The sequence below is a fragment of the Curvibacter sp. GW821-FHT09D12 genome (assembly GCF_059416245.1).
This window is the reverse complement of sequence record NZ_JBWKOU010000014.1, coordinates 115344-158128: the sequence shown is the minus strand read 5'-3', so window position 1 is coordinate 158128 and position 42785 is coordinate 115344. Positions and strand designations below refer to the sequence as shown.

38 protein-coding genes (1 of these 38 only partly in view) are annotated in these 42785 nt (G+C 63.4%); 24 read left to right on the top strand and 14 right to left on the bottom strand.

Annotated features, from left to right (window positions below; genetic code table 11):
• Positions 1-321: hypothetical protein (locus tag AC07PT_RS21110; RefSeq protein WP_494657992.1), on the top strand; the 321-nt coding region annotated here is incomplete at its 5' end.
• Between the two features lie 55 nt (positions 322-376).
• On the opposite strand, the gene AC07PT_RS21105 is transcribed toward AC07PT_RS21110, so the two are convergent.
• The 4 genes from AC07PT_RS21105 to AC07PT_RS21090 all read right to left on the bottom strand — a co-directional run bounded on the left by AC07PT_RS21105 (position 377) and on the right by AC07PT_RS21090 (position 5554).
• Positions 377-922 (bottom strand): anti-sigma factor domain-containing protein, encoded by a 546-nt coding sequence (locus AC07PT_RS21105; protein WP_494657991.1) that lies wholly within the window; start codon positions 920-922, stop codon positions 377-379.
• Between the two features lie 216 nt (positions 923-1138).
• The gene (locus AC07PT_RS21100) at positions 1139-4204 is read right to left on the bottom strand and encodes a bifunctional diguanylate cyclase/phosphodiesterase (protein WP_494657990.1); all 3066 of its coding nucleotides are present in this window, start codon (positions 4202-4204) and stop codon (positions 1139-1141) included.
• A 59-nt stretch (positions 4205-4263) separates the two neighbouring features.
• On the bottom strand, positions 4264-5022 hold the full coding sequence (locus tag AC07PT_RS21095; protein WP_492347453.1) for an ABC transporter substrate-binding protein: 759 nt from the start codon (positions 5020-5022) through the stop codon (positions 4264-4266).
• Positions 5023-5263: 241 nt separating this feature from the next.
• A complete protein-coding gene (locus AC07PT_RS21090; RefSeq protein ID WP_494657989.1) occupies positions 5264-5554 on the bottom strand; it encodes a DUF1330 domain-containing protein in 291 nt (96 codons plus the stop codon).
• Positions 5555-6456: 902 nt separating this feature from the next.
• Between AC07PT_RS21090 and AC07PT_RS21085 the strand changes: the two genes are divergently transcribed.
• Complete coding sequence (locus AC07PT_RS21085) at positions 6457-7290, top strand: tyrosine-type recombinase/integrase (RefSeq protein ID WP_494657988.1); 834 nt, start codon at positions 6457-6459, stop codon at positions 7288-7290.
• A 100-nt stretch (positions 7291-7390) separates the two neighbouring features.
• Here the strand turns inward: AC07PT_RS21085 and AC07PT_RS21080 are convergent, their stop codons facing one another.
• The 5 genes from AC07PT_RS21080 to AC07PT_RS21060 form a co-directional block, all read right to left on the bottom strand.
• Positions 7391-8833, bottom strand: a complete 1443-nt coding sequence (locus tag AC07PT_RS21080; RefSeq protein WP_494657987.1) for a replication initiation protein — start codon at positions 8831-8833, stop codon at positions 7391-7393.
• Positions 8834-10439: 1606 nt separating this feature from the next.
• Positions 10440-11477 (bottom strand): ParB/RepB/Spo0J family partition protein, encoded by a 1038-nt coding sequence (locus AC07PT_RS21075; RefSeq protein WP_492347456.1) that lies wholly within the window; start codon positions 11475-11477, stop codon positions 10440-10442.
• Between the two features lie 3 nt (positions 11478-11480).
• Positions 11481-12167: an AAA family ATPase gene (locus tag AC07PT_RS21070; protein ID WP_492347457.1), complete on the bottom strand. Its 687-nt coding sequence runs from the start codon at positions 12165-12167 to the stop codon at positions 11481-11483.
• 1396 nt (positions 12168-13563) lie between these two features.
• Positions 13564-13911, bottom strand: coding sequence for a hypothetical protein (locus AC07PT_RS21065; RefSeq protein ID WP_492347458.1), 348 nt, complete (start codon positions 13909-13911; stop codon positions 13564-13566).
• A 577-nt stretch (positions 13912-14488) separates the two neighbouring features.
• On the bottom strand, positions 14489-15517 hold the full coding sequence (locus tag AC07PT_RS21060; RefSeq protein ID WP_494657986.1) for an AraC family transcriptional regulator: 1029 nt from the start codon (positions 15515-15517) through the stop codon (positions 14489-14491).
• A gap of 280 nt (positions 15518-15797) precedes the next feature.
• Here AC07PT_RS21060 and AC07PT_RS21055 point away from each other — a divergent pair, with 280 nt between their 5' ends.
• From AC07PT_RS21055 to AC07PT_RS21015, 9 genes are all read left to right on the top strand, one after another.
• Positions 15798-16253, top strand: a complete 456-nt coding sequence (locus AC07PT_RS21055; RefSeq protein WP_494657985.1) for a carboxymuconolactone decarboxylase family protein — start codon at positions 15798-15800, stop codon at positions 16251-16253.
• Positions 16254-16304: 51 nt separating this feature from the next.
• Entirely contained in the window at positions 16305-17360 is a 1056-nt protein-coding gene (locus tag AC07PT_RS21050; protein WP_492347461.1) for a beta-keto acid cleavage family enzyme, read from the top strand.
• A gap of 48 nt (positions 17361-17408) precedes the next feature.
• Complete coding sequence (locus AC07PT_RS21045) at positions 17409-18686, top strand: MFS transporter (protein ID WP_494657984.1); 1278 nt, start codon at positions 17409-17411, stop codon at positions 18684-18686.
• A gap of 13 nt (positions 18687-18699) precedes the next feature.
• Positions 18700-19569: an SDR family NAD(P)-dependent oxidoreductase gene (locus AC07PT_RS21040; protein ID WP_492347463.1), complete on the top strand. Its 870-nt coding sequence runs from the start codon at positions 18700-18702 to the stop codon at positions 19567-19569.
• Between the two features lie 118 nt (positions 19570-19687).
• On the top strand, positions 19688-20887 hold the full coding sequence (locus AC07PT_RS21035) for a porin (RefSeq protein WP_494657983.1): 1200 nt from the start codon (positions 19688-19690) through the stop codon (positions 20885-20887).
• 155 nt (positions 20888-21042) lie between these two features.
• Positions 21043-22083 (top strand): YeiH family protein, encoded by a 1041-nt coding sequence (locus tag AC07PT_RS21030; protein ID WP_494657982.1) that lies wholly within the window; start codon positions 21043-21045, stop codon positions 22081-22083.
• On the top strand, positions 22076-22408 hold the full coding sequence (locus AC07PT_RS21025) for a Rieske (2Fe-2S) protein (protein ID WP_494657981.1): 333 nt from the start codon (positions 22076-22078) through the stop codon (positions 22406-22408). The genes AC07PT_RS21030 and AC07PT_RS21025 overlap by 8 nt, the downstream gene beginning before the upstream one ends.
• Before the next feature lie 84 nt (positions 22409-22492).
• The gene (locus AC07PT_RS21020) at positions 22493-23098 is read left to right on the top strand and encodes a LysE family translocator (RefSeq protein WP_494657980.1); all 606 of its coding nucleotides are present in this window, start codon (positions 22493-22495) and stop codon (positions 23096-23098) included.
• 13 nt (positions 23099-23111) lie between these two features.
• A complete protein-coding gene (locus AC07PT_RS21015; protein ID WP_492347468.1) occupies positions 23112-23924 on the top strand; it encodes a helix-turn-helix domain-containing protein in 813 nt (270 codons plus the stop codon).
• Between the two features lie 92 nt (positions 23925-24016).
• Here AC07PT_RS21015 and AC07PT_RS21010 read toward each other — a convergent pair whose 3' ends face one another.
• Positions 24017-24940 carry a LysR family transcriptional regulator gene (locus AC07PT_RS21010; protein WP_494657979.1) on the bottom strand — a complete coding sequence of 308 codons (924 nt, stop codon included), beginning with the start codon at positions 24938-24940 and terminating at the stop codon, positions 24017-24019.
• Between the two features lie 179 nt (positions 24941-25119).
• Here AC07PT_RS21010 and AC07PT_RS21005 point away from each other — a divergent pair, with 179 nt between their 5' ends.
• The 13 genes from AC07PT_RS21005 to AC07PT_RS20945 all read left to right on the top strand — a co-directional run bounded on the left by AC07PT_RS21005 (position 25120) and on the right by AC07PT_RS20945 (position 39968).
• Positions 25120-26796 (top strand): DUF1302 domain-containing protein, encoded by a 1677-nt coding sequence (locus AC07PT_RS21005; RefSeq protein WP_494657978.1) that lies wholly within the window; start codon positions 25120-25122, stop codon positions 26794-26796.
• Between the two features lie 18 nt (positions 26797-26814).
• Entirely contained in the window at positions 26815-28176 is a 1362-nt protein-coding gene (locus AC07PT_RS21000; protein ID WP_494657977.1) for a DUF1329 domain-containing protein, read from the top strand.
• Positions 28177-28306: 130 nt separating this feature from the next.
• Positions 28307-29602, top strand: a complete 1296-nt coding sequence (locus AC07PT_RS20995; RefSeq protein WP_494657976.1) for a WD40/YVTN/BNR-like repeat-containing protein — start codon at positions 28307-28309, stop codon at positions 29600-29602.
• Positions 29599-32037, top strand: a complete 2439-nt coding sequence (locus AC07PT_RS20990; protein WP_494657975.1) for an efflux RND transporter permease subunit — start codon at positions 29599-29601, stop codon at positions 32035-32037. The genes AC07PT_RS20995 and AC07PT_RS20990 overlap by 4 nt, the downstream gene beginning before the upstream one ends.
• 18 nt (positions 32038-32055) lie before the next feature.
• Positions 32056-32577 carry a nuclear transport factor 2 family protein gene (locus AC07PT_RS20985; RefSeq protein WP_492347474.1) on the top strand — a complete coding sequence of 174 codons (522 nt, stop codon included), beginning with the start codon at positions 32056-32058 and terminating at the stop codon, positions 32575-32577.
• A 41-nt stretch (positions 32578-32618) separates the two neighbouring features.
• Positions 32619-33791: an alpha/beta hydrolase family protein gene (locus tag AC07PT_RS20980; protein WP_494657974.1), complete on the top strand. Its 1173-nt coding sequence runs from the start codon at positions 32619-32621 to the stop codon at positions 33789-33791.
• 34 nt (positions 33792-33825) lie between these two features.
• Entirely contained in the window at positions 33826-34779 is a 954-nt protein-coding gene (locus AC07PT_RS20975) for a VOC family protein (RefSeq protein WP_494657973.1), read from the top strand.
• Positions 34780-34792: 13 nt separating this feature from the next.
• The gene (locus tag AC07PT_RS20970) at positions 34793-35167 is read left to right on the top strand and encodes a Rieske (2Fe-2S) protein (RefSeq protein ID WP_492347477.1); all 375 of its coding nucleotides are present in this window, start codon (positions 34793-34795) and stop codon (positions 35165-35167) included.
• Positions 35164-36297, top strand: coding sequence for an FAD-dependent oxidoreductase (locus tag AC07PT_RS20965; protein ID WP_494657972.1), 1134 nt, complete (start codon positions 35164-35166; stop codon positions 36295-36297). Before AC07PT_RS20970 ends, AC07PT_RS20965 begins: the two co-directional genes overlap by 4 nt.
• A 68-nt stretch (positions 36298-36365) precedes the next feature.
• Positions 36366-37502: an MFS transporter gene (locus tag AC07PT_RS20960; RefSeq protein WP_494657994.1), complete on the top strand. Its 1137-nt coding sequence runs from the start codon at positions 36366-36368 to the stop codon at positions 37500-37502.
• A 29-nt stretch (positions 37503-37531) separates the two neighbouring features.
• Positions 37532-38335 carry a cyclase family protein gene (locus AC07PT_RS20955; RefSeq protein ID WP_494657971.1) on the top strand — a complete coding sequence of 268 codons (804 nt, stop codon included), beginning with the start codon at positions 37532-37534 and terminating at the stop codon, positions 38333-38335.
• A gap of 32 nt (positions 38336-38367) precedes the next feature.
• Positions 38368-38991, top strand: coding sequence for a cupin domain-containing protein (locus tag AC07PT_RS20950; RefSeq protein ID WP_494657970.1), 624 nt, complete (start codon positions 38368-38370; stop codon positions 38989-38991).
• Positions 38991-39968 carry an NAD-dependent epimerase/dehydratase family protein gene (locus AC07PT_RS20945; RefSeq protein WP_494657969.1) on the top strand — a complete coding sequence of 326 codons (978 nt, stop codon included), beginning with the start codon at positions 38991-38993 and terminating at the stop codon, positions 39966-39968. The genes AC07PT_RS20950 and AC07PT_RS20945 overlap by 1 nt, the downstream gene beginning before the upstream one ends.
• Before the next feature lie 22 nt (positions 39969-39990).
• On the opposite strand, the gene AC07PT_RS20940 is transcribed toward AC07PT_RS20945, so the two are convergent.
• From AC07PT_RS20940 to AC07PT_RS20925, 4 genes are all read right to left on the bottom strand, one after another.
• The gene (locus tag AC07PT_RS20940; protein WP_494657968.1) at positions 39991-41088 is read right to left on the bottom strand and encodes a protein-glutamate methylesterase/protein-glutamine glutaminase; all 1098 of its coding nucleotides are present in this window, start codon (positions 41086-41088) and stop codon (positions 39991-39993) included.
• A complete protein-coding gene (locus AC07PT_RS20935) occupies positions 41085-41630 on the bottom strand; it encodes a chemotaxis protein CheD (protein WP_492347483.1) in 546 nt (181 codons plus the stop codon). The genes AC07PT_RS20940 and AC07PT_RS20935 overlap by 4 nt, the downstream gene beginning before the upstream one ends.
• A complete protein-coding gene (locus tag AC07PT_RS20930; protein ID WP_494657967.1) occupies positions 41627-42460 on the bottom strand; it encodes a CheR family methyltransferase in 834 nt (277 codons plus the stop codon). The genes AC07PT_RS20935 and AC07PT_RS20930 overlap by 4 nt, the downstream gene beginning before the upstream one ends.
• A 118-nt stretch (positions 42461-42578) precedes the next feature.
• Positions 42579-42785 carry the final stretch of a chemotaxis protein CheW gene (locus AC07PT_RS20925; RefSeq protein ID WP_494657966.1) on the bottom strand. Its footprint extends 327 nt past the window's final position, so the window shows 207 of its 534 coding nt (coding positions 328-534); the start codon falls outside the window, past its right edge; it ends in the stop codon at positions 42579-42581.

Sequence of the window (42785 nt, the reverse complement as noted above, 5' to 3'; positions counted from 1 at the left end):
AAAACTTTTTTTCTTTTCTACCTCAGCAGCTTCACCATCTGGCAACCACCGCTTTCAGCAGAGCCTCGAATTATACACCGCTTTTTACAGCAGCAAACTCAAAACCAGAAAACTTCTCAAACCACTCTCAACATCCACCCAACCAAGCACCCAGAGCCATCAGGCCCCAGCCACCTCGCTAAGCACTGTTCTGTGCAGTCAAGCCCGCTAGTATACACAGAAAATGTCGGCCGAATGACGATCAGCCAAATTTCGAATGCTTTGGCTTTTCGCCCCAACAGCGACGAGACCCGCATGACAAGCAAGCCACCCCTTTTGTGATCTGTCGACGTGTTGCCGGTGGGCCCGACCAAACGTGAGAAGCGAAGCCGTCGCTTCAGATCGCTTTTTGGACCAACCAGCCTTTGAAAAGATAAGGAAGCCGCGGCCCCTGGCGGTCATTGACGCCTCCTTTTTCTTCGACACTGATCGCAAGCTCAGTGACACCAGTCAGGTCGGTGGCCTTTGCAGGTAACTGCAGGGTCTTATAGCGACTCAGCACCAGGCCCAAGGAACGCGGCGGCTTGTTCCCAGCCTCCAATGCCCACACCTGCATGCTGTCTTCCGGGCCCTCGGTGACATTGTTGAGGCGCTGTAGCTGCAACATGCCCGCCCCGGGATCAAAAGTCACCAGCAGAGCCGCTTGCTGCTTATCGTCCAATAACACGGAGATGTAGCGAACTTGGGGAACCAGTTGCAGCTTGGCTTGAAGGTGTCCGATCTGGGCCTTCAATTGTTCGTACATGCTTGCACTCGCTGCCCACCCCACCAACAGCACAACCATCATGGAGATAGCGGCGAAGCGCCACCATGGGCTGACCCTACGCTGGATGATCTCAGGTTGATTGGGAACTTGCGGGTCAGAAGAAGACATATTAGGCATGGGTGACGCGTTCAAAAAATGTGGAGATCAGTATCCAGTCGCGGGACAGTATGCATCGTTGTCCACGATGGGTCTTGGCCCGCAATGCCTTTGGATGCGCCAGCGACCTCCTGGTCAAATCGACTGAAGGACTGTACTTGCTGGCTATTGCAGAAACTCATGACGGCAGGCGCTCCCCTGTCTGCTTTTGGGTAAAGAAGGTGGAAACGACAGCGCTCATGCGTGAGCTGCCGCAGGGTCCATAACCTGGACGATCGGCTCTGAATTGCCCCATCGAGGATCAGGCAGCCACGACGCTAACCAGTGGGGCACCTGCGCGGCACACATCGGAGGGGCGATGGCCAAGCCCTGGCCCCAATCGCAGCCCAGTTGAAGCAAGACTTGACCATGTGCAACGGTTTCCACACCTTCAGCGATCACTTTGCGGCGGAATGCCTTGGCCAGCCCCAGCACCCCCTCCAAAATGGCCAAGTCTTCTGGATCCTCCAACATGTTGCGCACGAAGCTCTGATCAATCTTCAGCAATTGAGCCGGTAACCTGCGCAGGTAGGTCAGTGATGCATAGCCCGTCCCGAAATCGTCCAACGCAAATCCAATTCCGATGTCGCGACACTCACGCATCAAACGTGACACTGTCGGGATGTCGTCCAGCGCGCTGGTCTCGAGAATCTCCAATTCAAGTTCACCAGCCTTGAGCTTGGGGTGTCGTGTCAACGCGGCCTTCAGCTGTTCCATGAATTGCGGATGCTGCAGATGCGCTGCATCGACGTTGACACTGATCGGAATGGATAACCCCTGCGCCCTCCACCGCCCCAATTGATCCAACGCGGCGTCGAGTACCCACTCGCCGACCTGGACGAGGAGGGGCTCTCCCTGAAGGGCCGGCATGAATGCAGCAGGCAAAAGCAAGCCCTGCTGAGGATGGTGCCAACGTATCAGCGCCTCCACGCCGACCAATTGGCCTGTCCGCATGTTGACTTTGGGTTGGTAATACAGCTCGAATGCATGGTCTCGCAACCCTTCACTGATGGCGGCCAAGGCCTTGTGCTGGCCTTGCAATTGGCTGTCCTGCCGGGCGTCAAACATTTGGTAGCGGTTGCGTCCCATCAGCTTCGCCAAATACATGGCTTGATCTGCCTGCCGGAGTAGTTGATCGGCGTCCACATCATCGTCCTGTGGATAGAAAGTCACTCCCATGCTGGCGGAAACTTCCAGATCAAGACCATCAATTCGCATCGGTTGTGATGCACGCAGTCGCATGCGCTCAAGAATGGGGAGGACCTCCTCGGCATCGGTCAGTTCCCCCAACACAGCGACAAACTCATCACCCCCCAAGCGAGCCAAGGTGTCTCCGTCTCGCAGGGCCTGCTGCAATTGCGCAGCCAAGACAAGCAGGAGTTTGTCGCCTTTGTCATGACCAAAGCCGTCGTTGACGGCCTTGAATCCATCGAGATCCAGAAATACGAACGCCAACTTTTTGCCATTGCGCTGAGTCTTTCGCATGGCCTCATTGAGGCGCAGGGACAGCAGAACGCGGTTCGGCAACCCCGTCAGTGCGTCGTAATGCGCGATGCGTTCGAGTTGCATCTCATGCTGCTTTTGAACCGAGATGTCCGAAAACAGGGCGACATATCTGAGCGGCAGACCATCAGGCCCCATCACTGCATTGATTGTCAGCATCTCTGCAAACACCTCACCAGACTTGCGCCGATTCCAGATTTCCCCGGTCCAACGGCCATCGTGGCGCAAGGACTCCCACATGGCCGCATAGAAGGCTTGTGTTTGCCGACCCGAATTGAGCATTCGAGCGTTGTGCCCAAGAACCTCTTCACGCTTATACCCGGTGATGCGTTCGAACGCCTCATTGACTTCCACCAAATCGGCATCGGCGGTCGTGATCATGATGGCTTCATTGGCATGGGTGAACACGCTGGCAGCCAGTTGCAGGCGCTCTTCAGCCTCTTTGCGTTCACTGACGTCAGCAATCAAGCCGGCGTAGTGGCTGACTTGCCCACTCTCGTCTCGCACGGCGTTGATTCGCAACAAGGCGGTGTATGTGTGTCCCGCCTTATGGCGATTGATGATCTCCCCTTGCCAACGTCCGACCTTCAGAATTTCTCGCCACATTTGCGCGAAAAACTGAAGATCATGTTGCCCCGAGGCCATAAAACGAGGATTCCGCCCAAAGGCCTCAACCGCACTGAATCCAGTCACCCGCTCAAACGCAGCATTGGCCGACAAGATCCGAGCCTCTGCATCTGTCACGATGATGGCATCGGTGCTGCTGTCAAAGACGCTGGCGGCCAGTCGCCGCTGTTCGGCCAGTTCTGCCTTTTTGTGATCCAACCGACGTTGCCACCAGACCAGGGCAATGCCAACGCACAAGAACGACAGCAGGGTAGGAACGACGACGCTCAATAGCTGGCGGGTTTGCACAACCCAAGCTGTCAGCACCGCGTCCTGATGCATTTGCACTGCCAGCACCATGGGGTAACGACTCGACGCCCGGTAGGCACTCAATACAGTCTGGCCATCGGGTAGCACTTGGCGCAACGTACCGCTTTCGGTCGCATTCAACAGATCCGGCACCCGTCCGGCCATCCCAGCCTTGCCAGGCTCTTCGACACTGCTGGACGACATCAGCAGTACATCGTCATACCGCAACCATTGCACATGGCCGAGTGAATTGGACAACAAGCGTGCAGCGTGGTTGATGAAGTAATCAGGATTCAGACTGGCCAGCAGCCAAAGGCGGCGTGAATCCCCGGGCAATCGCCTCACCATCGGAACGAACCATGGCTGGTCTGGCTCCAGGCTACTGCCCGCTTGATGCTGACGAGCAGAATATAAGTCCCGTCCTGACACAGGCAGACCAATGCGGATGACATCCGCATCAGGTTGCGCCATGGGGAAATAGACCTTCAAGTCCACCACCATGCCAAGATTCGCCGGATCGGAGCTGGCAACCACACGGCCATGCTCATCCACCAACGACAGTGAGCGCAGCGATGGCGATGGGCGCAATATGTCAAGCAACCGAGGCGTTGCCTTCTCCGCATTCGCAGGAACGCTCAATCCCAGGGCACTGAAGTCGACGATTTGCAGAGTCTGCGTCAAATGCTCCTCAAAATTCCTGGCGTGAATCTCGGCCGTGAGCAGGGCATTGTCGAGTGCGTCTTGCCTGGACTTCCACAAGACAAAGCCCAATGCGGCCAACCAGCCGGCGAACAACGCAAGCAACAGTGCCCCAAGAAGGGGGCTTTTGTGGGCAGCCGTCGACATGGGGCGCGCTGCCACAGAGGGCCGAAGCGATTCAATCATTCGCACAAACAAACAGCCACTTACTTGGCTACGATGGGTTCAAGACCATAGCGGCGAGCATTGAGCAGCAATCGGCCGTCCCGTTTCATGTCTGCCAAGATCTGATCGACACGCATTTGCAGGCGCACATCACCGGGAGCCATCGCCCACGCGTATGGGGTAATGTGATACGTCTCGGGAGAGGTGACCAGCCGGGCCCAATCATTGAAATCGAGCATGCGGCGACTGAACGGATAGTCGGTCATGAAGACATCCGCACGCCCGGATTGCACTTCCTGCTCCCGGGCGGCAGGTGTGTCCACGATGCGCAGCTCTGCGGCCACCAACTTGTCCTTCATCACCGATTCATGCAACGTGCCTTTGGCCACCACCACAACCGAGCCAGGCCGATCGATGTCCTCCCAACGCTGGACGCGGCGATTGCTTTTGGTGGTAATGGCGTAGATATCACTTGCCAAGTGAGGCTGGGTGAAGCGCAACTTGTCTTTGCGCTGTGGCGTGATTCCAATCGCGAACATGGCGATATCGCAGCGATCCGACACCAAATCATCGACCAGCGTCGCAAAAGAACTGTCGACGAAATACACAGTCGCACCCAAATCCCGCGCGACATCGCGGGCGTTGTCGATATCGATCCCCGCCAACTGCTGTGTCTTGGGGTTGCGGTATGAGATTCCGTAGTAATCGGGCCAAATACACACGCGCAGCACGTGCTGGGTCTCGACGCGGGTCAACCGATCTGGCCCAGCGGCCCACGACGACGAGACAGAGAGAAGCAAGCCAGCGCTCAGGGCATACCTGAGCGGCGTTCGGAAATTCATAAGGTGCGACCTGGGCAAAAAATTGATGCCAGATCCCCTTGGAGTGAACGCTTTGAATTCTGCGCAGCAAGCCTTGTGCCATCTCACCCATCCAGCAGGGTCGAAGAATAGCGAAGGCCCCCCGCCTGGAGGTTGACTCGAATCAATCTGCCGGCAGACAGACAAAGCACTTCAGAGTGCTTGAGCAGGCCTCATGTCCTCAAATGCCCTCTAGCACAAACGCTGTTCGCTTGGCAGACGCTTTGCTGATCGGCAGGATCGCTTGGTACTCCGCAGAGTCGTAAAAGCGATTGGCTGAAGCCACATCCGGAAATCGCACCACGACGACCCGGGTCGGAGCCCAAAGATCCGTCTCTTTCATCACCATGGCACCTCCACGTGCCAAGTATTCTCCTCCAAACGATTCGGCAAGCGGTTTGGCTTTGACTTTGTAGTCTTCATAGCGCGCGGGGTCGTGAAGGTGTGTATCAACAATCAGATAGGCCGGCATGAAAAGTCCTTTGCGCAATGTGAAATGCCTTCAATGCGCCCCGGTGCTGTCGTTAGGCTGGGAGATACATTGCTGGCGGAGTTACTTGTGAAACAACATTTTTGATCATTTCAGGATGTCTATGGTGTTGAGACCGGCATTCGTCTTCAGTCGACATCCGTTTTCACCACAGAAAGCGCCGTGTCATCCTGTTGGTACGCACCGGTGATATAAAAATCGAGCCTCAGAATGAAATTTGGGTCATCCCGTATCGCTGGGCTTTCACATTTTTTCAAATGATCCCAGATTCCCAGCCCCCGCACGCGCACAGCGAAACATCCACCCATTCGCCCACTTCCGCCCACTCTCGGCATGCCACAGCGGGGGACATTTTTTTCATCCTTTTGTTGATCGCTGTCGTTCTTGCCATCGTTGGCATGCTTTGTTTTGGCCTGTACACCAAGCTGACGCGTTGATCAATGGATGCGACGTCCAGGCCCACCGTTGCCCTGTCAAGCGGTACAGGACCATCAAGTACTTGGCTGTGACGATCTTTCACGCGTGAATATTTTTTGAGGTGGCCCAAAGAATGTGATCTCCCGCAGGAGCCACCCTTCTGGAGAAATGGCGTGCCCCAACCGCGGGCAGGCGCTTGCCACCGCCCTGATCAGCCATGATGCTGCAATACTGGGCACCGTCGGGGTTGAATGACTGTGCCTCTTGAATCAACATCAGTCTCTGTGCGCCCGATGCAAACACACCCTACGAATCCACGACCCGCGGGTGACGATTTTTTTGACCTCTGGTTGGCTTTTCGCCAGAGAGATCCCTACGACCCCGTGTGTGCCACCGCGACACGCCGCTTGTATACCAGCATCTGGACATTGTGGCTGAGGCATTTAAGTCATCGTGCCGTGCACTGGATGGACGCCAGTCCACTTGACGTGGCTCAATTTTTGAAGCAGCTCAAAGCACGGCGAGCCCAAACCGATGATGGCAGGGTCAGACTTGTGAGCGAGGTCTCGCAAAAACGTTACTGGCAATTGCTCCACTGGGTTTATGACCATGCATCGAAGCTAGGGCATTGCCAACATGTGCCTACCGGCGAAATGCACGAGTCTGATCGCCCCCGCAAACTCAATGATGATCCCACGATCCTTGACCCCGCTCTGTGGCGCGCATTGCCTCTGGCCTTTCCGCAGACTGGGCACTGTGACATTTACGGAATACGTGATCTGGTCATTTTGCGACTGCTTTATGAACACGGGTTGACCAGTGAAGAGGTGCGCGACATGCGGATGACGGATCTGGTGTGGAGTGATTCACAAGAGCCAGAGCTTCGTGGGAGCGTTACCTCAAGGGTGACAGGCGCCCACATTCGAGGGTCACGTAGTTGCCAAGAGCGAACAATTGAATTCTCAAGACCTCTCTGCAATGCAATGGATCATTGGCTGACTGCCAAGGCATTGCAGGCCAAATACGACGCACGGGAATGGGTGTTTTTGTCTGATCGTGCCAACCAGATCTCTGTACGAATTCTGTTTCATTTGGTCAGCCGAACCATCGTCAGTGCCGCTCAACAGGCGGATCTGCCATTGCCATTGCGCTGTGGCCCGCAGGTTATCCGCAACACCGTGATCCGAGAAAAACTAGACCAGAAATGGCCCGTCGACAAGATCGCTACCTTCGCTGGTCTTAAGAACCGTGAGAGTGTCTGGCGGCATGCCAAATGGAACCCAGGTCAAGGATTTTCCTGAAACTGCGGACCACATGGGGTCTGGGCCCCGTCATTGATGCATCTTTTTGACGTCGCCAAAGACTGGTTTAACAAGCGTACACATCTGAAGCAGCGCTGAATCAGACTTTGGTTCCTGAAGCGGTTTGAAGAAAGTCAGCCACGGCTTTGTCATCTGGTTCACCCCAAAGGCGAACGGCCAGCCAGTCATAAAAATGAACTTGGACAATCTTGGCCTCCAACCCTTTTCTCTTGGCGGTTGAGGCAAGGGTCTTGTTCCCAAACGACTCCATCTGGCTCAAATACTCGTGCCAGATGTTGTCACTTTCCCGACGGGTCATTTCCAGGAACAGGTTTTGTGCTTCTGTGCGGCGATGTGACACCAAATCCAGCCGCGCTCGCTTTGCATCCCTTTCCATCTGTGCCTGATTGAATTGGGCAGGCGCTTGGGTTGCTGCGGATTGTTCTTCGAACACCATCCCGTCTGCGTAGTTGTTCTTGATGGCGGCTTTGAGATACGCCGTGGGGTTGCGCAAGGCGGCTGATTCTGACACCGCAGCGCTTCTTTGCTTCACATAGGTCACGTTCGCCATCACACGTTCGGCGCCGTAGGTGGTGACGATTGAAATGGCTTCGGTGGCCTTCAACCCCAGGGCTCGCAATTCAGCCTCCGCCACCTTGATCGCCTCTTTTGCGGCATCACCCAGCAACAAGGGGAGAACTTCAACGGTCTTGGGTTCAATCCTGAACTGAATTTCGACGACGACACGACCTTCCTTGTGTTCGATCAACTCCAAGTTCAGGTGAGTCAACCGGTTCACTTCTTCAATGGCCGGCAGCAAGGTGTCTCGCTTGAAGTATTTGTATTCAAACGCCGCTCCATGGCCTTGGGGCTTGACCCTCAAGTACATGTCCCATTCCTCTGGGGGTTTGCGGAAGGTCAGTTTGGACGGGTTGGTTTCGTACGCGACCGCAATTCGGTACAAGTTCAAGGCCGACTGATTCTTCAGTTCGCGGGCCATGATGAGGTTCAGTTCGGAAAACTGCTCAAGTTCACGCACGCCCCGACTGATGTCGGGGGGAAGACTGACCTCGACGATGTTTTGGGAAGGGCTTCGAATGATCTTTGCTTGCGAGAGCAAGCTACTGACGGTCCATTGAGTACCGCCGGAATTCACCTCGTTCCACTCGACTTGCACGGCATTGAGAGATCGGAGGGTCGATTTCAAGCGTTCGTAGTTGCTCTTGTCCCCGAGAAAGTCCATCAGGACCGGCATGGGAATCTTGTAGGTGTCTGCTTTGGGCTGCTGCTGGATTTCTCTGACGATCTTCAGCCAGGTCAGCATCATCTGGCGGGTGATGGCCCCATTCATGGGTTTGAGCGCAATGCTTGGCATTGGCTGTTGGACCACCTGCGCGACAGCGGTCGCCCCTTTGCGGGCCGCCTGCTGGGCGGGACTGTCTTGGGGCCCCTCATCCATGAACCCTTCCGGGTGCTCGTGGAAGTCCTGTTCATCGAACAGACTTTCGGAAGGGGTTTCAGTTCGCTTGCGTCGCGTGGCCATGGTGAAAGTTTACCACTTGATTTTTTTCACCTGAGGCAAGTCACGAAACACCCTCGGTAGAGTGTTTAGAAGATAACACTTGAATACTTAGAAAAGACATAGAGAAGGCGGAGATCGTTATCTGGCGCGGCTTCCAGGGCATCGAGGTGAGTTTTTTGTTGGGATGCAGTGAGACTTTTGTTGTGGCAAGGTGAGTGGATTGTTGTGCGTTGCGCACTTTAGGTGAGTCGCTTGTTGTACTTAGGTGAGTGAGTTGTTGGGATAAATGCACCTTAGGTGAGTGTTTTGTTGGGGCTGCATTTTTTTCAGATTCATTGCGGCCTCCCGGTGGCAATGTGCCCTGGCTCATGGCGTGACGCAAGGTTTTTGGCCTTTTTGACCGCTGTGATCTTGAACCGAGCAGTCAATTCGTCGAGATCAAGTCGCCTGCCCCTCCTTAGGTGAGCTTTATGTTGGGGGTGTCCTGTCGTGGTGTTCATTGACAGGTGAGAGGTTTGTTGGGTGCTGAGCTGCCCCTGGCACTTGGGTGAGAGTTTTGTTGGGGGATCAGTCTGGTGATGTGTGTCAAATTTTGGTGAGAGGAATGTTGGGGGTCTGACATGGTCGGTGATCAGGTTTCAGGTGAGCTATTTGTTGGGTTCGGCCTTCTTTGCCGTCCAAATTCAAATGGTGAGACTTTTGTTGGGGGGCGTTAAGGGCTTCTCTTTTCGTTGACCCATGGGCACCCAACAAAAGTCTCACCTTTTCGACTTAAAACCCTTCGGATACCCCAACAAAAGGCTCACCTTGCCCTGTTCCTGATGTCGAAATCCACGCAAAGGACCCAACAAAAGTCTCACCTTTCGAAGGCTCACGGATGGCCTCGATACGCTGTCATCCCAACAAAACGCTCACCTTGGTGGAAGATTTCCGATCTAGGTGTTTCAGCCTAAATCTGATGCAGCGCCTTCTCTCCAGGCCCAACATTTTTCTCACCCAAGACCATCAGGTGAGAGAAATGTTGGGGGTGTTTTTGAAAAAAGTAAGTGCTGGCTTTCGCAAAATGACCTGAATATCCTCATATCTCTTGAATTCAGGTGCAAAGGTGAGAGTTTTTTTGGGGTCCAAAAAACAAGCAATGCCCTCCCCCAACAAAATGCTCACCTAGAGGGTCTTGCCATCAACGCCGGCGTGTTGTGGGTACGAAATGGTGCCGCGTTGAACGTTCACGTTCTGGCCGGTACGAGGCGCTGTAGAACTCCATTTGCCTTGTGACGAGGCAAGGTGAGCTATTTGTTGGGGTCGCCTTGTTCAAACTGGTCAATTCCTTCCATTTGAACGCGCGTTGATACCCGTCTGTGGCCGGTCAGAAGCTGAAAAATCTCGAAAGGTGAGCTTTTTGTTGGGGGGAAGCGTTCGAGCCGTTAATGCCTCCCGCTGCAACCTCACCTTTCCCGAAGGGGCAGGAATTCGGGTGGCTTCAAGCCAAGGTGAGGGTTTTGTTGGGGGATGTGGAGCCCCCACTCTGATGGGGAGGCTGCTGCTTCATTCGATTGAAGCAGCAGCGGCGCCGATGGCGCCACGTGACCGTGAGCCCCATGTCCCGGTCAGCCGGTCAGTTTGGCACTCAGCTCAGGATTTCAGCCGCGGGTCCGGAATTGTTCGGTGTTTCGGCCAGGTCGAACCTGCTGCGCAGTTCTGCGACCAATGCTTCCCGGTCAGTCGTATCGGCCAGGACAATTTCAAACGACACCTTGCCCGAGTCCCATTCTTTGAGGTGGCCAATCAGCTGTCCGTTGCGTTGAATCTTGTACTGACGAGAAATCTCCTTGCGCTTGCGCTCCCGTGGAGACTGCACTTTTGCCCTTGCCTCCTGAATTTCCTTGCGGCCGGCTTCCCCGTCCTTGACCAACTTGGCCATGGCCAACGCACTGGGGGTGTCAACGGCCTGCTCATAGAGCACCAACTCATACAGTGCGCTCATGGCGAATGCCTTGGGGTCTTCTTTGAGGACCTCGAGCACTGGGGGCGAAAGGCGCAGTATCGCCAAGGTTTTGTTCACGTTGGGCTGTGATTGGCCTGTGGCCTCAGCAATCTCGGTTTCACTGGCAAACACACCCTGATCCAGCAAGGATCGCCATGACAGCGCGTTGTCCAGCGCAGTCTGCGTTTCCCGTTCGGCATTTTCACGATAGCTGTGTGAATACAACTCACGATCGTTCAAGGCGTCATAGACCATCAGGTCCATGGTTTTTGCGCCAATCAACTTCAGAGCCCGCAGCCGATAGTGACCTGCAGCCAACACGTAACGACCGCCTTGCTTGGCAGCCAGCCCCGGAATCTCCTGACCATGGGCACTGATGCTTGCTGCCAGCTCACTGACTCTTTCAGGTCGGTAGATATGGCGTGCGTTGAAAGGGTTGACGTCGATCAGTTCAATGGCCACCTTTTCGAAGCGAGCCCCTGAAGAATTGGTTGGCTGCACCTCTGGGATGGCCTGCGCTTGCGAATTCAGCCCGATCGGGCTGTACGACGATCTTGGGGTTTCGTCCGCAGGGTGCGTGTGCACCAGGTCCTGGGCATGGCGAAGTCGGTCCCCGATGGTTGGCGCACTCTTGGCGGCCAGGGCTGCACGGGCAGCCATATCACCTTTTTTAATATTCATTTTTTATTTAGCCTTAGATACTTTCATTTCCAACAACCCAGTCACCTCGTCAACCAAGGCGTCGACTTCCGATGCCGCCACAGACTTGCCAAAAGAGCGAACAACACAACCATAAAGCTGAGATTCGGGGAACACATTGCGCATTGCCAACGTGGATTTCAGGATAGGGATCTGCGCGCCAGACTTGAGCGTTTCCAGGCAACTGTCAAAAATATTGCCTCGGCGAACCATGCTGAGCAGGTACACCGCTTTCAGGTTATCGCCCCCACGGGAGGCGCGGGCTTGGCGCGCCTCCAGTACCAGCTCTTCTGCTTGCTTGGATGCCCAAACGTTGTCCATGACGGGGACCACTGGAATGATGGCCAGATCCGATGCCACCAAGGCCGCCCATGGCACCCGCGATCCCAGTGCTGGCGGGCAGTCGATGATGATGACGTCGTACTTTTCTGCGATGGCCGAGAGCTTTTCAAGAAAGGCTTCCTTCAACGGTGCCATGGACAACACCTCTGCCGGGAAAGGGGTTTCTGCAGCCGCTTGATGAAACCACAGCGCGGCGGTGTTCTGGGGATCCATGTCCACCACAAAAACCCGCAGCCCCCGCAAGCCCAAAGTGCCTGCCAACTGCATGGTTGTCATGGTTTTTGCGCATCCACCCTTTTGGTTGAACACGGTAACGATTTTGGCTGTCATGAGCACCCCTTATGCCTCTGTGCGTCTATTCACGCGTGAATGAAATGGCCTTGCCCATTTTATCTAAATAATTTGTATGAAAATTAAAGAATCACATTAATTTGACGGGTTGGATTGATTTTGGTCGGTTCAGGTTCAGGTTCAGGTTGAGGTTGAGGTTGAGGTTGAGGTTGAGGTTGAGGTTGAGGGGTATTCACGCGTGAATGAGCTGTTGATGGCCTTCGGGCTTCGTGCGGGGTCGGGTGTTTGCGTGTGGAGAGCCTCATTGCAGCGCCAACGCTTGATTGCCCAGCAGCCCAACAGCCCATGCTCCTATTCACGCGTGAATGTCTGGGCTGCGCGATGCTGTGCTTCTCGGTGGCGCACCGAGGTCGATGGGTGATGGGTCTGTGTTGATCTCTTCGTGCGGCGAGGGAGTGCGTCGCCGATGCGTTGAGTCAGGCCGAGCAGGGTCGGTTCGATTGCTCGTTGTCAGGCCCGGATGGGTGCGAATTGTTGGCGGGTCCGTGGTTGGCGCCGTGCAGTCAGTCGGCTGACCGACCGACCGACTGCTCAGAGCGTCGCGCCCCTTGGCCTATGCCTGGCAGAGTTCGGTGTTTGAGTTCGGGGCGGGTTTGTTGAAATGGTGGCGGAGCCGCCTGGGTGGTGTTGAAGGCCGTGGCTTACAGGCACCAATTGTCGGACTGCATTCAAGCCGATGGTCGTCAGGTTTGAATGCGGGCGCAAATTGAGCGTATCTGCTGCCATCGGGCGGTTGGGGCAAAGGTATAAACCACCGTCCCTGTGAACTTGATGGCCTGGCAAGGGCTTGCTCTTTCTCCGGGTGGCGGATGTCCTGGGTGAAATGAATGCGCCTTTGTGGAGGGCGAGGTTGTTGAGGTGGCGCGCGGCTGAAAATCTTTGATGCTGGAGCGGGCAGGGCCCCGTCCATGGCGCGACCAAGGTGCATTGCCAAGTGTGCTCGTCTGCATGATGTGTCGCGTGTGCTGTTGGTCAAAATCACCGTCGCAAGTTCAATGCATCCGCTTGGTGTTGGTCGGGGCGGCCCCTCGCAACGTCGGTGTCGTGGCAACCCGCAACCCGCAACCCGCCGATGCCGTTTGTTGGATGCGAAAGGCTCGGCTTACCCCCCCCAAAAAAAAAAGCGCTTGTCGTGCCCAATTTCTATTGGGTTCTTTTGCTCGTTTTGGGTGTTGCGGGTTTTATTTTTTTAGAAGGAGTTCTGGTCGTGGGTGGGGCGATGTGGCAGCCCGCGGAGAATCGATCCACGAGGTCCATCGTCGATGGCGCCAGGGGCAAAACGCAGTGCACTGAATCGTTTTTGCTGATCAATGACTGAAATCACAGATATTTCATTGATTTCATCATTGTCTTGAGTGTCCCCAAAAGGGGTAGATCAGCGTGGCCTTGAGGGCGGGTTGGTTTCATCCAGCTTCATCTCCAGGCTGGCAACCCTGTCCGACAAGCGACTGATGCCTGCCGCAATTCGACTGAGCTCCAGGATCGAATCGCCGCCCCTGCCGTCCGTACTCCCTCCCCGGTTTGATTTGAGCTCGGCGATCAACTGCAACTGCATGGCGTTGGATTCGTCGTATTTGCGCATCAGCGCCATTCGAGCCACCCGAAAGTCGGACGCATCGCGTTGGATCTCTCGCAAGCTGCCCATGGCCTGCTGCACTTGCTCTCCAAGCCGCTGGATATGAGCCTGCATGGCTTGAAAATCGGCCAGAGGCAGCGCCACCATGGGGGCTGGGGCCTGTGCCGAAGCGTGGGCTGCAAGGGCCTGGTTTCCAGAAGGTGAGTGGCCCTCGCCCGGCTTGGCCGCATCTTGCCCGGCCATCGGGGCGCCGGCATCTCGTCTCGGGCTCCAGCGGGCCAGAATCAGTCGCCGCGCTGTGGCCAAGTCAAACCTGACTCGCTGGCTGTGGCCGCTCTTGGCAGGCTCATGATGCCTGGCGGCGTCCAACAATCCGGTGGCGGCCCAGCGTTTGAGTGTGGCGATCGAAGGCCCCAGGTTGTCCAACTCCTGGTTCAGACATTCTTGCAGCGCAGGCAGTGAAAGGAGTCTTTTTTGGCTCATATTGGTATCAACTTGGAATCATGATACCGAAATGCCGATGCCGAATAAAGATCGCGTGAAACATTTTCCTGTGAAGCTGATCCATGACATCTGAATAATGCTTCAACTCATTGTTTTTATTGAATTTATACAGAGCCATGCCCAGGCCCGTGAAACATCGAAGGCAAATGGGCAACTCGGTCGATTCGGCATGACGATGTACCGGGGTGGGGTATCCGCTGCGTCACCTGCGCGCGAGGCCTCAGGTGCCTGGCTTTGCCGTGCGATGGGCGGCATCACCGACCTGCGACCGCTGCTCGGCGGCACAGATGCCGAAAGTCTGCTTGTACCAACGCGAGAACGCGCTTGAATGAGCAAAGCCCAGCAGTTGGGCAATGTCGGTCAATGAGCGCCGTCGCTCAGCCACATAACGCTGCGCCAGTTCCATCCGGGCCGACTGGACCAGCGCACTGAAGGTTTGCCCCTCTTCGACCAGCTGCCGGCTCAGGGTGCTGCGCGAGATGCCCATGAGGGCGGCCACATGTTCCGCAGTGCAGCGGCCGCGTGGCATCAGCGTCAGGGTCATCTGTCTGACCTCGTCGCTGACCGTGCGTTGCACCAGACTGTCCACACCCAGCTTGTGCCGGATGTAATCGGCCATCACCGGATCCGCCGAGGGCACGGCGGTGTCCAGATCCTGGCTGGTGCACACAATGCCATTGAACTCGCAGTTGAACTCCGGCGTCTGGCCCAACACGCTGCGATGAATCGAAAGATCTGCGGGGGCCTCGTGGGTGAAGCAGATGCGCCGTGCCTTCCAGTCTGCCCCCAGGAACAGACGCAGCATTCGGATCACCACACCGATGACCAACTCGGTGGCCTGCCGAAACGACGCCTGTCCCGCCCCCATCAGATCTTCATGAATGATCGCGATCCCAGCCGCCTCTTCGATGCGGTGCAACAGTGACTCGTTGTGTGTGTGCCGATAGCGTTCCACGATCTGCATCGCCGCACGCACGGTGGGCGCTTCTCGGTAAAGCAAGCCGACCGCACCCAGATTCGAGATCCGCCGCTCTTTGGCCATCAGCAGTCCGAAGCACTCCTGGCTGGCGACACGGGCCGAATCCTCCAGCAGGCGGTTCACTGCATCAATGGGGATGCGCAGATCGGGGTTCTCCAGGCAAGCTTGGGGCAGCCCTGCGAGCGCCAGCCGGCGCCAGGGGTCCAACCCACAAGACTGGGCGACCTCCACATAGTTGGTCAGACAAGCCGCGCGAACCTGCAAAGACATAAGGGTTGATTGCTTGGGCAGAGGAGGGCAGGGGATGCCGACAGATGGTAGTCCAGCTCGCGAGGGCGGCCTGGCCACCCGGGCGCGTCGGGCGCACTGGTCAGGCTCGAGTCTGGAAGTGCAGCAGCCTCGGTTGCGGCAGGCATGGGGGGCCCTGGGGTTTCCCCTTGCTGAGACGGATAGATAAATTAATGAAGCGAAATGGTAAGCGCCAACGGGGTGCCAGACCAAGAATCGGCGCCATCAGCAAGCCCAGTTCTTCGTTCAATCCGGAGCCCCCATGCAGGACACACCCACTCAGACACATACTCAGACACATACTCAGGCGCCCACCCAGGCACCCACTCAGACAGCCGCCACGCCGGTCTGTGACCACCTGAAAAAAGCCGGCCAGTGGAACCCGCTTTGGGACGACTTTCAGGCCCTTGACCCCGCCTGGACCGAAAAATTCATGGCCATGGGCGTCACCCCCATGAGTGCCGGTGTGCTGGATCCCAAGACCTGGGAGTTCATCGCCATCGCGGTCGATGCCTCATGCACCCACCTCTATGGCCCGGGTGTGCGCCGCCACATCCGCAAGGCGTTGGAACTGGGGGCCACAGTGCAAGAGATCACCGCAGTGCTGCAGGCCGTCAGCGTGCTCGGCATTCACACCATGAGCCTGGCAGCCCCCATCCTCATCGAGGAAAGCGTTCGCCTCCAGGCATCGGCCACCGCGCTGTCCCGACACCCGTGACTTGTTTAGCGACATCCCCACTTTTCGACACCCCTTTCAAGGAGACACCCCATGCAATTCTTCGACGATTCCCTGCTGCCCGAAACCCAGCAAGCGCTGGTGATCCAGGTCGCCCCCTATGGGCCTGAGTTCCTGCCCGGTGACTCGGACGACATTCCCGTGACGATGGACGAGCAGGTCCAGAAGGCCGTCGATTGCTACAACGCCGGGGCCACGGTGCTGCACGTGCATGTGCGCGAGGCCGATGGCAAGGGCAGCAAACGCATGTCGATGTTCAACGAGATGTTGGCCCGGCTGCGCCAGGCCGTACCCGACATGGTGCTGCAGGTGGGCGGTTCGATCTCCTTCGCGCCCGAGGGCGAAGGCGCTGATGCCCGCTGGCTCAACGACGACACCCGCCACATGCTGGCCGAGCTCGATCCCAAGCCCGACCAGGTCACCATCGCCATCAACACCAACCAGATGAACGTTTGCGAGTTGATGTCAGGCGATGACGTGGCCGGTACCTCACTGGCCCTGCCGGCCTACCACGCCGCCTACCGCGAGATGTGGATCCCCTCGGGCCCCGGCTTCGTCGAAGAGCACCTGCGCCGCCTGCAGGCCGCCGGCATCCAGCCGCACTTCATGCTCGGCGACGTGGGCCAACTCGAGACGGTGGAGCGCTTGATCCGGCGCGGTGTCTATACCGGGCCCCTGATCCTCAACCACGTCATGATCGGGGGCGGCGCTGATGGCCCCAGTCCCTACAACCTGATGGAGTTCATCCGCCGCACCCCGCCCGGCGCCGTGCTCACGGTCGAGGGCATCATGCGCACGGTGCTGCCCCTCAACACCATGGCGATTGCGATGGGCCTGCACGTCCGCGTAGGCATCGAGGACAACCTCTGGGGCCGCAAAGGCGAGCGCATGAGCTCTGTGCAGCAGGTCGAACAAATGGTGCGCATCGCCCGTGAACTGCACCGCGACGTGGCCACCGGTGCCCAGGCGCGCCAGATCTACAAGATCGGCGAGTGCTACGCCAATGCTGACGAATCCCTGCACCGCATCGGCTTCGCACCCAACCGGCGGGCCGGCGAGCGGGGTGCCCCCATGCTGCAGGCCGCCTGAGCCTGCCCTGCCCCACACCCACCACTAAAAAAGACATTGGAGACAAGCATGGCGTGGAAGAGCAATCCCAAGGCGGTCATGGCCTGCCTGCTGGTGATCCATGTGCTTGCGCACATCGATCGCAACATGTTGCTGGGCTTCTCACCCCAGATCACCCGCGACCTGGCGCTGAGCAATGCGCAATATGGCTTTCTGGCCGGCGCGGTGTGGGTGCTCAGCTTTGGCGTCATGGCCCTGGTCATGGGCTCGCTGGCCGATCGCTACAGCCGCACCCGGGTGATGGCCTGCGGCATTCTGATCTGGAGTGTGTGCACGGCGGCTTCGGGCGCCGCCAACAGCTTTGGTGGCCTGGTGGCGGCGCGCTTTTTTGTCGCCAGCGGCGAGGCGGCGCTGGTGCCGGCCGCTGTGTCCCTCATCGCCGAGCTGTTCTCTGAAAAGCGGCGCGGCACCGCCATGGGGGTGTTTTTCGCGGGCATCCCGCTGGGCATCGGCTTCAGCTTCGTGCTTGCGGGCACCCTGGGCGCAAGCCATGGCTGGCGTGAGACCTTTTATGGCCTGGGCCTGGTGGGCGTGCTGATCGCCTTGCCGGTGGCCTTCTTGAAAGACCCGCGCAATGCGCCCGGTGTCGGGCAAGGGCCACACGACCGCGGTGCCCCCATGCCGCAGCAACTGGCGGCGCTTTGGGGGGTGCTGCGCGGCAGCCCGGCACTGACGCTCACCATGGCTGGCTTTGTGCTGGTGCACTTCGTGATCGCCGGCCTGTCGTTTGTGCAACTGTGGCTGGTGCGTGAGCGCGGTGTCGATGCCGCCGGCATGGCTCGCCAGCTCGGCCTGTTGCAGATCGCCTTTGGAACGCTGGGCGCTCTGGGCGGCGGCCTTTTGAGTGACCGTTTGTCGCGCCATGTACCCGGGGGCCGCGCAGGCTTCATGGCGCTGCTGGTGCTGGTGTGCGGGCCCTTGATGGTGGCTCACCGTTTTGCCGAGCCGGGCTCGGCCCTGTTCTACCTCGGCATGTGTGCCGGCATCTTTTTGCCCATGGCGCTCTACGGGCCTGCGGTCTCGCTCATCCAGGGGCTGACACCGCATCACATGCGCTCCACCGTCACCGGCATGTCGATGCTGCTGATCAACGTCTTTGCCATTGCCATCGGCAACGCCCTGATCGGTGCGGTGAGTGACCACCTGGAGGCGGCAGGCCAGGCCCAGCCCTTGACCCACATCCTGCTGGTCTGCGATGCCCTGGTGATTCTGGCAGCAGCGGTGTTCGCCCTCGCGGCCCGCCGCGACACCCGCCCCGCCCCCATGGTCGGCGTGGCCGTGCACTGACAGGAGAGCCGGCATGGAACTCAACAACAAGCCGCAGCCATCGCAGGCCGGCCAAGCGCAGCGACTGGCCGGCCGGGTGGCCCTGGTGACCGGTGCCGGCCCGGGGTTGGGCGGCGTGATCGCGCAGGCCTTTGCCCGCGAGGGCGCGAAATTGCTCGTGTGTGACATTGACGAGGCTGCACTCCAGGCCACCCAAGCCGCCCTACAGGCGCTGGGCGCTGAGTGCCTGCCGATACTGTGCGATGTTTCCAGCAGTGCCTCGGTGGATGCGATGTTCGACCTGGCCCTGGCCCGATGGGGGGCGGTCGACATCCTGGTCAACAACGCCGCCCGTGTGCCCAGCTCGGCCCTCGAAACCCAACGCCGCAATCAACACTACGCCTACGCCACCACCCCGGTGCCTCGGCAATCCCTGGGCATCGTGGCGTCCTTGTCCGACGAGGATTGGCTCAAGTGGTGGGGCGTGAACATGCACGGCGTGTTCTATTGCACCCGGGCGGCCCTGCGCAGCATGCAGCCCCGGCAATCGGGCCGCATCATCAACATCGCCTCGGTGGCGGGCCTGGGTGCTGGCAGCATGCACAGCCCGGGCTACTCGGCCACCAAGGCCGGCGTGATCAGCCTGACCCGCACCACCGCGTACGACGTGGCCGGCGCCAACATCCTGGTCAATGCCATCGCCTGTGGCGGTGTGCACACCCCACCGTTCGAGGCCTACCTGGCCGGTGCCACCGAAACCCAGCGCAACAGCCTGTTCCAGATGATCCCTGCGGGGCGTTTGGGCCGGCCCGAAGAGTACGCCGCACTGGCCTTGTTCCTGGCCGCCGAAGAGCACTACCTCGTGGGGCAAGTCATCAGCCCAAACGGTGGGTATGTGATCTGAGCTGATCCCCTTCCCCAAGCGGCCGAGCAGGGCCGCACTGCCCACCCGTCAGACCCCCGGCCTGCCGGCAAGGCCCCTGCTCGGCCTTGAATTCCAACCCACCCTCAAGAGAAGACAAATGACGATCAAACCCCAAACCATTTTCTGGGCCGCTGGGCTCGTGCTGAGCACGCAAGCCCTGGCCCAATCAACGCTGAGCCTGTACGGCACGCTGGATCTGGGCCTGATGAACATCTCGAACACCAGCAGTGGCACCGGCTACCTGCCCAAGGCCGTCAGCTCCGGCGGCGGCAGCCTGCAGCTCAAGGACGGCGGTATCGGCAACAGCAGCTGGGGCCTCAAGGGTGAGGAAGATCTGGGCGATGGCCTCAAGGCCCTGTTCCAGTTGCAGGGCAACCTCAAGGCCAACTCGGGCGACAGCGGCGGGCCCAACAGCAGCGGTGGCACCTCGGTGTTCAACCAGATGGCAACTGTGGGGCTCGGCGGCGCCTTCGGTGAGATCCGCTTCGGCCGCCAAGTCTCGCCCCTTTACTACGCCCTGGCCAGCAGCGATGCCCGCGGTGCACGCTACTTCGGCAGTGCCCTGACAGCGCTGGTGGGCCTCAACAGCGCCAGTGGCCTGTACATCGGCAACAACTCCAACCCCGCGTTTGGCACCATCTACAACGACAACGCAGTGGTCTACAACGCCCCGACCTGGCAAAACCTGTCGCTTAGCGCCGCCTACGCCTTTGGCAATACCCCGGGCAGCCCGCAGGCCAACTCACAACAGACCTTGGCCGCCCTGTACAGCGCGAATGGCTTGAAGCTGTCGGCCTTCTACTACAACGGCTACGGCAACAGCGCCCCGGCTGCTGCCATCCTGATGGGCTCGGCGGCCAATGCGGCGGCCGCCGGCTTCACGGCCAACGCCAACACCAACCGCCTGATGTCGCTGGGCGGGATGTACACCCGAGGTGCTTACACCGTCAGCGCCTCCTGGATGGGCGCACGCAACCCAGCGCAACTGAACCACCTGGTCGGGGGCTCGGACAGTCTGGACCTCTGGAGCGTCGGCGCTGCCTGGCAAGTGGCCCCGCTGGCCAAGCTCAGCGCCGGCTACTACCGCATCAAGGACAACACCCACCCGGGCAACCTCTCCACCCAGCTTGCCCTGGGCCTGGACTACTTTCTTTCCAAGCGCACCACCCTGTATGTCGAGGTGGCCCAGGTCAGCAACCAGGGCGCCAACATGAACACCAGCCCGGTCTACGCCTCACCGGTGGCGGCCAACCAAGGTGTGACCGCCTGGATGGCCGGCCTGCGCCACAGCTTCTGAGCCACGTTCGAAAGCGGCGCATTCATGTTCCAGCAAGGTCCCAGCATGCCTTTCACCCTGATCAGGCCCGGTTTGCCGCGCGGCGGCAGTCAGCCTCGGCTTCATCCACTCCCAGTGTCGTCCCGAAGAGACCGCCAGCCAGCCGGGGTGCCCGCATGAAGCGCTGGACAAGCCGAGCGCGCAGCCTGACACCCGGCGTGCTGATGGCCGCCCTGGTCGCGGTGGCCGCCATGTTCCTGTCCGACCACCACGGCACCCCGGTGATGCTGTTGGCGCTGCTGTTGGGCATGGCAGTGAACTTCCTGTCCCAGGAGGAGCGATGCCGACCCGGCATCGAGTTCACCGCCCGTCAAGTGTTGCGCTGGGGCGTGGCGCTGCTGGGTTTGAAAATCACGGCCGCGCAAGTCCAGTCACTGGGCTGGCAGCCACTGCTCATGGTGATCGTGGCCGTGGTCCTGACCCTGGCCTTCGGCATCGTCACGGCGCGCGTCATGGGTTTTCAGACCCAGTTTGGCTTGCTCACCGGTGGCGCTGTGGGCATCTGTGGTGCCTCTGCGGCGCTGGCTTTGTCGGCGGTGTTGCCGCACCATCCGCAAAAGGAACGGGCCACCCTTTTCACGGTGATCGGTGTCAGCTCGCTGTCCACGCTGGCCATGGTGTTGTACCCCCTGGTGGTGCGGCTGCTGGGGCTCGATGCGTTGAATGCCGGCCTCTTTCTTGGTGGCACCATCCACGATGTGGCCCAGGTGGTGGGTGCGGGCTACAGCCTGGGGCCCGAGACCGGCGATGCGGCCACTGTGGTCAAGCTGTTGCGCGTGGCCATGCTGTTGCCGGTGCTGGCCCTGGCCGCCTGGATCACGCATCGGCAGCCTGCGCCGGCCACGCCCGAGGGCACCGAGGCCCGGCCGGGCCAGCCGCGCCGCCCCTCTGTGCTGCCCGTGTTTGCGCTGGTCTTCGCGGCGCTGGTCCTGGTCAACAGCCTGGGTCTGCTGCCCCGGCCGCTGGTGAGCGTCGGCGCGCAGTGCTCGCAGTGGTGCCTGATCATGGCCATGGCGGCCATCGGCATGAAAACACAACCGAAAGACATCCTCACGGTTGGTTGGAAGCCGGTGGCCCTGATGCTGCTCGAAACCCTGTTCCTGGCCGCCTTGTTCTACGTCCTGATGCGGCTCGCCGGCCTGCACACCCATGGCTGATTGGACGCTTGCTGTCTCGTGGGGCCGCCTGCAGGCTCAGGGCCGGGCCCGGGTCAGCCTGCCCGGCCTGGAATTGGCCTTGTTCCTCATCGACGGCGAGGTGCACGCCATCGAAGATGCTTGCCCCCACGCAGGTGCATCGCTGTGCCGCGGTCCCCTGAATGGCCTCAGGGTGCAATGCCCCGCACACGGGCTGAGGTTCGATCTGCGCACTGGCGCCATGCCTGGTGGGGGCCTGCAACTCAAGGTCTTTCCATCCCGCATCGTGGGTGACGAGGTGCAGGTCCGACTCGGGCCAGACATCCCGTCGCCCACGGTCTTGTGATGCGGCTGCAATTCCGTTCAATACGACGGTCGGCCATGAACCCACACTCCGGCCTCTTGATGTTTCTGCATGGAGGACGGGTTGATGGGTTTGCTTTTGATGGCCATGGGAAGCTTTGTCTTGGTGGGGGCCATCACGCCAGGGCCGGTGAACGTTCTGGCTCTGCGCCATGGCGTCACTTCGGGGCGTGGAGTGGCGGGGGCCTATGTGCTGGGGGCCAGCGTGAGCTATGCAGCGGTGGTCTGGCTCATGGGGGTGGGCGGCGAGTTGGTGTTGGGCACGCCCTGGGTCATGCCATTGGCACGGTGGGGCGGTGCCACCTACCTGCTTTATCTTGCCTGGCGCATGGGCACCGCGCCCCCGATCGAGATGAACAGCCAGGACAGCACCACCCGACATTCCAGTCTGGCGTCATTGATGCAAGGCGCCCTGACCCAGGTGCTCAACCCCAAGGCCTGGATTGTTGCGCTTTCGGGTGTCAGCCTGTTTGTGCTTTCACAGCGCGACATCTCGCAGGCGCGTTGGCTTTTTGTGGCCGTCTCGCTGTTCGGCTGCTTTCTGGGCGTCGGCAGTTGGGCCCTGGTCGGCCGGGTCCTGGCGCGCTGGTTGACGCTTCCCGGTCGGCAGCGGGTCTTCAATGTGGCCATGGGCAGCGTGCTTGCGCTTTGCGTGATGGCCATGCTCGGATAAGCTCACCCAGCCCATGAGCGCCGAGAGCCGACATCGAATCCACCGCCACCCGGCAGCGCCTTGGGCCGAACTGCGCGTCAGCGTGGACACCCTGGCCTGTTACCGGCCGCATTCCCATTCCGAATACTCGATCGGGCTGGTCGATCAGGGCCAGGCCAACTTTCATCACCCCGGCGGACCGAATCCTGTGAGGCCCGGATCGGTCGTCATGATCGAGCCTGACGTGGTGCATTCCTGCAATCCCGTGCGTCAGCAACCCTGGTCCTATCGCATGCTGTTTGTCGAGGCCGCCTGGCTGCACCAAGCCCTGGCCCAACTCTGGAACCTGCCCGCCCCGCTGACGGGGCTGGAGTTCCTGTCCCGCTGTGTGGACGACCCGGTCGTGGCGGGCCAGGTCCGAGGGCTTAGCGAGCCCCTGGATTCCGAGGCAGCCGCCCTGGCCCTGGCGCGGCAGCTGCCGGCATGGATCTCGAACTGGGCCCGTCCGGGGCGGGTGCACGACGTGGAGCGAGTGCCTGAGGCGCTGGCCCCGGCCATCGAGAACCTGCGAGCACAGCCTGAGCAGAAGCTCACCGTGCGTGAACTGGCGGCGCTGTGCGAGCTGTCGGAGGCCACCTTCATCCGGCGCTTCCAGGGGGCTTTTGGCATGACACCGGGCCGCTACCTGCACAACCTGCGCCTCAATGGCGCGAGAACACTGCTGTCCCGAGGCGTGCCCTTGGCCGAGGCCGCCCATGCGATGGGGTTCGCCGATCAGGCTCACCTGCAGCGCAGCTTCAAGGCCCACCATGCCATGACCCCGGGCAACTACCGACTTCGCCCTTGATCGGCAGCCCCCGGGCGCCGCATCGCCCCCCCGCCGAAAAGCCACCGGCCTGCCCGATGACCCAGGGCCGGTGCCTGCGGTTGCGGCTGGTTTCAGGTGGCCAAGGTGACCTGGTCCATCCTTGCTGCGGCCGCCAGCAGGGTCTGCCTCAGCCAGAGCAGGCCGGGGTCTTTCGATCGGTGCTTGTGCCATTGCATCACCTGCACCATCGGCGGGATCGGCAGGGGAGGGCGCAGCAGCCGGATCGGCAGATGCCGGCTGGCCTGCAGGGCCAGGCGCCGATGCAGGGTGGCGATGCGGTCGGTGCCCACCACCAGATGCGGCGCGGTCATGAAGCTGAAGGTCGACACTTCCACCCGCCGCTCCATGCCCTGGCGCCGCATGTAGTCAGACTCCAGCGATTGCCCACCGGCCGGGGGCTGCATGATCACATGGCCAGCGGCCAGGTACGAGTCCAGGGTCAGCTCACGGTCTCTGAAACGGCCCTGGTTGCACACCGCACACACAAAATCGTCCAGAAACACGGTGTCCGTCGGGTGGTCGGGTGAACAGAACTCTTTTGGAATCACCAGCAGATCCGCCTCGCCTTGCTCCAGCGCGCGCTGGGGTTGCTCCACCTGGGGCAGCAGGTGAAAACGCACCCGGCGCGCCTGTTCATGGGCCAGCACCATCAGGTGCGGCATCAGGGTGCTCAGCGAATAGTCCGACACGAAGATGCGGAACTCACGCTCCGAGCGCAGCGGGTCGAACTCGGGCTGGGCCGTGATGGTGGTGTCCACCCGCATCAGCACATCGCGCACCGCCTCTTTCAAGACCTCGGCACGGGGCGTCAGCTCCATGCGCCGCCCCACCTGCACCAGCAGTTCGTCATCGAAATACTCACGCAGGCGGGCCAGTGCATTGCTCATGGCCGATTGGCTCAGGTGCTGGCGTTCAGCTGCCCGGCTGATGCTGCAGGTGCTCAGCATCGCGTCCAGCGCGACCAGCAGGTTCAGATCCAGTTTGTTGAAGCGCATGGCGTGGGCCGGGGTCGCACCTCAGTGTTAACCCCTTATGTATTCATGAGATCGATATCTTAGATGGATTGAAACCATTTTACGAATGTGTGTCGTGTTCGTAATCTTCGTGTCAGCGATCGGTCAAGCCGGTCACAGCCTCAGCAAGAAGGCCCCTGAAACCCACGGAGACACACACGATGCACAACAGACCTCAGCGCCTGCGCTCGCGCACCAGATGGACCCGGCTGCCCCTGATGGCACTGCCCATGGTCCTGGCCCAGGGGGCGCAAGCCTTCGAACTGGACACTGGCAACGACGAGCTCAAGATCCGCCTCGACAACACCGTCAAGGCCAGCACGCAATACCGCCTGCAAGACGCCAGCCCGGCCCTGGTCAACAGCACCCGTCAGTTGGTGCCCGGTGTGGCCGCATCGGCCTTTCCCCAGGCGCTGAACCTGAATGCTGGTGACGACAACTTCCGCAACAAGGGCATCGTCTCCAAGCGCCTCGATCTGCTGAGCGAACTCGATGTGGTCTATCGCAAGGACCTGGGCCTGCGCCTCAGCGCGGCTGCGTGGTACGACGCAGCCTACAGCGGCAGCACCGCGGCCACCGATGTGGCCAACGGCCAGCCTGTCTACAACCAGTTCTCCAGCGCCACCCGAGACCTGGCTGGCCGCAAGGCCGAGGTGCTGGATGCCTTCATCTTTGGGGCGCTTCCGCTGGACAACGGCAACAAGGCCACCGGCCGCCTGGGCCGCCATGCCCTGCAGTACGGCGAAAGTCTGTTCTTCGGCGACAACGGCATTGCCCGGGCTCAGGGGCCGATCGACCTCTGGAAGCTGATGTCCTCGCCCAATGCCCAGTTCAAGGAGATCATCCGCCCCGTGCCCCAGGTCTCGGCCCAGGTGCCGCTGTCGTCCGATGTCTCGGTGGGCGGCTACTACCAGTTCCGATGGGAGGCCGATCGCATGGCGCCGGCCGGCAGCTACTTCAGCAGTGTCAACACCATCTGGGGGGGCTCGGGTCTGAACGAGGTGGTCGGCACCAGTGTCTTGCAGCCCGGCTCGGATGTGCGCCCGCCCAACAGCGGGCAATTCGGCGCCCAGCTCAAATGGCGCCTGGAGGAGACCGACCTTGGCTTCTATGCCGCGCGCTACCACGACAAGGCCGGCCAGCTCTACTCGCAGCTCAATGTGACGGGCGGGCAGGGCAACTGGTACTACGTCTTCCCTGATGCCGTGAAGACCGTGGGTGCCAGTGCCAGCCGCTCGCTGGGCAACACCAACGTGTCCATCGAGACTTCGCTGCGCAGCAACATGCCGCTGGTCAACAGCAACATCGTCTATGCCAACGTGGCCCCCGCCGGCACCCTGGCCACCGGCAAGACCGCCCACCTGAACCTGTCGTGGATCAGCTCCCTGGGCCCCAGCTTCCTGGCCCGCGAGGCCAACTTCATGGGTGAGATCGCCTGGAACCGCGTGCTCAGCAAGAACGACCCCGAGGGCCACCTCGACCCGCTGCGCACCCGCGACGCCACCGCCTTGCAGATGGTCTTCAGCCCCAGCTACCGCCAGGTCTTGCCGGGCCTCGACCTCAGCGTGCCGGTCGGGCTGCGCTACGTGTTGGACGGCAACTCTTCGGTCACCGGTCTGGCCTGGGGCCCCAAGGGCACAGGCTCGGCCACGCTGGGGCTGGAGGGAACCTACCAGGGGGTATGGCAGTTCTCGCTCAACTACACCCGCTTCCTGGGCGGTGCTGTGCCCTTCGTCAACTACACACCGTTGCTCACGGGCGGCACCGCCACCTACAGCACCGGCAACACCCTGGCCGACCGCGACTTTGTCTCGCTGTCCGTGCGCCGGACTTTCTGATTTCGACTGGAGACAAGCGTGAACAAGACAATGCTGATTTCGATGCTGGCCGCCGCTGCTGCGGTTTCAGGGATGGTGCCCGCAGTGGCGGCGGTGAGTGCCGAAGAAGCCGCCAAACTCAAGTCCGAACTGACCCCCTTCGGGGGCCAGAAGGCCGGCAATGCCGACGGCAGCATCCCGGCCTGGACCGGGGGCTACACCCAGCCCATCCCCGGCGACAAACCCGGCGGCCGCCGGGGCGACCCCTTCAAGGACGAGAAGCCCCTGCTGTCGATCAATGCCAAGAACGCCGAGCAATACGCCGCCAAACTCAGCGACGGCACCCGGGCCATGCTCAAGAAGTACCCCGACAGCTTCCGGGTCGATGTCTACCCCAGCCACCGCACGGCGGCGGCGCCGCAATGGGTGTACGACAACACCTTCAAGAACGTCACCCGGGCCCGGCTCAACAACGACGTGATCGAAGGCGCCTATGGCGGCATCCCCTTCCCCATCCCCAAGAGTGGGGCCGAGGCCATCAGCAACCACAGCCTGCGCTGGCGTGGCACCACCTGGCAGTGGCAGGCCACCCAGTACCAGCTCACCGCCGACGGCAAGGCGGTGCTGACCACCGAGGGCCAGGCCGACCAGCAGATGCCCTATTACTTTGAAGACGGCAGCCCCGAGCAGTTCGCCAAGAAGAACGAGTTCTGGCTGATCCGCCTCATCAACACCGGCCCGCCCATCCGCGCCGGCGAGGCCATCGTGGGCCGCAATCAGGTGGACGGCAGCAAAGACCAGGCCTGGGTCTACCTCACCGGCCAGCGTCGCGTGCGCAAGCTGCCCAACCCCTGCTGCGACACCCCGGCGCCCGCCACCGCCGGTGTGATGAGCTTCGACGAGCTGGAGACCTGGGCTGGCCGCATCGACCGCTTCGACTGGACCCTGGTCGGCAAGCAGGAGATGTTTATCCCCTACAACGGCAACAAACTGCTGCAGCCCAAGACCGACGCCGAGGTGCTGGGCGCCCACCACCTCAACCCCGACCACGTGCGCTGGGAGCTGCACCGCGTCTGGGTGATCGAGGCCAAGCTGCGCCAGGGCCAGCGTCACCAGGCCGTGCGCAGCCGTTACTACTGCGACGAGGACACCTGGAACTGCGTGCTCGGTGACCGCTGGGACGCCAACGGCCAGCTTTGGCGCACCCTGTGGTCGCAGACCCTGGTGGCCCCTGACCTGCCGGGCACCGTCATCGGCGCCATGGGCGTGAACGATCTGCTCACCGGCCAGGCCTATGTGGCCAACCTCTACAACAGCAAATCGGTGCAGTACGCCATCAGGCCGCGCCTGCCTGACACGGTGTTCACCCCCGATGCCATGGCTGGCGAGGGCATTCGCTGACCATCGTCCCGCGTCGCCTGCTCACCCGCGTCACCCACCGCTACCCCTCACCACACCCCCTCCACCTTCCAGGCCACAGTCGGGCGCAGCGCGCCCGGCAGCCGCCTGCACCCGTGAATCGAGACAAGCCATGATCGCGCACACTGACGCCCCGGCCGGCCTTGCCTGCCCGCGTCGATCCGCCGGGCCCGCGGCACCGCGGCCCACAGCCCCCCCACCGGCCGCCAATGCCTTGGTTGCCCGGGTCGCCACGGTGGCCCCGACCCATGACCGGCTTGGTGCCCAGTTGCCCCGCTCCCTGCGTCCTTCTTGGGGCGGCCTGCCGGGCGCCCTGATCACTGCCCTGTTGAGTGCCCATCTGTGGGGCCTGGCTGGTCCCGCCCTGGCCACCAGCCCGGTGGGCGACAGCCTGGATCGTCCGGCCCTGGCCACCCGGCTGGGGCCCGGATCGGTGCTACTGGGCCTGGCCCAGGCCGGCCCCACCACCGTGGCGGTGGGCGAGCGCGGTCTGGTGCTGCTCAGTGCTGATCAGGCCCGGACCTGGCACCAGGCGCAGGTGCCCGTCAGTGTCACCCTCACCGCTGTGCGCTTTGCCGACGACCGCCACGGCATTGCCGTGGGCCATGCCGGCGTGGTGCTCAGCACCGACGATGGCGGCCAGCACTGGCAGCAACGACTCCATGGGCGCCAGATTGCCCAGGCCCTGCTCGACGAGGCCCGCGTTGGCGGGCAGGCGACGTCCATCGCCCAGGCCGAGCGCCTGGTTCAGGAGGGGGCCGACAAGCCCCTGCTCGATCTGGCCGTGCTGTCGTCACAACGCCTGCTGGCGGTTGGCGCCTATGGTCTGGCCGTGGCCAGTGAAGACGGCGGCCAGCACTGGGCGCCATGGACGTCCCGCCTGGACAATCCCAAGGGCCTGCATCTCAATGCGGTGCGCCACCACGGGGCCGCCATTCTGATCGCGGGCGAACAAGGCCTGCTCTTGTACTCCGGCGATGGCGGTGCGCACTTTCAGCGTCTGGCCAGCCCCTATTCCGGGAGCTTTTTCACCGCCGAAATGCTCAGCCCCGTCGAGTTTCTGGTGGCGGGGCTGCGCGGCCAGATTTGGCACACCCGTGACGCGGGCCAGCATTGGCAGGCCATCGCCAACCCGCTGCCTGCCAGCATCACCGGTTCGGTCCGTGGTGCCGACGGTACGCTCTGGTGGGTCAACCAGGCCGGCCAGGTGCTGCAACTGCAAGAGGGCGTGCTCAGGCCCCTCAACAAACAGGCCCTGGCGCCATTGAGCGCCTTGTTGCCCCTGGCGGGCGGCCAGTGGCTCACCGCAGGCCTGCAGGGGGTGCAAAGCATCACTGCCGACGGCGTGACCATGGCCTCGGCCGTCACACCGGCACCCACTGTCAATGGGGCGGGAGCACGACCATGAGCGCCGTCATCACCCCCTTGCCGCCGACCGCCGAGGCGCCCCAGAGCGGCTTTGACACCCGTTCCGGGTCGATCGTCGAGCGCCTGTTGTTCAACAACCGCCTGTGGGTGGTCCTGCTGTGTGCCCTCGCCACCGTGCTGCTGGGCTGGCAGGCCGCCCGGCTGCAGCTCAACGCCAGCTTCGAGAAAACCATTCCCGCCAGCCACCCCTATGTGCAGAACTACCTGCAGCACCAGGGCGAGCTCAGTGGACTGGGCAATGCGGTGCGCATCGTCGTGGCCAACCAGCGCGGCAGCAGCCTGTACGACCCGGCCTACCTGGAGACCCTGCGCCAGATCAGTGACGAGGTGTTCCTGATGCCGGGTGTGGCCCGCACCCAGATGAAGTCGCTCTGGACCCCCAACACGCGCTGGGTCGGTGTGACCGAGGATGGACTGGAAGGCGGTCCGGTGATCCCCGATGGCTACGAAGGCTCGCCCGCCAGCCTGCAGCAACTGGCGGCCAACATCGCCCGCTCGGGCGAGCAGGGGCAAGTGGTGGCCCTGGACGGCCGCTCCACCGCCCTGTACGTGCCCCTGCTGGAGCGCGACCCCGACGGCCACCACCTTGACTACAGCGCGCTGTCTGCGCGGCTGGAGGCCTTGCGGCTCAAGTACGAGGGCCGCGGCGTCACCTTGCACATCACGGGCTTTGCCAAGATCGCGGGCGACCTCATTGCCGGGGTGCGCATGGTGCTGGTGTTCTTCGCGCTGGCCGTGCTGATTGCCGCCGGCATGGTGTACGGCTTCACCCGTTGCGTGCGCTCCACCGTGCTGGTGGTGCTCGCCTCGCTGGTGGCGGTGGTCTGGCAACTGGGCCTGTTGCCCACCCTGGGCTATTCGCTGGACCCGTACTCCATCCTCGTGCCCTTTCTGGTGTTCGCCATCGGCATGAGCCATGGGGCCCAGAAGATGAATGGGATCATGCAGGACATCGGGCGTGGTGTCTCGCCCTTGGTGGCCGCCCGCTACACCTTTCGCAGGCTCTTTCTGGCAGGCCTCACCGCCTTGCTGGCCGATGCCGTGGGCTTTGCCGTGCTGCTGGTCATCGACATCCAGGTGATCCGCGAGCTGGCGATTGCGGCCTCGCTGGGCGTGGCCATGCTGATCTTCACCAACCTGATCCTGCTGCCCATCCTGCTCAGCTACAGCGGCGTCAGCCCCGCCGCGGCCGAGCGCAGCCTGCGCAGTGAACTGGCCGATGCCGCCGGTGCCGCACGCCACCCGGCCTGGGCCTTGCTGGACCGCTTCACCCAGCGCCGCTGGGCCTGGGGTGCGTTGGGGGTGGCCGCCGTCCTGGCCGTCACGGGCTACCAGTGGAGCACTCACTTGCAGATCGGCGATCTGGACCCCGGCGCCCCCGAGCTGCGCGCCGACAGCCGCTACAACCGCGACGTGGCCTACGTCAATGCCGCCTATGGCGCCTCCAGCGATGTGCTGGCCGTCATGGTCAAGACCCCCGAGGGCCAGTGCGCCAACTACGCGGTGCTGAACCGCGTGGATGCCCTGGAGTGGCAATTGCGCCAGATCGACGGTGTGGAGGCCACCAACACCTTGTCGCTGCTGAATCGGCGCGTGCTCACCGGCCTCAACGAGGGCAATCTCCGGTGGTATGAATTCCTGCCCAACCAGGCCATGCTCAACACCGTCACGGCGGGGGCGCCGCGCGGGCTGTACAACGATGCCTGCAGCCTGCTCACGGTGTACGTGTACCTGCGCGACCACAAGGCCGACACGCTGAACCGGGTTGTGGCCCAGGTCGAGGCCTTTGCCCGCGACAACAACGGCCCCGAAGGGCAGTTTCTGCTGGCCGCAGGCTCGGCCGGCATCGAGGCCGCCACCAACATCGTGGTCAAGAGCGCCTGGCACCAGATGCTGCTGCTGGTCTATGCCGCGGTGGTGCTGCTGTGCTTCATCACCTTCCGCTCGTGGCGGGCCGTGGGGGTGGCTGTGCTGCCCCTGATGCTGACCTCGGTGCTGGCCGAGGCCCTGATGGTGGGGCTGGGCATGGGCGTGAAAGTGGCCACCCTGCCCGTGATCGCCCTCGGGGTGGGCATCGGGGTTGATTACGCCCTCTACATCCTGAGCATCACCCTGGCCCAACTGCGCGCCGGCGCCACCCTGTCACAGGCCTATTACCAGGCCCTGCTGTTCACCGGCAAGGTGGTCATGCTGACCGGTGTCACCCTGGCCATTGGCGTCATCACCTGGGTGTTCAGCCCCATCAAGTTCCAGGCCGACATGGGCCTGCTGCTGGCCTTCATGTTCCTCTGGAACATGCTCGGCGCCCTGGTGCTGCTGCCCGCCCTCGCGCACTTTCTGCTGCGCTCCACTCAGCCCAAGCAGCCCACTCAGCCCATCCAGGGCCCCGCCCTGAACCCGTCCCCCGCCCTCTGAAACCGAAGAAGGAACCCCATGAAGCTGACCCATCCCCTGCCGGGCCACCGCCTGCTGCGCCCGGCCTTTCGCGTCGGCCTCGCCGCCCTCACGGCTCTGGCCGCCGGCCTGGGCCTGCCGGCCGTTGCGCAGACCGCCCCCGAGCAGGTGTTCCAGCAGTACCTGGCGGCCGTCAAGGCCCATGACAAGGCCGCCGTCGAGGCCTTGATCGCCGAGGACGTAGCGCGCTCCGACTTCCCGGCCTGCCGCCCCGAGATGAGCAACAAACAATGCCTGTCGCTGTACATCGACGCCACCGTGCTCAGCCAGGCCGGCGAGATCACCGTGCTGCGCACCCAGGTCCAGGGCGACACCGTGCACGCCACGCTGGAGCTGCGCAGCGCCCTGACCCGCCGTGCCGGCGTGGAGCGCGCACGGGGCACCGACGAGGTGCGCGTGCGGCAGGGGCGCATCGCGGCCTTCCGCTTCGTGCCCGACTTTGCCGACGAGCCCACCCGCCGCTTCTTTGCCAGCCTGGGCATCGGGCCCGGGGCGCACTGAGCCGGGCTGACAGCACACCGCATTTTTGAAGAGGACCTTGCATGTTTCGTTTCTTTCCCACCAACTACGTCTGGGATCTGTCGGTCAACCTGGCCATCGAGATGGGCGCCCGCATGGGCGAGATCCAGGCCATGTGCGCGCCCCTGGCCGAAGCCGCCCAGCAGCCCGACGCCGCCGGCACGGCCGCCTTTCGCGAGACCTGGGTGCGCATGGCCAATCAGCTCAGCGAACTGGCGGCCGAAGACGAGGCCCGAGGCCGGCTGATCTCGGCCGGCGACAAGCTCAACCGGGCTGCCACCTACTTGATCACGGCCGAACGCCTGTTGGCCCATGGCAGTGAAGGGCGGCTGGCCCTGTACCAGCAGTTTCTGCAGACCTTCCGCCGCAGCATCGAGCTGAGCGGCGAGAACTGCGAGTTCGTGCGCATCCCCTACGAAGGCCAGCACCTGTCGGGTCTGCTGGTGCGCGCCGAGGGGGTCAGCGGGCCAGCCCCCATCCTGGTCCAGCTCAACGGCCTGGACTCGACCAAGGAGATGAAATACCGCGTGGGCCTGCCCGCCTGGCTGGCGCAACGCGGCGTGGCCTCGCTGATCATCGACCAGCCCGGCACCGGCGAGGCCCTGCGCCTGCAGGGCCTCACCGCGCGCTACGACACCGAGCACTGGGCCAGCCGCGTGGTCGACTGGCTCGAAACCCGTGCCGACATCGACCCCCGGCGCATCGGCCTCGAAGGGGTGTCCCTGGGCGGCTACTACTGCCCGCGTGCGGTGGCCTTCGAGCCGCGCTTTGCCTGCGGCGTGGTGTGGGGCGCCAACCACGATTGGCGTGACGTGCAGAAGAAGCGCCTGGCCCGCGAGGGCAGCCTGCCCGTGCCCCACTACTGGGAGCATGTGCGCTGGGTCTGGGGCGCCAAGGACCCCGACGACTTCATGCGCATCGCCGAAAACGTGCACCTGGACGGCGTGCTCGACCGCATCCGGGTGCCCTTCCTGGTCACCCATGGCGAGAAGGACTCGCAGATCCCCGTGCACTGGGCCCACCGCAGCTACGAGCAACTGGTGAACAGCCCCAAGCGCGAGCTCAAGGTCTTCACCGACCGCGAAGGCGGCGTGCAGCACTCGAGCTTCGACAACTCCGCCAATGCCGGCGCCTACATCGCCGACTGGGTGGCCGAAACCCTGGGTGGGCGTACCGCGCTGCCCACCACCCGCTGACCTGAACCCCCACCTTCATTTCTGGAGACATTGCATGAACATCATCGGACCCGACGCCCTGGTCTTTGGCGTTGACGACCTGGCCGCCTGCAGCCGCTACCTCATCGATTACGGCCTGCAACCGGTCGATCTGGGCGCCGACGGCGGTCGCTTTGAAGCCCTGGACGGCACCGCCATCGTGCTGGCCCGCCGTGACGACCCCAGCCTGCCCGCCCCCCTGGGCACGGCCAGCCAGTTGCGCAAGACCGTCTACGGCGTGGCCGACGCCGCCACCCTGGAGGCGATTGCCGCCGACCTGGGGCGCGACCGCGAGGTGCGCCGCCTGCCCGACGGCTCGCTTGAAACCCTGGATGACATGGGCTTTGCCCTGGGCTTTCAGCTCAGCGTGCGCCGCCCCATCGCTTTACCGGCCGAAACCGTCAACGCCCCCGGTGCGTCGACACAACGCCCGGCCAACCAGGTGGCCGCCAGCGACGACACCCCGATCCGCCCCCGCACCCTGTCCCACGTGGTGTATTTCGTGCCCGATGCGGCCCGGGCCGAGGCCTTTTACGTGCAACGCCTGGGCTTTCGTTGCACCGACCGCTTCACCGGCGTGGGCCCCTTTCTGCGCCCTGCCGGCACGCTGGACCACCACACCCTGTTCCTGATCGAGACCCCGCCTTTCATGAAGGGGGTGGAGCATTTCACCTTCCACCTCGGCGGCCCTTCGGAGCTGATGCAGGCCGGCACGCGCTTCGCCAACCAGGGCTATCAGTCCTTCTGGGGCCCGGGGCGACACCGCTTTGGCTCCAACTGGTTCTGGTACTTCAACAGCCCCCTGGGCTGCCATGTCGAGTACGACGCCGACATGGACCTGCACGACGACCAGTGGCAGGCCCGCGAGATCCCCATGGGCGCCGACGCCTCGCAGCTGTTCCTGTTCCAGCACCGCGACAAGTGGGCCCCTTCCGGCCCGCCCCCCGGTGCAGCGAAGGCACAACACTGAGGCGAGCCCCACCGTGTCACCCTGGATCCGCCTGTGCCATGTCGATGAGCTGCCCGAGGGCAGTTCGCGCGGCTTTGATCCCCTGCAGCAGGGGCAGGACTCGGTGCTGCTGGTGCGCCGCCAGGGCCAGGTCCATGCCTACCGCGACGCCTGCCCCCACCACGGCGGCACGCCCATGGCCTGGCGCAAGGACGCCTACCTCAACGCCGCAGGCGACCGCATCGTCTGCCATGCCCACGGCGCGCAGTTCGACGTCGCCACCGGCCAATGCACCCTGGGCCCCTGCCTGGGTCAGGCCTTGTCGCGGCTGGACCTTGTGCAGAGTCCGCAGGGCGAGCTGCGACTGCAACGCCATCAATTGATATCAAAAAACGGAGACATCCCATGAGCCCACAAGCACAACACAAGATCCTCATCATCGGCGGCGGTTTTTCCGGCATGTCGGCCGCCATCGAGCTGCGCAAACACGGCCATGCGGTCGACCTGGTCGAGATCGACCCCGGCTGGCGCTCGTATGGTGCGGGCATCAGCCTCGGCGGCGCCACCCTGCGCGCCTTCCGGCAACTGGGCATCCTGGAGCCCTTTCTGCAGGTCGGCCACGCCTCGGATGGCGTCGAGCTGCTGGCCCCGAATGGCGCCACGCTGGCCCACCTGCCCACGCCACGCATCGCGGGGGCCGATGTGCCGGGGGGCGGCGCCATCATGCGCCCCGTGCTCGCGCGTCTGCTGGCCGAGGCCACCCGGGCCTCGGGCACCCAGGTGTTCCTGGGCTGCACCTTCAGCGAGATCCGGCAGGACGCCGAGGGCGTCGACGTGCGCTTCACCGATGGCAGCCAGCGCCGCTACGACCTGGTCATCGGGGCCGATGGCCTGTACTCCAAGGTGCGGCAGAGCGTGTTCCCGCAGGCTCCGGCCCCGCGCTACAGCGGCCAAGCCGTGTGGCGCGCCGTGCTGCCCCGCCCCGACAGCGTGGGCGGCGCCATCATGTGGGTGGGCCCCAAGATCAAGGTGGGTGTCAACCCTGTCTCCCAGACCGAGATGTACCTGTTCGTGACCGAAGACCGCGAGCACAACACCCACGTGCCGCCGGCCGACTTCCATCGCCTGCTCGACGCCTTGCTGGCCCCCTTCAGTGCGCCCCAGGTGCAGCAGCTGCGCAGCCTGCTCACGCCAGAGTCGCAGATCGTGTTCCGCCCCCTCGAAGGCCTGCTCATGCCCCGCCCCTGGCATCAGGGGCGGGTGGTGTTGATCGGCGACACCGTGCACGCCACCACGCCCCACCTGGCCTCGGGCGCCTGCATCGGCATCGAAGACGCCCTGGTGCTGGCGCAGGAGCTGGCGCCCGGTGACGGCCTCGATGCCGCTCTGCAGCGCTTCGAAGATCGCCGCTGGGAGCGTTGCCGCATGGTGGTCGAGAATTCCGGCCGCCTGGGCGAAATCGAGATCACGGGCGGCGACAAGGCCGAACATGCCCGCATCATGCGCGACTCCCTGATGAGCCTGGCGGAGCCCGTATGAGCCACCCGCTGACCGACACAAGCCCGCAGCCCAACCAGACCGAGCGCTGGCCGGCCCGACTGGCGCTGATGCTGGCGCACTGCGCCGGCATGCTGGATCTGGTGGCCCTGCCCGTCTGGGTGGGTACGCTGATCTCGTCCTACCACCTGGACCCTCAACAGGCCGGGGGCCTGGCCACCCTGTTTCTGGTGGGGGCGGTGTTCAGCAGCCTGGCCGTGGCGCCGCGCCTGCACCGCCTGCCCGGGCGCCTGCCGGTCGCCCTGGGTTTCGGCCTGGCCGCGCTGGCCTTTGCCGGCGCGTCCCAAACCGCCGACTACGCCGCCATGGCGGTGCTGCACGCCCTGGCCGGCGTGAGCTCTGCCGCCGCACTCAGTTGCACCCACGGCACCATTGCACGCAGCGCCAACCCGCACCGCCTGTTTGCCTTGGTCGGCATCGCCCTGGGGGTGTTCGCCGTGCTGTTCTTTGCCGCCGTGCCGCCCTTGCTGGCAAGCCTGGGCGGTGCCCTGCTGTTCAAGGTGTTCGCTGCGGTCATGGCCGTGGCCTGCGTGGCCACCGGCTTGGCATACCCACGCGCCGCCGCGCTGATGACGGGGCAGGGCGTTGCGGCCCCAGGCCCCCGCGTGCCGCTGGGCCGGGCTGTCTGGCTCGGGGCCTTGGGGGTGAGTTGCATGGCCGTGGTGCAGGCCATGATGTTCAGCTTTCTGGAGCGCATCGGCATGGACCGGGGCTTTGGTCTGCAGGCGGTCAATGCGGTCCTGGTGGCCCTGGGCCTGGTCAACCTGCTGCCGGCCGGCCTGGCCGCCCTGCTGCAACGCCGCTGGCCGGCCGAGCGCGTGGTGCTGTGCGGCCCGCTGGCCCAGGCGGTGCTGGTGCTGGTGATCACGCAAAGCCAGCAGTTTGCGCCCTATGCCGCGGCAGCCTCGGTGTTCGCTGCGGTGATGATCTTCACCCACACCTTCGCCTTCGGCCTGCTGGCCCGGCTCGACCCCAGTGGTCGGGCCCTGGCCGCCACGCCGGCCATGATGATGGCGGGCGCCGCCCTGGGCCCGGTGCTGGGCGGCACGCTGGTCAAGTGGGCCGGCTACGAGAGCCTGGCCGGCGCGGCCGTGCTCATGGCCGCCTGTGCCGTGATCTGTTTCTCACAAGCGCGCCCGCGCTCGACGACCCCCTCGCCCCCGCCCCCTCAGCCGGCCGGAGTCTGATATCCCTGACTGACCACCCCCAACGATCCATGAGCACCAAACCCACCCGCCGCCTGGTCGACCTGTCGATCTACCTGGAAAACGATGTGCTGTCCGACCCGCCTCCGCTGGCGCCGCGCATCACCTACCAGACCCACGCCGACACCTTGCCCGAGTTCATGCACATGCTGCCCGGCACCGTACCGGCCGACTACCCCGATGGCCAGGCCGCCGCAGCCGAGTGGGTCACCCTGACCACCCACAACGGCACCCACCTCGATGCGCCCTACCACTTCCACGCCACCATGGACGCCCGCCTGGGCGAGGCCCGGCCCGCCATCACCATCGACCAGGTGCCGCTGGAGTGGTGTTTCCAGCCCGGCGTGAAGCTTGACTTCCGGCATTTTCCGGACGGCTATGTGGCCACCGCCGCTGATGTGGAGGCCGAACTGGCGCGCATCGGCTACAGCCTGCAGCCGCTCGACATCGTGCTGGTCAACACCCGGGCCGGCGAGCGCTACGGCCACAGCGACTACCTGAACGCGGGCTGCGGCATGGGCTACGAGGCCACCATGTACCTGTTGGAGCGCGGCGTGCGCCTGACCGGCACCGACGCCTGGAGCTGGGACGCCCCCTTCTCGTACACCGCCCAGCGCATCGCCGAAACCGGCAACAAGGCCCTGATCTGGGAGGGCCACAAGGCCGGGCGCGACATCGGCTACTGCCACCTGGAGAAGCTGCACCAGCTGGAGGCCCTGCCGTCCCATGGCTTCACCATCAGCTGCTTCCCACACAAGATCCGCGGCGCCTCGGCCGGCTGGACCCGGGCCGTGGCCATTTTCGATCCCGAGTGAACCGGCCGCTGGCGGCCTCAGCCCTGAACATCATGAACACCCCATCCGACACCCACCCCTTGCCCCCCATCCACCGCGTCGTGACCGGCCATGACGAGCGCGGCCAGGCCGTCGTCAGCAGCCAGGGCCCGCTGCCCACGGTGGTGGCCATCGAAGCCATCCCTGGCACCGTCTTCCACGAGGTCTGGAGCACCGAGGCCACGCCCGCCCGGGTGGACAACGGCCCCGACCCCACCCTGGGCCCGTTGCGCCTGCCGCCCCCGGCTGGCGGTACCCGGCTGCGCTTTGTCGACATCCCGCCCGACACCGCCGATTACCTGGCCACCGGGGCCGGCCGCATGAAAGAGGCCTTCACCCAGATCGGCGACGCCGGGGCCTCGACTGTGGTGGCCGACTCGCCTCACCCCCTGATGCACCGCACCGAATCGGTGGACTACGGCGTGGTCATCGAAGGCGAGATGCCCCTGGTGCTGGACGACTCCGAGGTGCTGCTGCGCCCAGGCAGCGTGGTGGTGCAGCGCGGCACCAACCACGCCTGGGCCAACCGCTCGGGGCGGCCCTGCCGCATGCTGTTCGTGCTGGTGGACGGGCAGTACGACGCTGACATGGCGCACTGTCTGGCCAGCCGCTCGGCCCACCCTGCCGGAGCCCTCTGATGCATGTGCTGATCACGGGGGCGGACGGCTTTGTGGGCGCAGCGCTGGTGCAGCGCTTGTTGCGGGTGATGCCCCTTGGGGCAGGGCAGGGGGGATTGCGCCTCACCCTGGTCGACCGGCACTTTCGTCAAGGTTCGCCGGGGGCCGGGCATCGCCAACACACCGGCCACTTCGCCGATGCAGCCTTGCTGCAAAGCCTGTCGGAGGACCCGCCCCAACAGGTGTTCCACCTGGCCAGCATGCCTGGCGCGCTGGCCGAGCGTGAGCCTGAGGCCGGCCTTCAGGCCAATCTGCTGGGCACCGTGCACCTCCTTGAACACTTGGCCGGCCTGACCCGGCAGGGGCGCACGCCGCCGGCTCGGGTGGTGTTGGCCAGCTCGGTGGCCGTCTATGGCGCACTGGGGCCCGGGCCGGTCGGCGAAGACCTGCTGCCGCGGCCCCAGCTCAGCTACGGCACCCACAAGTGGATGAGCGAGCTGCTGCTGGCCGACTACGCCCGTCGCGGCGAGCTGGACGGTTGCAGCCTGCGCCTGCCCGGCATCGTGGCCCGGCCGCCTGCGGAAAGCGGGCACGGCTCTGCCTTCATGAGCCAGATCTTCCATGCCTTGCGTGCCGGCAACCCTTATGAGTGCCCGGTGTCGCCCGAGGCCGTGTGCTGGTGGATGTCGCTGGCTTGCTGCCTGGACAACCTCTTGCATGCGGCCAGCCTGCCTGCCTCGGCCATGCCGGCCTCGCGTTGCTGGCAGTTGCCGGTGCTGTGCCTGCCGGTGGCCAGCGTCATCGAAGCCACTGCACACAACCTGGGGCGGCCGGCTGCTGCGTTGATCCATCACCGGCCCGACAGCCGCATCGAGGCCCTGTTCGGCCGCCAGCCGCCGCTGCAAACCCCTGCGGCCGAGGCGGCCGGCTTTCGGCACGACGGGTCAGTGCAGGGACTGGTGGCACGGGTGTTGGGCACCGCCGGGGGCATGGCCTGACCAAGAGTGGGCGGGGGGCCGGTCAGCGCCGCCGCCCGAACTCCATGATCGCGCCTGCCATGGCCTCCAGCCGCAGCACGCGCCGTGCCGCACCCAGTTGCACGGCTTCGCGCGGCATGCCGTAGACCACGCAGGTGGCCTCGTCCTGGGCGATGGTGTCGGCATTGGCTTCGCGCATCTGAAGCAAGCCGCGGGCGCCATCGTCGCCCATGCCGGTGAGGATCATGCCCAGGGCATTGTTGCGCGCCACCGTGGCGACCGAGCGAAAAAGCACGTCCACGCTGGGGCAATGGCGATTCACTGGCGGGCCTGGCGCCACATCGACGTGGTACTGGGCGCCGCTGCGCCGCAGCTGCATGTGCTGACGCCCTGGCGCAATCAACACGCGCCCACTCAGCACCCGGTCACCGGGCCGGGCCTCGCGCACCTCGACCGCGCACAGGCTGTTGAGCCGCGCTGCAAAGGCCGCGGTGAACTTCTCAGGCATGTGTTGCACCACCACGATGCCGGGCGCAGTCGGTGGCAGCGCGACCAGAATCTCTTCCAAGGCCTGGGTCCCACCCGTCGAGGTACCAATGGCCACCACGCGATCGGTGGTTTCATGCAGGGCATCCGGCATGGTGGGCCCAGACAGCGGGCGCGCGGCCAGCGCGGGCACGGCGGCCATGGGCAGGGGCTTCAGGGGTGTGCGCGTCGGCGTGCTGCGCAATCGGCTCAGGTTGACCCGGCTGGCCGCGCGGACCGCTGAGACCACGTCGTCAGAGGCATCCACCAGAAAGCCGCTCACGTCGCTTCGGGGCTTGGCCACGATGCCGGCGGCGCCGGCTGCCAGTGCCTGCAAGGTGGTCTGTGCTCCGGCTTCGGTGAGGGTGGAGCAGATCACCACCGGCGTGGGTCGTTCGGCCATGATGCGCCGCAAGAAGGTGATGCCGTCCATGCGCGGCATCTCCACGTCCAGAACCAGCACGTCGGGCCAGTCACGCTTCATCTTGTCGAGCGCGAACAGCGGATCGGGCGCTGTGGCGATGACCTGGATGTCCGGCACCGCCGACAGCACCTGGGTGAGCACCTTGCGCACCGTTGCCGAGTCGTCCACCACCATCACGCGTATTTGCTTCATGCCTGTGCTCCTGTTGTTGCCACGCCTTCGTCGAATCCCTCGCAAGGCGAGAACCGCAGCCAGACATCGCCGCTGCTCAGGTCGAGCCGCAGTTGCCGATATCCCTGTCCACCCAGGTGCTGCGCCACCACGCGCAGACCGTGGTGGCGCACCAGCCGGTGGGCCTGCTCGACATTGCGCAGGTGCACCTGCAGCGCTTCGCCGCCGCCCGCCGTGCTGGCGAACATGCGCCCGCCGCCAAACAGCTTGACCTCACACTCGGTCGGCGTGCAGCCGGCGCGCCGGGCTGCGGCCAGCAGCAGGGCCAGGGCTTCGTCCCCGTAGCGGCCATCGAGCACCCGCCGTTCCAGACCTCGGGCGGTCGGGCCGCGTTCGGGCAGCATGTAATGGCACAGCCCGCCCGCCTGGGTCTTGGGGTGCCACAGCGTGACAGCCACGCACGAACCCAGCAGGGTGCCGACCCGTTGTTCGCCCTGGCCGAACCAGACCTCGCCGGGCATGACCATCTTCTCTGGCCTCGGGGTCCAGGGTGTGGCGGTCATGCGTGCTTGCGATAGACCGACGGCGAATGCGCTTGCAGCAGCGGGCTGATCCCGTTGAGGCTTTCCGAATGGCCGACCACCAGCCAGCCCCGGGGCCGCAGTGCCCGCAGCAGGCGTTCGATCACGCTGCGCTTGGTGGCATCGTTGAAGTAGATCATCACGTTGCGCAGGAAGATCACGTCGAAATCGCCCAAGTCGGGCAAGGTCTCATTGAGGTTGACCTGCTCGAAGCGGACCCGGCGCCGCAGTTCGGGCGCGATCAGAAAGCGGCCGTGCTGTGCCCCCACACCTTTGAAGCAGAACGCGCGCAGAAAGGGTTCGGGGATCTCGCGTGCCAGCGCCGTGTCGTACAAGCCCTGGCGGGCCCGCTCCAGCACACGGGTCGACAAGTCGGTGCCAAGCACCTCCCAGGGCGCCGCGCCCAGCACGTGGGCCATCAGCATGGCCAGGCTATAGGGTTCCTGCCCCGTAGAGCACGCGGCGCTCCACACGCGCAGCGGGCGGCCTGCCGGGTGCTGGGGCAGCACCGTGTCGCGCATCAGCTCGAAATGCCCCGGCTCGCGAAAGAAGTGGGTCTCGTTGGTGGTCAGCAGGTCGACTGCCAGCTGGTGTTCCTGAGGATCGCGCTGAAGCAGCTCGAAGTAGGCCTCGAAGCTCCCCAGACCGTGCTGGGCCACGCGCCGTGCCAGCCGGCCAGCCACCAATGCCTTTTTGGCCGGGCCCATGGTGATGCCGGCCACCCGGTGTATCCAGTGCTGGAACAGGCCGAACTCGGTGTCGCCCAGCACCCATCCTGTGGGCGCGGCGCCTGGTTGCAGGGCGCGGCTCATGGCCCAGCCTCCGCGGTGCGATGCGTGTTGATGCTGTGGCTGTGCATGTGCTGCCATCTCCATTTGGCGGCGCGGTGCGCCGCCTGCGTGCGGGGGGGCCAGCAGGCGGCTTGCGCGATCAGGTGAGGGCCTCGTGGGCCGGGGCGTTGCGCAGGTCTTTGAGCTCTTCGAGCGACAAGGTCTTGTGCACGTTCAGGATCAGCACAAAGCGCTCCTTGACTTTGCCCATGCCCTGCAGGAAGTCAGGGCGGATGCCGGTGCCGAAGCTTGGCGGCGGCTCGATGGCGGCTGCGGCGATGTCCAGCACCGCATTGACGGCGTCGAC

What these genes read in the sequence shown, in the direction of transcription:
- AC07PT_RS21105 (WP_494657991.1), bottom strand. Translation starts at nt 922, where the DNA reads ATGCCTAATATGTCTTCTTCTGACCCGCAAGTTCCCAATCAACCTGAG.
- AC07PT_RS21100 (WP_494657990.1), bottom strand. Translation starts at nt 4,204, where the DNA reads ATGTCGACGGCTGCCCACAAAAGCCCCCTTCTTGGGGCACTGTTGCTT.
- AC07PT_RS21090 (WP_494657989.1), bottom strand. Translation starts at nt 5,554, where the DNA reads ATGCCGGCCTATCTGATTGTTGATACACACCTTCACGACCCCGCGCGC.
- AC07PT_RS21085 (WP_494657988.1), top strand. Translation starts at nt 6,457, where the DNA reads ATGGACGCCAGTCCACTTGACGTGGCTCAATTTTTGAAGCAGCTCAAA.
- AC07PT_RS21080 (WP_494657987.1), bottom strand. Translation starts at nt 8,833, where the DNA reads ATGGCCACGCGACGCAAGCGAACTGAAACCCCTTCCGAAAGTCTGTTC.
- AC07PT_RS21075 (WP_492347456.1), bottom strand. Translation starts at nt 11,477, where the DNA reads ATGAATATTAAAAAAGGTGATATGGCTGCCCGTGCAGCCCTGGCCGCC.
- AC07PT_RS21070 (WP_492347457.1), bottom strand. Translation starts at nt 12,167, where the DNA reads ATGACAGCCAAAATCGTTACCGTGTTCAACCAAAAGGGTGGATGCGCA.
- AC07PT_RS21065 (WP_492347458.1), bottom strand. Translation starts at nt 13,911, where the DNA reads ATGGTGGCGCTGCCTCTGGCCGATTTTCAAGCCATGCAGGCTCATATC.
- AC07PT_RS21060 (WP_494657986.1), bottom strand. Translation starts at nt 15,517, where the DNA reads ATGTCTTTGCAGGTTCGCGCGGCTTGTCTGACCAACTATGTGGAGGTC.
- AC07PT_RS21055 (WP_494657985.1), top strand. Translation starts at nt 15,798, where the DNA reads ATGCAGGACACACCCACTCAGACACATACTCAGACACATACTCAGGCG.
- AC07PT_RS21050 (WP_492347461.1), top strand. Translation starts at nt 16,305, where the DNA reads ATGCAATTCTTCGACGATTCCCTGCTGCCCGAAACCCAGCAAGCGCTG.
- AC07PT_RS21045 (WP_494657984.1), top strand. Translation starts at nt 17,409, where the DNA reads ATGGCGTGGAAGAGCAATCCCAAGGCGGTCATGGCCTGCCTGCTGGTG.
- AC07PT_RS21040 (WP_492347463.1), top strand. Translation starts at nt 18,700, where the DNA reads ATGGAACTCAACAACAAGCCGCAGCCATCGCAGGCCGGCCAAGCGCAG.
- AC07PT_RS21035 (WP_494657983.1), top strand. Translation starts at nt 19,688, where the DNA reads ATGACGATCAAACCCCAAACCATTTTCTGGGCCGCTGGGCTCGTGCTG.
- AC07PT_RS21030 (WP_494657982.1), top strand. Translation starts at nt 21,043, where the DNA reads ATGAAGCGCTGGACAAGCCGAGCGCGCAGCCTGACACCCGGCGTGCTG.
- AC07PT_RS21025 (WP_494657981.1), top strand. Translation starts at nt 22,076, where the DNA reads ATGGCTGATTGGACGCTTGCTGTCTCGTGGGGCCGCCTGCAGGCTCAG.
- AC07PT_RS21020 (WP_494657980.1), top strand. Translation starts at nt 22,493, where the DNA reads ATGGGTTTGCTTTTGATGGCCATGGGAAGCTTTGTCTTGGTGGGGGCC.
- AC07PT_RS21015 (WP_492347468.1), top strand. Translation starts at nt 23,112, where the DNA reads ATGAGCGCCGAGAGCCGACATCGAATCCACCGCCACCCGGCAGCGCCT.
- AC07PT_RS21010 (WP_494657979.1), bottom strand. Translation starts at nt 24,940, where the DNA reads ATGCGCTTCAACAAACTGGATCTGAACCTGCTGGTCGCGCTGGACGCG.
- AC07PT_RS21005 (WP_494657978.1), top strand. Translation starts at nt 25,120, where the DNA reads ATGCACAACAGACCTCAGCGCCTGCGCTCGCGCACCAGATGGACCCGG.
- AC07PT_RS20995 (WP_494657976.1), top strand. Translation starts at nt 28,307, where the DNA reads ATGATCGCGCACACTGACGCCCCGGCCGGCCTTGCCTGCCCGCGTCGA.
- AC07PT_RS20990 (WP_494657975.1), top strand. Translation starts at nt 29,599, where the DNA reads ATGAGCGCCGTCATCACCCCCTTGCCGCCGACCGCCGAGGCGCCCCAG.
- AC07PT_RS20985 (WP_492347474.1), top strand. Translation starts at nt 32,056, where the DNA reads ATGAAGCTGACCCATCCCCTGCCGGGCCACCGCCTGCTGCGCCCGGCC.
- AC07PT_RS20980 (WP_494657974.1), top strand. Translation starts at nt 32,619, where the DNA reads ATGTTTCGTTTCTTTCCCACCAACTACGTCTGGGATCTGTCGGTCAAC.
- AC07PT_RS20975 (WP_494657973.1), top strand. Translation starts at nt 33,826, where the DNA reads ATGAACATCATCGGACCCGACGCCCTGGTCTTTGGCGTTGACGACCTG.
- AC07PT_RS20965 (WP_494657972.1), top strand. Translation starts at nt 35,164, where the DNA reads ATGAGCCCACAAGCACAACACAAGATCCTCATCATCGGCGGCGGTTTT.
- AC07PT_RS20960 (WP_494657994.1), top strand. Translation starts at nt 36,366, where the DNA reads ATGCTGGCGCACTGCGCCGGCATGCTGGATCTGGTGGCCCTGCCCGTC.
- AC07PT_RS20955 (WP_494657971.1), top strand. Translation starts at nt 37,532, where the DNA reads ATGAGCACCAAACCCACCCGCCGCCTGGTCGACCTGTCGATCTACCTG.
- AC07PT_RS20950 (WP_494657970.1), top strand. Translation starts at nt 38,368, where the DNA reads ATGAACACCCCATCCGACACCCACCCCTTGCCCCCCATCCACCGCGTC.
- AC07PT_RS20945 (WP_494657969.1), top strand. Translation starts at nt 38,991, where the DNA reads ATGCATGTGCTGATCACGGGGGCGGACGGCTTTGTGGGCGCAGCGCTG.
- AC07PT_RS20940 (WP_494657968.1), bottom strand. Translation starts at nt 41,088, where the DNA reads ATGAAGCAAATACGCGTGATGGTGGTGGACGACTCGGCAACGGTGCGC.
- AC07PT_RS20935 (WP_492347483.1), bottom strand. Translation starts at nt 41,630, where the DNA reads ATGACCGCCACACCCTGGACCCCGAGGCCAGAGAAGATGGTCATGCCC.
- AC07PT_RS20930 (WP_494657967.1), bottom strand. Translation starts at nt 42,460, where the DNA reads ATGAGCCGCGCCCTGCAACCAGGCGCCGCGCCCACAGGATGGGTGCTG.